At 64.8% G+C, this 47,442-nt stretch carries 36 protein-coding genes, 1 tRNA gene, 1 pseudogene and 1 riboswitch; of the genes and pseudogenes, 16 read left to right on the forward strand and 22 right to left on the reverse strand.

Annotated elements, in window-relative coordinates:
• Positions 1-415 precede the first annotated feature (415 nt).
• The 3 genes from VP06_RS05410 (at position 416) to VP06_RS05420 (ending at position 4,041) form a co-directional block, all read left to right on the forward strand.
• Entirely contained in the window at positions 416-2,179 is a 1,764-nt protein-coding gene (locus VP06_RS05410) for a methanol/ethanol family PQQ-dependent dehydrogenase (RefSeq protein ID WP_082167185.1), read from the forward strand.
• 61 nt (positions 2,180-2,240) lie between these two features.
• On the forward strand, positions 2,241-3,449 hold the full coding sequence (locus VP06_RS05415) for a lytic murein transglycosylase (RefSeq protein WP_048462808.1): 1,209 nt from the start codon (positions 2,241-2,243) through the stop codon (positions 3,447-3,449).
• A 16-nt stretch (positions 3,450-3,465) separates the two neighbouring features.
• On the forward strand, positions 3,466-4,041 hold the full coding sequence (locus VP06_RS05420; protein ID WP_245291065.1) for a MarR family winged helix-turn-helix transcriptional regulator: 576 nt from the start codon (positions 3,466-3,468) through the stop codon (positions 4,039-4,041).
• 43 nt (positions 4,042-4,084) lie between these two features.
• Here the strand turns inward: VP06_RS05420 and VP06_RS35970 are convergent, their stop codons facing one another.
• A complete protein-coding gene (locus VP06_RS35970) occupies positions 4,085-4,228 on the reverse strand; it encodes a hypothetical protein (protein ID WP_156295461.1) in 144 nt (47 codons plus the stop codon).
• A gap of 667 nt (positions 4,229-4,895) precedes the next feature.
• Between VP06_RS35970 and VP06_RS05425 the strand changes: the two genes are divergently transcribed.
• Positions 4,896-6,152 (forward strand): tyrosine-type recombinase/integrase, encoded by a 1,257-nt coding sequence (locus VP06_RS05425; RefSeq protein WP_048462827.1) that lies wholly within the window; start codon positions 4,896-4,898, stop codon positions 6,150-6,152.
• A gap of 290 nt (positions 6,153-6,442) precedes the next feature.
• Here VP06_RS05425 and VP06_RS35975 read toward each other — a convergent pair whose 3' ends face one another.
• Positions 6,443-10,552 (reverse strand): ATP-binding protein, encoded by a 4,110-nt coding sequence (locus VP06_RS35975; RefSeq protein ID WP_156295462.1) that lies wholly within the window; start codon positions 10,550-10,552, stop codon positions 6,443-6,445.
• A gap of 68 nt (positions 10,553-10,620) precedes the next feature.
• The gene (locus VP06_RS35980) at positions 10,621-11,091 is read right to left on the reverse strand and encodes a hypothetical protein (protein ID WP_156295463.1); all 471 of its coding nucleotides are present in this window, start codon (positions 11,089-11,091) and stop codon (positions 10,621-10,623) included.
• A gap of 572 nt (positions 11,092-11,663) precedes the next feature.
• On the opposite strand from VP06_RS35980, the gene VP06_RS05430 reads away from it, so the two are divergent.
• Complete coding sequence (locus VP06_RS05430) at positions 11,664-12,209, forward strand: recombinase family protein (RefSeq protein WP_048462810.1); 546 nt, start codon at positions 11,664-11,666, stop codon at positions 12,207-12,209.
• Between the two features lie 283 nt (positions 12,210-12,492).
• Here the strand turns inward: VP06_RS05430 and VP06_RS35985 are convergent, their stop codons facing one another.
• From VP06_RS35985 to VP06_RS35990, 3 genes are all read right to left on the reverse strand, one after another.
• On the reverse strand, positions 12,493-16,245 hold the full coding sequence (locus VP06_RS35985) for a hypothetical protein (RefSeq protein WP_156295464.1): 3,753 nt from the start codon (positions 16,243-16,245) through the stop codon (positions 12,493-12,495).
• Positions 16,246-17,070: 825 nt separating this feature from the next.
• Positions 17,071-17,739, reverse strand: coding sequence for a tudor domain-containing protein (locus VP06_RS05435; RefSeq protein WP_048462811.1), 669 nt, complete (start codon positions 17,737-17,739; stop codon positions 17,071-17,073).
• Positions 17,740-17,997: 258 nt separating this feature from the next.
• Positions 17,998-19,200, reverse strand: coding sequence for a hypothetical protein (locus VP06_RS35990; protein ID WP_156295465.1), 1,203 nt, complete (start codon positions 19,198-19,200; stop codon positions 17,998-18,000).
• A 239-nt stretch (positions 19,201-19,439) separates the two neighbouring features.
• Here VP06_RS35990 and VP06_RS34480 point away from each other — a divergent pair, with 239 nt between their 5' ends.
• Positions 19,440-19,706 (forward strand): helix-turn-helix domain-containing protein, encoded by a 267-nt coding sequence (locus VP06_RS34480; RefSeq protein WP_082167186.1) that lies wholly within the window; start codon positions 19,440-19,442, stop codon positions 19,704-19,706.
• Here VP06_RS34480 and VP06_RS05450 read toward each other — a convergent pair.
• Entirely contained in the window at positions 19,671-20,672 is a 1,002-nt protein-coding gene (locus VP06_RS05450) for a hypothetical protein (RefSeq protein WP_245291066.1), read from the reverse strand. The two genes, VP06_RS34480 and VP06_RS05450, sit on opposite strands and share 36 nt — an antisense overlap.
• A 216-nt stretch (positions 20,673-20,888) precedes the next feature.
• Between VP06_RS05450 and VP06_RS35995 the strand changes: the two genes are divergently transcribed.
• Entirely contained in the window at positions 20,889-21,890 is a 1,002-nt protein-coding gene (locus tag VP06_RS35995) for a phospholipase D family protein (protein ID WP_197093144.1), read from the forward strand.
• Between the two features lie 162 nt (positions 21,891-22,052).
• Here VP06_RS35995 and VP06_RS36000 read toward each other — a convergent pair whose 3' ends face one another.
• Both VP06_RS36000 and VP06_RS36005 read right to left on the reverse strand, forming a co-directional pair.
• Entirely contained in the window at positions 22,053-22,841 is a 789-nt protein-coding gene (locus VP06_RS36000) for a hypothetical protein (protein ID WP_156295467.1), read from the reverse strand.
• Positions 22,842-23,140: 299 nt separating this feature from the next.
• Complete coding sequence (locus VP06_RS36005) at positions 23,141-24,292, reverse strand: hypothetical protein (RefSeq protein WP_156295468.1); 1,152 nt, start codon at positions 24,290-24,292, stop codon at positions 23,141-23,143.
• A 356-nt stretch (positions 24,293-24,648) separates the two neighbouring features.
• Between VP06_RS36005 and VP06_RS37040 the strand changes: the two genes are divergently transcribed.
• Positions 24,649-24,954, forward strand: a complete 306-nt coding sequence (locus VP06_RS37040; protein ID WP_197093145.1) for a helix-turn-helix transcriptional regulator — start codon at positions 24,649-24,651, stop codon at positions 24,952-24,954.
• A 258-nt stretch (positions 24,955-25,212) separates the two neighbouring features.
• On the opposite strand, the gene VP06_RS05465 is transcribed toward VP06_RS37040, so the two are convergent.
• Positions 25,213-25,288, reverse strand: a tRNA-Thr gene (locus VP06_RS05465).
• A gap of 239 nt (positions 25,289-25,527) precedes the next feature.
• Between VP06_RS05465 and VP06_RS05470 the strand changes: the two genes are divergently transcribed.
• The 4 genes from VP06_RS05470 to VP06_RS05485 are packed head-to-tail and all read left to right on the forward strand — an operon-like array spanning position 25,528 to position 27,851.
• Entirely contained in the window at positions 25,528-26,010 is a 483-nt protein-coding gene (locus VP06_RS05470; RefSeq protein WP_048462816.1) for a tellurite resistance TerB family protein, read from the forward strand.
• A 7-nt stretch (positions 26,011-26,017) separates the two neighbouring features.
• On the forward strand, positions 26,018-26,770 hold the full coding sequence (locus VP06_RS05475; RefSeq protein WP_048462817.1) for a glutamine amidotransferase: 753 nt from the start codon (positions 26,018-26,020) through the stop codon (positions 26,768-26,770).
• Complete coding sequence (locus tag VP06_RS05480; protein WP_048462818.1) at positions 26,767-27,138, forward strand: CidA/LrgA family protein; 372 nt, start codon at positions 26,767-26,769, stop codon at positions 27,136-27,138. The genes VP06_RS05475 and VP06_RS05480 overlap by 4 nt, the downstream gene beginning before the upstream one ends.
• Entirely contained in the window at positions 27,135-27,851 is a 717-nt protein-coding gene (locus VP06_RS05485; protein ID WP_048462819.1) for an LrgB family protein, read from the forward strand. The genes VP06_RS05480 and VP06_RS05485 overlap by 4 nt, the downstream gene beginning before the upstream one ends.
• Positions 27,852-28,102: 251 nt before the next feature.
• Here VP06_RS05485 and VP06_RS05490 read toward each other — a convergent pair whose 3' ends face one another.
• Positions 28,103-29,428, reverse strand: a complete 1,326-nt coding sequence (locus tag VP06_RS05490; RefSeq protein ID WP_245291067.1) for a bifunctional folylpolyglutamate synthase/dihydrofolate synthase — start codon at positions 29,426-29,428, stop codon at positions 28,103-28,105.
• 23 nt (positions 29,429-29,451) lie between these two features.
• Positions 29,452-29,536, reverse strand: a riboswitch (ZMP/ZTP riboswitch).
• Between the two features lie 787 nt (positions 29,537-30,323).
• Here VP06_RS05490 and VP06_RS33630 point away from each other — a divergent pair.
• The gene (locus tag VP06_RS33630; RefSeq protein ID WP_053081542.1) at positions 30,324-30,875 is read left to right on the forward strand and encodes a hypothetical protein; all 552 of its coding nucleotides are present in this window, start codon (positions 30,324-30,326) and stop codon (positions 30,873-30,875) included.
• Positions 30,876-30,890: 15 nt separating this feature from the next.
• Here the strand turns inward: VP06_RS33630 and VP06_RS05500 are convergent, their stop codons facing one another.
• The gene (locus VP06_RS05500; protein ID WP_048462820.1) at positions 30,891-31,838 is read right to left on the reverse strand and encodes a 2-hydroxyacid dehydrogenase; all 948 of its coding nucleotides are present in this window, start codon (positions 31,836-31,838) and stop codon (positions 30,891-30,893) included.
• A 13-nt stretch (positions 31,839-31,851) separates the two neighbouring features.
• On the reverse strand, positions 31,852-33,060 hold the full coding sequence (locus VP06_RS05505; protein WP_048462821.1) for a pyridoxal phosphate-dependent aminotransferase: 1,209 nt from the start codon (positions 33,058-33,060) through the stop codon (positions 31,852-31,854).
• A gap of 239 nt (positions 33,061-33,299) precedes the next feature.
• Between VP06_RS05505 and VP06_RS05510 the strand changes: the two genes are divergently transcribed.
• A complete protein-coding gene (locus tag VP06_RS05510; protein WP_245291068.1) occupies positions 33,300-34,100 on the forward strand; it encodes an alpha/beta hydrolase in 801 nt (266 codons plus the stop codon).
• A gap of 128 nt (positions 34,101-34,228) precedes the next feature.
• Here VP06_RS05510 and VP06_RS05515 read toward each other — a convergent pair whose 3' ends face one another.
• The 7 genes from VP06_RS05515 to carB all read right to left on the reverse strand — a co-directional run bounded on the left by VP06_RS05515 (position 34,229) and on the right by carB (position 43,619).
• Positions 34,229-35,542: a dicarboxylate/amino acid:cation symporter gene (locus tag VP06_RS05515; protein ID WP_048462822.1), complete on the reverse strand. Its 1,314-nt coding sequence runs from the start codon at positions 35,540-35,542 to the stop codon at positions 34,229-34,231.
• Positions 35,543-35,660: 118 nt separating this feature from the next.
• Positions 35,661-37,076 carry an aspartate ammonia-lyase gene (gene aspA, locus VP06_RS05520; RefSeq protein ID WP_048462823.1) on the reverse strand — a complete coding sequence of 472 codons (1,416 nt, stop codon included), beginning with the start codon at positions 37,074-37,076 and terminating at the stop codon, positions 35,661-35,663.
• A 203-nt stretch (positions 37,077-37,279) separates the two neighbouring features.
• Positions 37,280-38,179, reverse strand: coding sequence for a LysR family transcriptional regulator (locus VP06_RS05525; RefSeq protein WP_048462824.1), 900 nt, complete (start codon positions 38,177-38,179; stop codon positions 37,280-37,282).
• Between the two features lie 171 nt (positions 38,180-38,350).
• Complete coding sequence (locus tag VP06_RS05530) at positions 38,351-38,830, reverse strand: P-loop nucleotide/nucleoside kinase family protein (protein ID WP_053081543.1); 480 nt, start codon at positions 38,828-38,830, stop codon at positions 38,351-38,353.
• Positions 38,831-38,854: 24 nt separating this feature from the next.
• Positions 38,855-39,502 (reverse strand): hypothetical protein, encoded by a 648-nt coding sequence (locus tag VP06_RS05535; protein WP_245291069.1) that lies wholly within the window; start codon positions 39,500-39,502, stop codon positions 38,855-38,857.
• A gap of 42 nt (positions 39,503-39,544) precedes the next feature.
• Complete coding sequence (gene greA / locus VP06_RS05540; protein WP_048428844.1) at positions 39,545-40,021, reverse strand: transcription elongation factor GreA; 477 nt, start codon at positions 40,019-40,021, stop codon at positions 39,545-39,547.
• Between the two features lie 124 nt (positions 40,022-40,145).
• Complete coding sequence (gene carB, locus VP06_RS05545; RefSeq protein ID WP_048462825.1) at positions 40,146-43,619, reverse strand: carbamoyl-phosphate synthase large subunit; 3,474 nt, start codon at positions 43,617-43,619, stop codon at positions 40,146-40,148.
• A gap of 165 nt (positions 43,620-43,784) precedes the next feature.
• Between carB and VP06_RS05550 the strand changes: the two genes are divergently transcribed.
• Complete coding sequence (locus VP06_RS05550) at positions 43,785-44,558, forward strand: SDR family NAD(P)-dependent oxidoreductase (RefSeq protein ID WP_048462834.1); 774 nt, start codon at positions 43,785-43,787, stop codon at positions 44,556-44,558.
• A gap of 149 nt (positions 44,559-44,707) precedes the next feature.
• Entirely contained in the window at positions 44,708-45,130 is a 423-nt protein-coding gene (locus VP06_RS05555) for a GtrA family protein (RefSeq protein ID WP_063928348.1), read from the forward strand.
• A 435-nt stretch (positions 45,131-45,565) separates the two neighbouring features.
• On the opposite strand, the pseudogene VP06_RS05560 reads toward VP06_RS05555, so the two are convergent.
• A pseudogene (locus tag VP06_RS05560) lies at positions 45,566-46,525 on the reverse strand (transposase); the annotation flags it as partial.
• 95 nt (positions 46,526-46,620) lie between these two features.
• Positions 46,621-47,244 carry a PilZ domain-containing protein gene (locus tag VP06_RS05565; RefSeq protein WP_048462836.1) on the reverse strand — a complete coding sequence of 208 codons (624 nt, stop codon included), beginning with the start codon at positions 47,242-47,244 and terminating at the stop codon, positions 46,621-46,623.
• Positions 47,245-47,442 lie beyond the last annotated feature (198 nt).

Consider the following 47,442-nt stretch of genomic DNA (forward strand, 5'->3'; position numbering starts at 1 on the left):
CTCATGACCAGACCCGAAGGCCCGATCCGCAGGGACGACGCCGTCCACGCTTCTCTTTCTCGTATGCACTTGTCAAAGAGCCGATCGGGCTGAGAGCCAGATCTCATCCCCTGGAGAAACGGAAGCAGGTCCAGGTCGCCCTGGCCCTTGCTGTCTTCTCTCTCGGGATGTCCCGGAGGGCTGAGCCGTTCGCTCGGCGCCCCGTCGGTGAGCGGCTGTCTAAGGGTAGCCGGCTCGCCTGTCAACACGGGTGGGATCCGGCAATCGCGGTACGGCGTGCATTCGAGACGGAACGCTCGCGGCCCAGCGTGCGGACGGCGCCACTTCGGTCGTCCGCCCGGTCTGGCGTGGGCGCGTGGCCCGGCGCGCCGCATGCGCCTATGACGAGCGGCGCGCGACCGGGGAGGGGACACCGATGAGGAGAATGGTGCTGGCGGCTCTGCTGCTCGGCCTGGGCCCGGCTTCCGCCGGGGAGACCGTGGCGCTGCCGACTGTCGATAACGCCAACACGCGCTATTCCGCGCTCGACCAGATCACGTCCGACAATGTCGGCCGGCTCACGGTGGCCTGGACCTACTCGACCGGGGTACTGCGCGGGCACGAGGGCGCGCCACTCGTGGTCGGCCACATCATGTATGTGCACACGCCGTTCCCGAACACCGTCACGGCCCTCGACCTCGACCAGAACGGCAAGATCCTGTGGCGCTATGCGCCGCGGCAGGAGGCCGGCGTGGTGGCGGTAATGTGCTGCGACACGGTTCATCGCGGACTCGCCTATCAGGACGGGCGGGTCTTCCTGCAACTGGCCGATACGACCGTCGTCGCCCTCGATGCCGAGACCGGGCGGGTGCTGTGGTCGGTGCGGAACGGCGATCCGGCGAAGGGAGAGACCAACACTGCGGCCGTGCTCCCGGTGCGGGACAGGGTGATCGTCGGCTTGTCGGGCGGGGAGTACGGGGCGCGCTGCCACGTCACCGCCTACGACCAGGCGACGGGGCGGCGCCTGTGGCGTGCCTACGCCACCGGCCCGGATGCCGAGATGCTGGTCGATCCCGACAAGACGACGGAACTCGGCCGCCCGATCGGCCGGGATTCTTCGCTGAAGAGCTGGGACGGCGAGCAGTGGAAGACCGGCGGCGGCTGCGCCTGGGGCTGGTTCTCCTACGATCCAGACCTGAACCTCGTCTATTACGGCACCGGCAATCCCTCGACCTGGAACCCGGCGCAGCGCCCGGGCGACAACCGCTGGGCGATGGCGATCGTCGCCCGGGATGCCGACACGGGCGTGGCGAAATGGGTCTACCAGATGACGCCCCACGACCAGTGGGACTATGACGGCGTCAACGAGATGATCCTGACCGAGCAGGCCGTCGACGGACGCAAGCGCCGCCTCCTGACCCATTTCGACCGCAATGGCTTCGGCTACACCCTCGACCGGGAGACCGGCGAGCTGCTGGTCGCCGAAAAGTTCGATCCGAGCGTGAACTGGGCCAAGCGCATCGAGCTGGACCGCGCCTCTCCGGCCTATGGCCGGCCGGTGGTGGACGAGCGCTACGCGCCGGGCGTCACCGGCGAGGACGAGACCGTGACGGGCATCTGCCCCGGGGCGCTCGGCGCCAAGAACCAGCAGCCCGCCGCCTACTCGCCGCGCACCGGCCTGTTCTACGTCCCGACCAACCACATGTGCATGGATTACGAGCCGTTCCACGTCACCTACACGCGGGGCCAGCCTTACGTCGGCGCGACGCTGACGCTGCATCCGCCGCCGGGCACGGACCGCACCGGCGCCTTCATCGCCTGGGACAACCTGGCGGGGCGGATCCGATGGTCGATCCCGGAGCCGTTCTCGGTCTGGTCGGGGGCGCTCGCCACCGCGGGCGGCGTGGTGTTCTACGGGACCCTCGAAGGATACCTCAAGGCGGTCGATGCCGAGACCGGCCGGGAACTCTATCGCTTCAAGACGCCGTCGGGGATCGTCGGTAACGTCACCACCTATCGGCATCGCGGACGGCAATACGTGGCGGTCCTGTCGGGCATCGGCGGCTGGGCCGGAATCGGGCTCGCGGCGGGCCTCACCGATTCGGCCGAGGGCTCGGGCGCCGTCGGCGGCTATGCCGCGCTGTCGCACTATACCGCGGCCGGCGGGCAGCTCACTGTGTTCGGCTTGCCGGAGCCCTAAAAGGTCCCGGGACGGAGACGGTCCGGCCGCCTGCCGGTCCCACCATCACGGAGGCCCTTCGATGCGGGTGCCGATCGCGCTCTTGTGGCTCCTCGTGGCGACCGCCGCCCGGGCGCAGACCCCGCCGGCGGCGGAGCCCTCGATGGCCGCTTGCCTCCCCGGCCTCGTCGCCCGGGCGCGGGAGCAGGGGGTGACTCCGGCCCTGGCGGAGGCGCAGCTCGCCGGGCTTGACCCCGATCCGGAGGTGCTCGCGGCGACGCGCAGGCAGGCGGAGTTCGAGAAACCGATCTGGGCCTATCTCGACGCCGCGGTGAGCGACGAGGCGGTGGCGGATGGCCGGGCGACGCTCGCGGCAGAAGCCAGCCTGCCGGCGATCGAGGCGGCCACGGGGGTCGACCGGCACGTGCTGGTGGCGATCTGGGGCATCGAATCGGGCTATGGCCGGGTCCTGAACGATCCCCGCAAGGTGCGGCCAGTGCTGCGCTCGCTCGCGACCCTGGCCTGTTCCGGCGACAGGCGGGTTGCCACCTGGACCGAGGAGCTGGTTGCGGCCCTGCGCATCCTCGATCGTGGCGGCACGACCCCTGAGCACCTGACCGGCTCCTGGGCGGGCGCGACGGGCCACACCCAGTTCATGCCGACGACGTATCTGCGCCACGCCGTCGACGGCGACGGCGATGGGCGGGCCGACATCTGGTCCTCGGCTCCGGATGCGCTGGCCTCGACGGCGCAGTATTTGCGGAGCCTGGGGTGGCGCCCGGGCGAGGGCTGGGGCGGCGAAGTGCGGCTGCCGGCGGGCTTCGACGTCCGCCTCGCGGACGAGACGACGGTCCGGACGCTGAGCGAGTGGCGCGCGCTCGGGGTCACGCCCGCGGGCCGGGTCATCGGGGCGGACACCGAGACGGCCCGCCTCGTCCTGCCGGCCGGCGCGAAGGGGCCGGCCTTCCTGCTGCGGCCGAACTTCCAGACCCTGCTCGGCTACAACGCGGCCTTCTCCTACGCGCTGGCGGTGGCGCATCTGTCCGACCGGCTGCGTGGGGAGCCGGGCTTCGTACAATCCTGGCCCCGGGGTGACCGGCCACTCGCGGCCGACGAGCGGCGGGAGATCCAGGCGGCCCTCGAGGCGAAGGGGCATCCAGTCGGCGGGATCGACGGGCGCATCGGTCCGCGCAGCCGCGCGGCGATCCGGGCCTATCAGGCGGCTTCTGGGCTGGTGCCGGACGGCTACGCCGACACGACGCTGCTCGAACGCTTGCGGGCCGGCGAGTGACACCGACGGTCGTCGGATGCACAGGATCGGGCGGCGCAGCCCGACGGGCGCCCGCTTGCCGATGGCAGGCGACTTGTTGCGCTTGCAACTTTCTGTCACAGCGTGGGATGACGATCGCCCACGTGCCGACCTGTACCCGATGGACCGCCTGGACCTGCTCAGCTTTTCGCCGTTCCGGCTCAACCGTCTCGCCACCGAGTTCAGCCACGCGCTCGCCGCCGACTACGCCCGCTTCGGCATCGACATCCCGGAATGGCGTGTGCTGGCGACGCTCGGACAGCATGACGAACCGCGCAGCGCGGCCTATGTCGTGCGCTGCACCCGCACGCATAAATCGCGCATCAGCCGGGCGGTGAGCCATCTGATCGAACTCGGCTTCGTCGAGCGCTTGGAGGCCGGCGATGACCGGCGCGAGATCATGCTCCGGCTCACGGCGCAGGGGCGGGCGACCTACGCCGAACTCGTGCCGATCCTGCTTACACGGGAAGCCAAGCTCCTGTCGGGCTTCAGCGAGGGACAGCGGCAGGATTTCGAGCGGCTGCTGGGGGTGCTGGAAGAGTCGCTCGGGATGGTGCGGTGTCAGGAGGAGTGAGACACCTGCCGCAGACGCGGCACGCTTCTCCCCGCGCCGGTCCTCAATTCAGGACGGCAGAGATCGCCTGCACGTCGGCCCGCGCCACATAAGCCGTCAGGATCAGGAAAACCATGACCGTGAGCGCGTTCCAGGCCAGGTAGCGGCTGCGGTTGACCAAGGTGCGGGCCTTGACGGCGGCGGGCATGGTCATGGCTCCTCGGTGAGGCGCGAGCGGCGCCCGCGTCGGTCATGGGGAGGCGATGTGAATCGCCGAGAGGGTCCGGCTGCGCGGCGTTGCAGCTCGGGCACATTCAAGCCCGGCCGTGCTCGTGCGTCAATGAATGCGTATCCCAAAGAATTGCAGCGCTGGAGAAAAAATGAACATGTCCCATGGCGTGGTGTCGCTGTGGCACACGATCTTCCGGCTCAGGTTTCAAAGTTCGCGCAAGGGCCTCGCGGCGGAACGCCTCACGCCACGCCCGAATCGGGCTAAAGGGCAAGGTGCCGATCACCGACCTTCTATTGGATGGATGAACCAGGAAGGCAAAGGGGAGGGGCCGAATTCGCCCGCTGAACCTCCCCTACCGCATGGTCACTCTGTGGTCGCCGGCTAAAACAAGCGAGCCGTCTTCGATGCCGAAGGCCACCCGATCATTGACGTCAGTGGAGAATAATGGTGCCGCAAGAGGGATTCGAACCCCCGACCCCCTCATTACGAATAACAATAATGGCATTTCCCAGGGCTACTCCCGATTACTCTCTAGTTCTCTAAGCATTTGTTTTAGATCGGCATTCTCGATGCTATGATCGCGTCCTGGTTACCGTGGTTTCCTTCCACGGTGGTCACCCGGTGGTCACTGGCAGCGATCGCGATGTCCGACAATCCCACGAAGCTCACAAAGCGCATCATTGACCTCGCTGGACCGCGCGGGCGGCGATACGAGATTTGGGACGCCGAGTTGAAGGGCTTTGGCCTGCGCGTCGAACCCTCCGGCCTGAAATCCTTCATCCTCCGCTACAGGCCAGGTGGACGGCGGGCGGCCAAGAGGTTCGTCAACCTCGGACGGTACGGGGCGGTTACGCCCGATGAAGCGCGACGACAAGCCCGCGAGCATCTCGGGGCGGTCGCCCGCGGCGTTGACCCGGCCCAGGAGCGTGCTCGAAAGCGAGCGGCGGCCACCATCGGCGAGGTAGCGCAACGCTTCATCGACGAGCACGTCGTTCCGAAGCGGAAGGCCTCGACGATCGCGAGCTACCGCCACGCTTTCGACGCACACATCCTGCCGGACTTCCGCTCGCGTCAGGCGGAAGCCATCACCCGAGCCGATGTCGCCCGCCTTCACCATCGCCTGGAAGATCGCCCGGCGACCGCGAACTACGTGATGGCGGTGCTGAGTTCGTTGTACTCCTGGTGCGACCGGCAGGGGCTGGTGCCAGATGGCTACAATCCCGTCACCCGGCTCGAACGCTATCGCGAGCAGGGGCGCGAGCGCTATCTGACGTCGGCCGAATTGACCCGCCTCGGCGATGCCCTGCGTGAGGCTGAAACGACTGGTGTCCCATGGCAGGTTGATGAGACCGGACCGGGTGCGAAGCACCTTGCGAAGCCAGAGAACAGGCGAACGGTGCTTGACCCCGGTGCCGTCGCGGCGATCCGCCTGCTGATCCTCACCGGTGCCCGCCTGCGCGAGATCCTGCATCTCCGCTGGAACGAGGTTGATGTCGAGCGAGGGCTCGCCTTCTTGCCGGACAGCAAGACGGGCCGGAAGACCCTCGTGCTGAGCCGCGCCGCCATTCGCGTTCTGCAGGCATTGCCTCGCACGAACCCTACCTTTGTGATTGCCGGAAACAAAGATGAGAAGCCCCGCGCCGACCTTAATAAGCCTTGGAGGGCGGTACGTCAGCGAGCCAACTTGCCTGGGGTTCGCCTTCACGACCTCCGCCATACCTTTGCCTCGATCGGCGCAGGTGCGAGCCTGGGGCTGCCTATCGTCGGCAAGCTTCTCGGTCATTCCCAGCCTGAAACTACGGCTCGCTACGCCCATCTCGATGCGAGCCCACTGCGTCAGGCTGCCGACTTGATCGGCGATAAAATTGACGATTCTCTTGACCGTAATGCTGCCCGGTAAATTTCGCATTGTGCTCAAATTATCATTGGCTTTGCATTGGGGAGCACGCTTTCATCAGGAGCTAAAGAAATCGAGGCGCTCCTGCTTCAGGTTTTACGCGTCATCAGGCAGATCATAGCCAAACGTATCGTCGCAGCATTCAACTAGAGCATGTTCGAGATCATCAAGGCCAACTCCGATCGTGTTAGAGAGGTTGCTGATATCAGTATGACGCACCGACCGCTTCGTGACCGGTTAAGCCAAACAAAAATGCTTGCGAGGATCATACCTGTCTCGTGAATTTATGTGTTTCAATGCGTATCGATTTTTGTTTTTAATAAAAATTCTTCGGCAGAAGTCTGGTTAATATCAAGAATATCTTCAAATAAATTGAGTGCTCGTTCTCTATAAATACGATCTCGATGAATAGTAATCACGATAGGTAGCAAGCCTTGTGCAAGCAGTGGGCCCGAAGTTCGTATGTCGTTCAGATCTTTTTTGTTGGCCTGAATAAGTCCGTCAATCATATCGAGAATAACATCGTGAAAAGAATCATCATCAACAACTTCGCCGAGTCTGTCATCAATAGCAGTATCCGATATTTGCTTAAGTAAAGATAAATTACTGCTGACTATGCGTAGAAGGTGTCGGGTATCATCTTCGTTTGGCAATGGAGCAATTTTTTGGAAAAAAGAGGCGCAAACTTGAGCAACGCGCGCTTCAGTGCGGGCCGCTAAGAGTGCCAAGTTTTCCCTGGCCCAATGCCGCAGCTTTGGATCGTCATTGTTCCAAAATTCAACGGCGACATTAGCAATTCCAGTAATGATATCCAAATTAAACTGGAGCTCACTCGAAGACTGTAGGTACTCGCCTATGGAGAATATCGTCCCTAAGCACGCGGCGCGTAGCGCCAATATCTCACCGATCGCAACCGATGCGAGTGGCCATTCTGATCCACGCCATCCAGCGAGGACCGCATCAATGGTCTCCTTCGGCAGCACTTGAAGGAGATGGGCGATCAAAACAGCACCTTCGTCGCTGTCACGCACCTCTGGCCATTGAGAAAAAATCTTTGCTATAAGATTAGCAACCCTCCCGGGTTCCACATTTCTAAGATAAACGAGTTCGCGACACATGTCCTTCCATACGGCAGCATCTTCCCGCTGTTCTACACGCCATTCCAAGAAGTCGATCCACTCCAGATAGGCAGGATCGTTGCGACATATAAGTGCATGCGTCACCGCCCGCATGACCATGTAGTTGTTGCCACCAGCTATGAAGCGCATGCTTCCTTGTCCAAAAAGGACCGACGTGGGTAATGGCTGTTTTTCGTTGTTTTCTGCTGTAAATTGTTCATTATTTGCCTTTTTCGGTGAATTTTTTGGTGGTTGAATCCAAGTAAAAAGCAAGCGCACCCAATAATCGTTGAGGCCAGATAGCCTTAATGCAGCCGAATCAAGTACAAAGGTTGCATCTCGCAAAAATTCGCCATTGCCAAATCCACGGTCGAGGGCAGTCTGCAATACAACGAGGATCCTAGCCGGGTCGATGCCCTCCACATCGACTAGGGTGCGCAATGCGTCCCCTACGGGGCGTTGATGTGTATCAGGCGAGAATTTATCAATTAGATTCAACACCCTGTCTGGCTGCTTCTTAGCAAGCTCGGCAAAGGCCGCAGACGCTTCCCTGCTGCCTCCTATCAGAGAAATTTTGTTGTTTTGATTTTTCCAGTCTGTGTTATCAGTGATCTCACTAAATAACTTCAGGATGTTCTGATCGCTGGCCCGTTCCATAGCGTCGGTTGCCATTGGCGAGCGTACATACCCGGCGGAGATGCCGCGCTTTGGCGCACGATGTGCATCTGGCACGGCACGCATCTCTTCGCCAATAAATCGCCTTGCTGCAGAAGGCAGTTTCGTGCGGTCGATTTTTGCAAGCAGACGAGCCCGCATGCGTCGATTTTCCCGTCGAATGCGCCTGCGTTGATGAACATCATCGTCCGCATCAATGACGCAATCGTTTAATTTATTTATTATTCCAACAAGTTTGTCATTTTCGTCAACACTTAAGCATGGCGAGAGTGCAGTAATTAGCTGTAGCGTATCAGCTTGATCGTCGCCATGCCGATCACCAAGTACCAACCGATCTGAGTATTTTTCTATAAATCTGAAGCCGGTATTTGCAAGAGTGGGCATATTGGACGAGAGCGCAAGGGCAAAAAGGCGATCTAGAAGCAAAATACTCCCTTCATTACTCTCTACGATTGAGATAAAGCCCAGCGGGTTGCTTCGCGCAAGCTCCTCAAGGGCTGTACGAATAGCCTCAATAAGCGGTACGTCAAAATGTGCTTGTGATGTATCTTGATTTCGGCCAAGACTCTGCAATTCCCAATAGTCAAATGCTGTAGATTTTCTAAGCTGCGAGTCGGCACCAAATACATCAGCAAGCGACGCAAGCTTCGGCACGAGTACATTCGCATAGGCTTTTGGATTTTTCTTCGCAAACTTGCAAAAATCATGCAATCCAGAAATTTCTCTAACATATCTTGCGAAATGACTGGCAAAAGAGCGTTGCTGGTTTTGCCGATAGATTAGTATTCTACCTATCAGATCAGTCTGTCCAGACTCACTTCTTCTTTCTTGATTTCTTGTCGCTTCATCCGCCGCGGCGCGCGCCTGTATCACGAGCCGGTCCCAGAGAATCCCTAACAGGTGAGCAGCGACATCATGGCGACTGTCTTCAGCATGCCGACGCACCACCGCGACGTGCGAGAATGCTACAGACGCAGCTTGCGTGACGGCGGCATCAAACATTCTAAAAGCTTGCTCGTCCCAATGCTCAAGCCGCTCAAGAACAAAAGGCGTGAACCTAAGTCGATCCGAGCTATCGAGCCAATGCCGCCGCAACAGGGTCAGAACTTCAGGGCCAGCAAATGATACGGCAGCAGACAGCCAATGTAGAACACTCCAGGCACGTTCGTCGTCCGTCGATGCCATCCGATCTGAGATCGCGCCGCGCAGCAAAGGAAACCATTGCGGCTTGCCTGCGGACAACCGTAGGGCCCGCTCGGCCAACGGTGCGTCAACCCCGGCGACGACGCGCATAACCAAGCGCCGTTCTTCTTGCGTGGGCGCTTCATATCCAGCAGCAAGGTCCAAGATGAGATGGCGTAGGTGGCGCTTCAGCGTCCCGTCAACCCAAAGACGCCCGATCGCGGCATCGTACTCCTCCTGTGCAGCATCCCGGATATAACGCAACATGGCGAGGGCTTGCGGCCGCGCCAGTAGATTGTGGCCCGCCGCCTTAATTCTTTCTGCGAGATCGCCCTGCGCTAGAGCCAGGCGCGCGTCAAGGCTCTCTGCCCAGGTCTGATGAGAGAAGCCCACCAGCCCGGTGTCTTCCCGTTGACGAATGATGCCCTCGGCGCGAAGGCGTTCGACAGCGCGCCGGGTCCCGAACGGCAAGCTAGCCTGCGCTGTCCAGAGAGCGCCTGTCTGACGTTGCGCTTGAATAAGATGCTCCGTAACGCGCTCCAAGTTCAACTGTGGATTTTGCTCCACGAGGCGGTCGAAACGCGCCGTCTGCGCGTATCGCCAACTCGTCATGGCGCTCCAAGCAAACCCAGCTCGACGCGCGGACACGATATCGCGCAACGCTTGAGGAATGCGCACTATCTCACGGAGATTGTCAGGGATCTCTCCTGGATCAACGCCGACACGTTGCATTATATCATACACAGCGCGCAGGCTAGGTAGGGCAAGTTCAACAATATCGACGCCGCTTGATGGAAATGCGGTCCTGAATGCTCCATCAGCGTTAAACTCGAATGGCCGCGCAGAAGCTACGATCCTTATGCCGGGAGCGAGACGTAATTGGCGTACGAGCTGCGAGAGCGCCCGTAGCCGACCGCCGCTTCCGTCGATCAGCGCTGCAACCGCGTCGAGTTGGTCAATGAGAACATACAGTGGCGCTACAGAACTCTGCGATCGAAGTTCCTGCGCGAGGTCGTTACCCAGTCCGAGTTCGCGTCCGATATGCGATAGGTTGCTCACGTTCGGTGGCAGCATATCAGCTTTTATACCCAGCACGATCGCACCCATATCGGTGAGTCGCTCGCCGAGAGTTGCGAGAAGAGCAGATTTTCCAGATCCGGGCTCGCCGAACAGAAGTACGGTACGACTTAGTGTGGCTGGTTCTGTGGGAGTCTTCAGGTAATTTTCGATGAGCGCCAGCTCCGGCCGCTCAATAAAGTGGCCCTCGATGTCCCGAGGCCACATGAACAGATCTGCTGATGCAGCCTCGAGAGCGTCAGCGGAATATTCCGGTGGCTTATCCACGCCACGCTTTTCACTCTCGCGCTGTTCCACGCCGATGTTGACAACGATCGTTGCGTCGCGGCCAGCAGATTGGTTCGCTGCCACATGTGGCAGCGGTATCGCTTCTAAGGTCTTGATAACCGCGCCTTGTCCGACCTCGCCAAGGGCGTCAGTTATTTTCCCCGTTTAGCCCTCTCCACCATGTTTAAGCGATCTATCCGTATATCCTGTCCAGCACTTCCTCTGATATCAATGCTTTCGGCGCTCTCAATCTCGCCAATAAGAATGTTGCCCTGGGCTTGGAGGTCGAATCGAACCTGCGCACGCTCATTGATGACGGGCTGCGCCGCCGGATCGACTTGCATCGCAATAATGAAAGCCCTAAATTGCTGTCCGATAGCCTCTGTGTCTGCTGTCGTAATCTCCGGTATCGCGGCGGCAAGCACCTTGAATGCCTCTGGAGATTTTGGATCAGCCTCGACTTGCGCTATTGCCGTGCCAGCACGAGATCCAAAACGATTAGCAACCCCTTCGCGCAACGCCGTGTACGCTTCCTTAGTAGCCACCTTGACCGCTTCGCTTCCGACGAGAGCTGCACCTGCCTCCAGCACGCTCCACATCACCGCCGCTGATATCATGACCACGTGCGCCCTTCGGTGGCTGAACGGTCCTCCAATTTGGTGAGCCACAATCAATAAGACAACCACTTACTGCGCTGCAAACGCCCTGCAATCGACGGGTTGGCTCAAGCCCAAGGGCGGGCGGATAATTAGATTTGAAACGGAACGATTCGCGGCTAAAAATGCGTGGAACATTCGAGTATACCCTGGCGTGACGTAACACAGTAAATGGGCTGAGCCGTAACATCTAAGTTCATAGCGGCAGTTTGTGACACGGTAGTCCCAGGCTTAAACCCTGAGGTTACCGGTCGGGCCTCACGGCGGCTACGCTCGTGCAACCCACCCGCGCCAGGTGAGTGCCGCATAGAACAAGGCAACCTCTCGAAAGCCGCCGATTGCCAGGATGTCAGCATCCTGTTCAGGCGAGATGACCAGTAGGTGCGCACTGACAGTCGCACGGGCCTGCCAGGCCTGCTTACGGCCAGCGCTCGATGCTGCCAGCGAAGCACCGATCGGTGACGACATGGAAGCCGATTGACCCCGGCTATTGCGGGTGTGGTTCGTAGGGTGCGTCAACCACCCTGAGGTAACCTGTTTTGCCCCGCATCGGCTACGCCCGCGTCAGCACCCTCGATCAGGATCTCGACACACAGGTGGCCCGGCTGAAGGCCGAGGGCTGCGTCATTATCCGGGCTGAGAAGGTGTCGGGCGCGAGTCGCGAGGGCCGGGCCGAACTCGCCACCGTCCTCGAATTCCTACGGCCGGGCGACGAGTTGGTCGTGACCCGCCTTGACCGGCTCGGCCGCGACACGAGGGACGTCCTCAACGTCGTGCATGAAGCCGAGCAGCGCGGGGCCAGTATCACCGTCCTCGATCCGCACGTCTCCACTCGTGGCGAGATGGGCCACGTGGTGCTGACCGTGCTCGGCATGGTCGCGCAGATGGAACGTCGGTTTATCAAAGAGCGACAGCGCGAGGGCATCGCGCGAGCGAAGGCGGCCGGGGCGTACACCGGCGGCAAGCGCCGCCTCGATCGCGATCAGGTGCGGGCGCTGCACACCGCTGGCCATGGCCCGTCCGCCATCGCCGCAACACTCGGTTGCTCGCGTATGCAGGTCTACCGCATCCTTCAAGGGGCGTGAGCGCCACGCTGGCTCCAAGATTGCTTAATCGAGCATAGCGGATCGCTATGGCTATATTCCTTCACTGCGAAATTAAATACCTCCAGATTTGCATAACTCATGTCTACGAAAGTCGCATAATTATATCATCTTTGCTTGAGCATCGACGGTCGAGAGAGTAGGGTTTATATCCCAAAAAATTGACACTTGAGCAGCTTGGAATTACAAACATTCCAATAAGGAGGTGCTGTTGAGCGGGCATCGATATTTCAATATTGGCGATATAATTGGATTAAATCTAAATTTAGCGCTGGGCTGCTCCATCTTCGTCAATTAGGCGTTCGCTCCTCACTGACTCGACAGAGCGAACAAGCCAGAACCAGCGATCCTCGCGGTTGTGAGGGGCCGCAGCGAGGAACTGGAGAACCTCCTCGCGCGAGTACGCCTTCATCATACTCGCAACGTAACGTATGTGATGCAAATTAGGTGAGCCGTCGAGAACGCGCGCGATCAGCTCTTCATGCACTGCGCGGTGCATAGGGTTTGATGTAGCAGCCAAGCGAAACAGCAACGTCTCTTGGCTGATGTCAGCCGCGGAGAGGCAGCGTTGAAGCGCTTCAGCAGGGAACAGGTCGAATGCTTCAGCGAACACATCTGGAACGAGAGTAGCGAGAGCAGGCGTCGCGAGCATACGGTCCAGTAGCCGAGCGTTATAAGCAACCTTTCCCCTGATAGCTCTCAACACCGCCGCTGCGCGCTCGTCGTCAGAGAGATGACGTACGACGTAATCGGCTGCTAGGTCTGGCGAAAGGGCCAACATCTCCGGAGTGAAGTGTTCCTCCCAACGGCTCGTCGCGCTCCGAAGTGCAACCCATTCGTGAAAGGCGTGCTCGACGCCATCGGCTGTCGTCACACTGAGACTGGCACCAAATTTCTTTCGCCACTCCTCGTAGAGCATAAGTGCTTGGCGGAGGTGGTATGCGGGAAGGGCGTCTGGCTGATCCGCGATAAATCTCACGATGGAGGGAACGCCTGTGGGATAGGCCTGCGCGACGGCGTTAAGCACATCTTGCATCGCTTTCGGCTGCATAGGGCTGTCTAGCCGACGCCAGACTTCGTCGATGAGCGAGTCGGGCGCACTCGGAAGCCAGCGCATATAGGCTAGTACCGGGATGTGGTGGAGATTTGCGAAAGAGGGCGGCAGTTGCGCGACCATCTCTGGCACGAGCGCCTCCCCGTGCCGCGCGATGAGCACCCGCCAGCCTGCCTCTTCGTGACCCGTGACTATCCATGCTCGCGCCGTTTCGTCCTCAATCTCAAGCGACACCTGCTCGGCAAGCCTATGGTGGTGATGCGCGCCAGTCGTTAGAGCAACGCGCTGAAAGCGGGCGATCCAAGGTGAGCCGCGTTCGACCACGGCAAAACCGAGCAGTTCCTGCGCGCGAGTTCCCATAGACGGGAAGAGGGTGAGTAGTAGATCGAATACGTTGTCATCGCCACAGCCGACAAGCACACGATTGAGATCGATCCACGCGCTGGAATTTGCGGCACCGACCGCTTCAATCAAACGATCGTATTCTGTTGCAATGACCCAGGCCAGGGCGCGATTGCCACGCCTGTCTGCGGCAGGCCGGAGCTTCCAGGGGCGCGAAGCTACGATAGCATCAAGGTGCGGTCGGACCCATTGCGGCACATCACGGCAACAGCCGAGCGCGGCCGCCGCGGCATCCAACTGACTGGCTCGCCCAGACACTGCGATCTGCTCCAGCCAGGGCCCCCACTCTGGCCCACCTAACTCGGCGATTGCATCAAGCACGAGGCTCGTGTTCGGCGATCCGATCCATTCGCCGAGCGTGGCTCGCTGCGCGTATAAGTTCACCGGGCGGAGCGCCTGCTTCCATTCTGTCGGGTACAAGCCAGCCCCGGCTAAATCGGTGAGCACGTCCAGCGCTGGGCGGAGGAACTCCGGACGCCCTCCCTCTAGCGCAGCCAAGGCGGCGCGATTGCGCACCGCCAAGCGAGAGTCGGCCAGGGCGCGCAACAAAGTGTCCGCGAGGGAGGGCGTCGGGCACTCCGCGCCGCGACTAGTATCAAGTGCCGCGGCTAACACGATGTCGCCCCTCACCGCGGCGTTCACGTCGCTGTCCGTGGCGCGTCCACCCGCCTGAATGGCCAAGGCATAGCTCTCGCGCGTCCAGAGCGGTCTCACGGCGCGCTCGGCTCGCGCTTCTCCCAACAGGCCGCGTCCCGCAAGCCAGCTCCAGTATAGGTCGTGGATGGGAACTGCTTGACCACTGCGTTCGAGGACTGTGCCGAGACTCCTCAGCAGCCTGACCGGGTCGCTTAGGCTCGCCGAAGCTGATCGAGCTTGGAGTTCGTGCGCGAGACGACCGAAGGATCGTGTTCCCTCAAGGGACAGGTCCGCGACGGCTCCGGCGAGAGCTTCTGTGAAGCGCTCGGGCAACCCACGTGCAAGGTGCTCGTGGAACTGCCGTAGCAAGTCGCCGGTCGCAGCGGCTCGTGCGCCCGAGAGGACGTGAATGGCCAGCAGTAGAGGCAGCCGCAGGAGGTCCAGCACGGATCTCAGCGGAAGCGGGTCGCCTGGCGCAGCGGCCGCGACAGCACACGCCACTCGGTCGGGCGGGAGCAGGTCGAGGTTCCACCGTTTGACGGGAGCGTCGTCAACATCGGCGAACTTGGCCGTAGCAACTAGGCGTGCGCTCCGCAGAGCACGCAGCACCCGTCGCTTCTCTCCAGTCCCTCCAACCGCGAATTCGGACCAACCGTCGAGAAAGACGCAGACCCGCGGGTCACGGAACAGGGCTGGCAAGTCGACTCCCGGCGCTACCTCCGTGACCATTTGTTCTAAGTCACGCCATCCCGTCGCCTGTCCAGCCGGTAGGAACAGGGGGACGACTGTGCCGGCTTCGAGCAGTCGCTTCGCTGCTTGCCAGAGAGCGTGCGTCTTTCCGGAACCAGGCTGGCCGACGACAAGGTGATGTTTCTCCGGAAGCCCAATAAGGCTCGACAGCGTCGCGATTTCGGGCGCTCCGCGAGGTTCGGCCTCAGTGAGCCGCCGCTCTACCGAGAAGGCGTCCTCTAGAGCGTCCCGGGCCGCCAACGTAGCGTCCGGGAAGAGCAGGCCGATCGACGGCGGTGCACCGGCATCAATCAATGAGGCCGCGAGGTCGCGCAGATCGTCAAGGGCAAGGGGACCGCTTGGGTGCGTGGCGCGCTCGGCCAGCAGGCGTCCGGCAACGCTCGACGGAATAGCGAAGGATGTTGCGCGCTGCAGGCAAGCCCGAAGTTGCGCTCCGTCTAGGCGACGAGGGCTCGGCCCGAGCGCACACGCAATGACGTCGCGGAACACGGCGTCGTAGGAGCGGTGCGCCATGTCTGCAGTCGCCTGGACCTCGTCCCGAAGCGCGACGAGGGCTCGACGATTACTCTCCTCGAGAGAGCGCCAGTCAGGCGCGCCACATGCAAATGCTAAGGGGCTGAGAAGCTCCACCCTAAGCTGCTCAGGAGAGCTGATGGCGATGAAGGCCCTCAAGGTATCCGACAGCGTGCGCTGAAGCAGGGCGGCGCGAAGCTCCTCGACATCCCCACCAGAGGCGGCCGCTTCCCAGGCGGTCAAACCAGCCACGCCAGACGGCAGAGCATTTCTTCGCTCCTGTCCAATGCTCGACGTCGTAAGGAATACGAGGCGTACATTCCGGCCAGGGTTGGTGATACGAAGTCTGTGCAGGGCCTCGACGGCATCAAGTACGTCTGCAGAGTTCAGCGTCACCGAGCCGGACTCGCGCGTGTCTTTGACCTGGGTGGCCCTCAGGACCTCATCGAGCGTGCCCGGCTCACGAAGGATTTCTGTATAGTCCTCGGCGACTTCCAGGTAAAGTTCGTCGTCTATCCCTAATCCCACCCACGCAGTCGCCGATGCGTGAAGCTGGTAGACATAGCCTCGAAGTGAAGCCGTGGCCTGTCGGCTCACATCTTCCAGTGGGACCGTCCAGACCCGAGAAGGGTCGCCGAAGACGTCAACGCGTGTGGCTGGCATGGGTGGACTCGAGAACAACGACAGCGGCATAGCCCGATGCTGCGCAATTGTGAACTATGCAGATCGTAGGCCGAGTTGCCGCAGACGATTGAACGTCCGTTCCGTGACAATCAGGTTCGTTCCACAATTGGAGCGATCCGGCCATTCGGCATCTACCCAAACAACCGCCGCCCGCCACCCTTAACAGCCCATCGCATGGTCAAGTGGATTGAGCTTAGCGCCCAAGCATCACAATTCCGCAGCGGAATATTTCTATAATTTAGTAGATAGATTTGATGTTCAGGTCTCTGAGTGTGATACGGTTGCCTGAGCAGATCACAGGCACCGATGATCACCGCCTGCGTCATGGGTCGAAACCACGGTAAGGCAGGTCGGGAGTAGTTAGTAACTGGAAAAATACCTTCGGCGAAATCTTGAGCTTGCGCCACCCGCTGCGCACCGGCGTGGAACTGAATGGCAATGGCAGCCAAGGCGGGGCCATCGCCCGATGCGACTGGGTAACGGATCAGGTATTGCGCCAGCCGGCTGGCCAATAGCTGTCTCGGCTCGACGCTGCGCACAACTCGTTTTGGTGAGGCACCTGCCTCAGCCGTACCTCGAACGAGCCAAAGGCTGAGCGGCGGCCTGTCGACGGTGCTCAATCTGCGACCCGCCAAGTCAGCCCAGCAGCGGCACCCGCCCGCCCGTTCGATGCTCACGACTATAAGCCTCATGCACCCGGCGCTGCGGGCTTAGGTTGATAGCGATGAAAGTCGAGCCGATCGCGACCGGCTCGGCCGGGCCGCAGCATGCTCGGCGCTGCGGCGAAGGGCACGCGGTGACGGGTCAGCAAGCCGCTCGCGAGAAAAGCTCGGGTTCTGTTGGTGGCTCGACGACATGAGCGGGATGCATTAGGCCGATTTCGGTCCGTCGCCGGGTGAAGGCCGGCTGATTCGGCCAGTCGCAGAACCGCAGGGTGAAGCGGTCCTCGCCCTCCACTGCCAGCACGACGCACTCGTACCACTCGCAGTGCTCGGCCGAGAACGCCGCCAGCACGATCGTTCCGACCGCAAGGTCGCCCCAACCCGTCGGCTGCTTTACGAGCGGCACGGTCGCAGCCGGCTTCGCGGGGGCAGGGGTTGCAATCGACGGCTTTGTCGGCACGACGCCCGCCTCGTTCCCGCCGGCTCCGCCGATGATCTTCAGCGGCGGCAGGCCGCTGTTGAGCGCCGCGGTCTGCAACTCCGTCAGGAGCGCCGCTTTAATGAAGGGCACGAACGCCTTGCCGCTGGCGAACACCCGCCCGCGCGGCAGCTTCGCGGCTAGGGCCTGCTCGACCTCGGTGCGAATGGCAAGGGTGCGCATGCCCATCAATTCCGCCGCCTTGGTGGCAAGCTCGGTCTCGCTCGCGACAAAGGCCGAACCGTGAGCCTTGCCAGCCTCGTCACGGCCGAACACGGCGAAGGCGAGTGTGTCAGCAGGAACCGGCGGGGTCGGTTGTGCTGGTATGGTCATTGGCAGCCTCCCGAAATGAAAGAGGAGGCCCGTGGCCCCCTCGCAGGTAGTGCAGCGATGTTGGTGTGAAGGCGGGGCCGCAATCGACCGCGCGGGATTGAGAAAACCATCAACGTCTCTTCCATCGAGGCTCGACTGCTAACGGCAGCGCCTACACACCCTGAGGTTATATGAATTTAGTCCTATAAGCAAGCCCGTAGTGACGCATGCAAGTTGAAGCCCTCGATGGTCTTCCGATGGCGTTGGCAGGATGATCGATTAGCAGCCCTGCTCGGCGATGATCTTGCGCAGGTCTTTGAGAAAGTCGGCATACGGGATCGCCTCTACCGGCTCGCAACGAGCCGATGCCGAGCGCATGCGTTCCGAGGCGGTGAAAAGCTTACGAGCCGCCGCGCAGGCCTCGGCTTGCATGCCTGCCTGCAATTTCAGTTCGAGGTCGGCAATCGGCGATCCTCCGTCTTCCTTCAAAGCTGCCGTCTCTTGCCGCACGACACGATCAGCCTCACGACACTCCGGCCGGTTGAGGCGGGCCGTCGTCAGCTCGGAGACTCGCTTTTCGGTATCCAGGCGATCAATCTCCTGAGTCAGCCGGTGCGACTGCTCCTCGACGATTGCGCGGGTACGAGCCTCCTCCTGTGCCCTGACGAGCGCTGCCTGCTGCTGCCGCACCTGCTCGGCCAGCCGTTCGCGGTCGATGGCCGCCTCTCGTTCGGCCGTTTCTTGCCGCCGAGCCTGCTCCGCATGTACAGCGTCAGCTCGGGCACGTGCGGCGACACGGTTAGCCTGCTCCTCGCGCTCCTGCTCGTCGCGGGCGCGCTGCTGGCGGGCAAGCTCGCGGGCCTTCTCCTCACGTTCAAGCCTCGAGAGTTCAGCCGCGCGTCGGCGCGCCGCTTCATCCTGTTCCGCGACCTGGGCATTGTTGGCTTCGGCATGCGCTTGTAGTGCCAGAGCGCGTGCATGCTCAGCCTCCCTGTTCGCACGGCGGCGTTCGGCCTGCGCGGCACGCCGGCTCTCGAACAACTGCTCAGTGTTGCTTGATCCTGGCGGGATGACGGGCAGCGCAGCGGGCTCGCGTGCCTGCGCAAGAACGGCACCCAGTTCTGGCCAGCACGCGACCGCTGTCGGAGCGTCAAGACGGGCGATGGCATCTCGGCTGATCGTGTAGTCTGCGCTCGACAGTTCGAGGCGTGCCAGCGAATCGAGTTCGCGGCCGGCAAGTGCGAGGGCCGTCCGAGCGTCAAAGCTTCTGATCTGTCCGGCAAGCTTGCGCGTGATCCCATTAGCAATTTGCGCCAGCGCCGGGTGCGTGAGCGAGGATGGGCAGTGTATTTCAGCCGGTAAAGGTACGAGCTTTGATGGATGGCCCGATGTCTGCGCCTCAGCTTGAGGGCCGAGCAACATCGGACCGGCAGTAATTCCGACCATGAAAGCACGGTGCGACATTTTCATGAAAATTGCCATGTATCTAACTCCCTCCCTGCAACGATCGGATAATCTGATCGAAGTTATAATGTAGAGGAAAATTGAAGTAGCTCGCTGGCTTGGCGGAGAATGCAACTGGCAACCTGCCACTCGCATCGTCGAGTGCGAGAACACGAGAGCCAAGCTCATGGGCCTGCGACTGCGGCCTCACGATCAGGCCGCTTTGGTGTCATTTTATTGCCTGGATAAAAGGACCGCAAGCGGTGCGCTTACACGGCATGAGAGCGCGTGCGTTGGTTGGCTGGAACCTGCGCCGCCTGCGTGTGGGCAAAGGTCTGTCGCAGGAGGCGCTCGGCCTCATTGCCGAATGTGAGCCGTCCTACATCGGGCGGATCGAACGTGGCCGCGAGAACACCACCATCGAGACTCTTGAAGCGTTGGCAGACGTGCTCGGCACGCACCTGTCGGAGTTCTTCGTCGTACCCGAACCAGGAGCCGCGAAGCCGGCTTCACTCAGGCCAGGCCGGAAGGCGAAGGATTCCTGATCCGGTGCCTGAGGGACAAAGCACGACCCGGTCGCAACGAGGAAAGATGGGGCAAGCGGCGTTCGCGCAGCGCTGCCGGTCGTCGATGCGGTTGCCGTTGCAGAGGTCGAGTTCCGAGGCCGAGCACAGCCGCCACATGGCGAACTGGACGAAGCGTGGGAAGCAGGCCGGGAAGGTCGGGTTGAAGGCACGTGCATCAACCCGATTGGCAAGGCCACGGATGAGGTCGGCGCAGCCGCCGGGGGCGTAGCAGCGCGGACCGTATGGGTGCTCGGCCCTGAAACGGCGCAGGGTGCCGGTCCGATGCAGATGGTTGTGCAGCAGGCTATCGACCACGATCATCGCTGCTCCGCTTGTGACCCATCGCTCGCGGTCAGGGTCGGCCGCGAGCAGCAGGTCGGCGAGCGCCATCGACCATACCTTCTTTCCGATGCCGCTGATTTCGCTCAGGGGGGCCACCAGCGCCCGCGACATGGCGACGGCGCGGTCGGGTGCATCGGGGCCGCCATCGGCCTCGGCGAGCCGCCTGTCGAACCAGGCGACGAGGTCGTTGTCGCAGATGTCACGGACGAACAGTGCCAGGGCGTAGGCGGCGACGATCAGCGCGCCCTTGCGCGTTGGGTGGGTCGTTAGCGGGCATGCGCCGAGGTGCTGGGGCTCAGCGCAGGTGCAGGCCGCCTTGCGATAGCGGCACCCGTCGAATGACCAGTAGGAGCGCAGCCGCGGGCAGGTCGGCCCAGCCTTGAGGGCGGTCATGACATCGTCCCAGCCGACGACGCCGTGCTTGGCGGCGAAGGCAGCGGCGTTCGCGTCGGAGATGCCCTGAAACTGGCTGACGCCGATCAGCCAACCGAACAGCCACGGCGTATCGTGCTCGGCGACCGCGCTGGGGATTTCGTCGGCGCTCAATTGGGATCGGATGTCATCGAGATAAGTTGTCGGGGCCAGGCTCAGCGCCGGCTGCACGATCGTCTCGAATCGCTTCCAATTTCTTATGTTTTGCATCGATGCGCCCTTACTAATCAAGCGAAGATGATTTCATAATTGCAATAGGTGGCGTCAAGCAGAATCAAACTGCAAATGACAACCTAAAAACTTGATTCCACATACGCTGGCATATCCATGGGTTGCCCTGGTACAAGGTGGCAGAGTCGCAAACGTGCAGGGTCTATGGAGACGGGGATGCCAACGCACTTTCTGAGCGGAGAGACAATTCTTGAAGCCGTCCGAGCCGCGAACGCCCAGCACTCCTCACGACGACTCGGCGTGGCCTATTGGGGAGGCAAGGCCGCCGAACGGCTCGGCCTCGCCCACGACCTTGCGCAGACCCGCATCGTCTGCGACCTCTGGAGCGACGGCTGTGATCCTGACACCATAGCTGACCTGCTCAAGCGCGGCGCGACGGTGCGTACCGTCGAGGCGTTTCACGCCAAGACGTACCTGTACCCCGATCGCGTGGTGATCGGCTCGGCCAATGCTTCCCGTAGTGGACTCGGTGACACCGACGAACCGCCACGGCGGATGGAAACCGCTGTGCTATGCGACGACGGGGACGTGTTGCGAAAGGCCGAAGCATGGTTCGAGAGTGCGTGGAAGAAAGGCGTTCCGGTTGACAGCGTGACCCTTGAGGTGGCCCGGCCTGCACTTGAGGCGATCCGTGCAGCTCGTCGACCGACCTTGTTGCAAGTACTTGCTTGCGAGCCAAGCTTGTTCGCCAAACTCGACCTTTGGCTCGTTCTCCGCACCGAATCAGATGTAAGCGATGAGGCTGACCTGACATGGGACACAGTGAAAGAAGAGTACGGCGCGGATGACATGCAAGCTTACGGCGAAGAATATCCATTCTATGAGGTCGAGCCTCAGGAGGTCGCGGAATGCCCAGCCGGGCGGGTCTTCCTTGACTTCGAACGGCCGAGGAAAAAGCGTGCGGCTGAGTATCAAGGAATCTGGAAGGTGCGCGCGGATGGTCTGCGACCTGTTTCTGGGACGACGCGCTCGCTTGTGCTCTTAGACCGACTGCCGAGCTTGTGTGGTTGCCGGATCTCAAAATGGGAGATGAGCATTCTGGGCCAGAATTTATCCGAGTTATCCGATAAAGATAGATTTATTGATGATAAGAAAATTCGTCACGCCATAGAAAATGCATGGCATGAAATTAGTACGGGAAAATTCCTGCGCGAATAGCCTCTGAGGAGCAAAAAGCGGCTGATGATGAAGTCATCGCCGTAATTCGAGCGATTTTGATCAATGTATTATCTGATATTATGTTTGTTGAATGCCGACGATTTGACAAAATCGATATAACGAAACAAATATCGCGCATAATTGAAACAATCAAATCTAATATTATCGGGGCGACTTGCTTTGTGCGCGCCAATTTTGCGGAGCTATCGGATAGCGTAGCGCTTGATGTGCTTTCCGTCTATGTTCATGTGCGTAAAAATCCGACAAAGCCTCTTGACGAATGTCCTTTAATACGGTTTTTCCCGCGCCTCCGGCGAAGGCAAGCTTATCAAGCGTCATCCCTGCAAAAATGTTGCACATTCTCACCATGTCGCAAGGCCGCAGCGGACGTTTGCCTTGTCGAAAGCGGCCGGTGCCCTCTATTGTGATCTCACCAGTCTCGTTATCGATTATTGTATCTTTGCGGGGCCATGCCCGATATTCTGAAAGCTGTCCCTTGCACATATATCGGGATTTTCCAGCGACCTCGGTGTGTCCAATTCGACGGTAGTGGGCTGCCTTAATCCCTTCGACGATAGACCGGTACCGAGTGTTCACGGCATCAATCCTCCTCGAAAGTTCCGCTTCTGTCACACCCCATACGACGGCATGAACGTGCCAGGAAACACCGCGCTTGAAGCTCGCGCCGGCAGCGTTGAGGTTCGTGAACAATGAACATTCAACCATCCCGACATAGGCGCATCCACGGAGCACCTCATGCACCCAGGAATGCAGCCTCTTGATTTTGAAGCCCGCGGCGTGATCCTCACGGATCGTATGATCGTGCCTGATGAGGGTGACAAAGAACACGGGCTGATCAGCGCCGAGCCCTTTAGCGCGCTCCGCGAGGTGCCCGGAAGTGATCCGCGCGAAATTCAACCGGGCGTCCAGATTGTTGGCATACAGGTACATCGCTTGGGACCGGTCGAGTTCGGTCAGCGCATCTCTATTTAGATGAACTGACCCCTTTCGACCGCGCTCATGGTAGTGCCTTAGTTGGTCATCGGCTTGGCGATGCTGGCGGTTGAAAACTGCTTCGGTGGTAACCGGTAAGCGCCTTGTGCTGTGGGGGGTAGAAAACCGTGATCGAGGCAAATGCGGCGCGGGCAGGCTGTTTGATGGGGTAGACATGGCCAATGACGCCTTATTTTGACTGCTGAAGGGGGCGTATGTATTACAAGGGCTTTTACGATGGATTTCCCAAGGCATGGTCAGTGTTTGGAATTGGTCGCTTCCCGCGATGCGTTCGGGCGAAGAGCCTGAAGTCGTCGCTGCCGCTCTTCGAGCTGGCTCTCGCTCGTCGACTGCTCAGAAACTAATTTGCCTAGATCCGTAATGAAGCGCGAGGCCACCGCACTCAACGCAGCAAGCTGCTCCGCTGGCACAATCCCACGTCCACGATTGTCATCCGACAGGCCAACGGCACTCATAAAATCTGCTGTAGAATCGATTGCTGCATCGATGACGCGCCCGCGCTGCGCCTCGACCGTCGCGATCTGAGTCGCCGCTATCTGTAGAAGAGAAAATGCCTTTTCAATCAAGCCCTTCATCTGTGGATTTGCCGGTAGCGAGAGCACTTGAATCTGCTCCTCGCCTGACGTCCATTCAATCACGTCGGGCGGCCGAGCGGATGATCCGGTCTTCCGATCATTTCTGCTACTATCAAAGCGTCGTACAGGCACGTATACATCGCCAACACTTCGATTCTGGTCGCCAGGGGCATTAGGAGCTTCGTGCTTCTGTTTCGACGATGGACCGGGTTTTTCCGCTTCGGAATGCGCCCGAGAATGACCGCCGCGTGCCCATTGGTTCAGCCCTTGCCCGCTTTTTTCGGCTAGAGCCTCAACCTCGCTCGGTAATATGTTAATACTATCAAGATAAAGGATAGCTCGAACGTCACGATTATAGAGTTTGCGGGCTTCGCGCTTGCCATGCGCACTATCATCGCCATAAGAAATAACGCATTCAACCGCAAGATGAATTGTTTTTGTTCGAGACGATGGCTTTTCACGCCTGATGCTCAATGTTCTAACGAGGGCAGCATGCAGTCTAGGATCATTTTGCGATTTCTTCCAGATTGCATAAGCGAGCGCTATTCGGCTTACATGTTTTTTTACTGTGAGTTTTTTAATTGCACTTCCCACAAATTTTAGCCATTCATCAGGATCTTGCTCAAGTCGGCTATCAATGCGAAAGCCTACGTCAATGCGTGAGATCACTACATCGGCGCTGGCGATCACCTTCGGATCGACGCTCGTGGTGCAGACTTCGTTCTTCCGGTGCCATGCCGCCCGCGCTTTCGCGCCAGCAGCGAATCGACCCTCGGCCGTTCCACGCCGCAATTTCATACTCACCCCTTCCATGTCTGTTCGACAGACATAACGCCGACGATGCCGATACGGCTCCATTCGAAACGCAGCTGACCAAGCCGGATAGCCACGACTATGCCGTCCCGCGCTGGCGGCCTAGATGCCCAGGTGAATGGCTGAGGACTTTTACGGGCGTCGCGCGGACGTCTCTGTTCTCGGGCTCAGAGTTCAGCGCGTCGCCGTTTTGCAAGGCGTGTTGCGGACAGCGAGAAGGAGGCGGCCAGCTCGAAATTCGGCACTCTCGGCCCGCTCAAACACGCGGCGCACGACATCGATCAAGCTACGACCGGGCGCTTCCCAGCGGCCGAAAACCGTCGCGTAAAGGGGCCATCGCCATCACGAAAGGGAGCATGGCGATGACCTACGTGGCGCATGTTAACGCCTATAAAAATTATAGGAAAAATCGCGTTCGGGCTGACGCACGTCGCGTCGATGCCGCTCACGCGACGGCCGACGACGTGCTCTTGACCGAGCACGAGGTCGCGGGGCGTCAGGGGCGGTCGGTGCGGACGCTGCAAAACCAACGCGTCAATGGCGGCGGGATACCTTACCTGAAGCTCGGACGCGCCGTGCGCTACCGACTCAGCGATGTGATCACGTGGGAAGAGGCGCGGCGCTTCAGCAGCACGAGCGAGAAGGAGCAACGCAAGGCGTGACCCTTTCATCAGGCTTCAAAGTTTGCGCAATGGCCTCGCGGCCGAACGCCTCACGCCAAACCCGAATCGAGCTAACGGGCACGGTGCCGATCACCGTACCTCTACCGGATGGATGAATCAGGCAGGCAAAGGGGAGGGGGCCGAATTCACCCGCTGGGCCTCCCCTACCGCGTGGTCACTCGGTGGTCACCGGGCCAAAGCAAGCATGCCGCCTTCGATGTCGAAGGCGGCTAAACCATTGATGTTGATGAAGGAAAATGGTGCCGCAAGAGGGATTCGAACCCCCGACCCCCTCATTACGAATGAGGTGCTCTACCAGCTGAGCTATTGCGGCGCCGACCGGGCTGTGTGAACCGCCGACCGATGGGCGTGGTCATACCCGCCGTGCATCGGCTTGGCAAGGCGTCCTGCACGGGCTTGCTCCAAAAGGATTTGGGCGTGCCGGGCCTGTGGGCAGACCGCGGATGCAGGGCTTGGGAGGACCGCCCGGCGCCCTGGGTGCTTGACGCTGGGCTGCCAATTCCGGAGCATGGCGCCGCCGCATCTGCAAAAAATCCCCGCGACATCCCCCGAATGCCCCTGATCGCCCGCCTTCGTGCCTATGCCGCCGAGATGTTCGGCGCGCCCGCGTCGCCGCCCGACCCGGAGGCGGAGCAGCACCTCGCCGCCGTGGCCCTGCTCGTCCACGTCGCGCGGGTCGACGGGACCCTCGCCGCGGTGGAGCGCGACCGGCTCGCGCGTCTGCTGACCCCTCGCTTCGCCCCCACCGAGGCAGATGCGAGAGCGCTGATCGAGCGGGCCATCAGCTTCGACAACGAGACCCGCGACGTGGCCGCGTTCGTCGAGATGATCGGCCGCGACGTGACGGAGGAGGAGCGGCGCGGGCTCCTCGGTCTGGCCTGGGCGGTCGCCGCCGCGGACGGGCAGGTGCACGAGTTCGAGGACGATCTCGTCTGGCGCGTCGGCCAGCTCCTCGGCTTCGACGAGGCCGCGATCACCGCGACCCGGGCGGTCGCGCTGGCAGAGCTGCCGACGCAGCCGGCGCCGGCGCGGTGACGGAGCCATGGTGAGTCCGCTCGTCAGTCCGGGGTCCGGATGCAGGCCCGTGCTGCTGGTCCTGCATCAGGAGCAATCCACACCCGGTCGCCTCGGCCGGCTGTTTCAGGAGCGCGGCTATCCCCTCGACATCCGCCGCCCGCGCTTCGGCGACCCGCTCCCCGAGACGATGCGGGACCATGCCGGTGCGGTGATCTTCGGCGGGCCGATGAGCGCCAATGACGGCGACGCCTTCGTGCGCCAGGAGATCGACTGGATCGAGGTGCCGCTGCGCGAGGAGCGGCCCTTCCTCGGCCTGTGCCTCGGTGCGCAGATGCTGGCGAAGTGCCTCGGCGCAACGGTCTGCGCCCATCCGGAGGGGCGAGCCGAGATCGGCTATTATCCGCTCCTGCCGACCGAGGCGGGGCACGCCTTCGCGGGCGAGATCGGCCAGCCCTGGCCGTCCCACGTCTATCATTGGCACCGGGAGGGCTTCACCTGCCCGGCAGGGGCCGACACCCTGGCCACCGGGGACGATTTCCCCACCCAGGCGATCCGGGTCGGGCCGGCGGCGTTCGGCTTGCAGTTCCACCCCGAGGTCACCCACGCGATGATCTGCCGCTGGACCGTGCGGGCCGCCGAGCGCCTGCGCCTGCCCGGGGCACAGGACCGGGCGCGGCAGATCGAGGGCCGGCTGATGCATGACGGCCGCGTGGTGGCGTGGCTCGACGCCTTCCTCGACCATTGGCTCGCCGGGCCGGGCCACCCCACAGCATCATGATCCTCAGCCTGACCCTGCTGCTGCTGTGTCAGCTCGCCGGCGAGATCCTCGCCCGCACCTTCGCGCTGCCGGTCCCCGGCCCGGTCGTCGGCATGGCCCTGCTCCTCGGAGTGTTGATCCTGCGCGACCGGCGGCCCAGCGGGCTGCCGACGCCGATGACCGACGGCACGCTGGAGCGCACCGGCAAGGGGCTCCTCGCCCATCTCTCGCTGCTGTTCGTGCCGGCAGGCGCCGGGGTGATCGGGCGGCTCGACGTGCTGGCCGCCCACGGCCTCGCCCTCGCCCTCTCGCTCGTGGTCTCGACGGTCTTCGCCCTGGTCGCCACGGTGCTCACCTTCTCCTCCGTCGCGAAGCGAACCGGACGATGACCGGGGACTTCGCCCTCTGGGTGTTCCTGTCGCGCACGCCGCTCCTGTGGCTCACCGTGACGCTCACCGCCTACGTCGTCGCCGACCGGGTCTCCGCCGCCACCCGCCGCCACCCGCTCGCCAATCCCGTGCTGCACGCGATCTGGATGGTCGGCCTGGTGCTGATGGTCACCCGCACGCCCTACGCGGTGTATTTCGAGGGCGCGCAATTCGTGCACTTCCTGCTCGGCCCCGCCACCGTCGCGCTGGCGATCCCGCTCTACGAGCACCGCAAGACCGTGACGCGGGTGCTGGTGCCGATGCTGGCGGCTCTCCTCGTCGGCTCCACGGTCGCCCTCGTCACCTGCATCGCCACCGCGAAGCTCCTCGGCGTCCCGGACCCGATCCTGATCGCCCTGGCGCCGAAATCCGTGACGGCGAGCGTCGCCATGGGCATCACCTCGGCCCTTGGCGGCGACCCGACGCTGACCGCCGTGCTGGTGATCCTCACCGGCATCCTCGGCGCCATCCTGGTGACGCCGCTTCTCGACCGCCTCGGGGTCAAGGATTATCGCGCCCGCGGCTTCGCGGCAGGTCTCGCCGCCCACGGCATCGGCACCGCCCGCGCCTTCCAGGTCAGCGAGGTCGCCGGCACCTTCGCGGGCATCGCCATGGGGCTCAACGCCTTCCTCACCGCCGTGCTGGTGCCGCTGGCGCTGGCGTTTCTGCGCTAGTGTCCCGGTAGCGAAATTCGCCCATGAACCATCGCTCGCATCGGTGAGCGCACAGACGAGCGGGGCCGCAACTGCCCAGCAGGCGGGTTCATCGTCGGAGTTCAGCACCAGGACACTAGCAGACGATTTTTGGCCTAAATCCGACAGGCTGCTAGAGCGCTTCACGATCACGTTGCCATCGGGTGCTGCTCCAGGTTTTTGATCTTGCTGCATGTTCTGCGAACAACCTTTGTCCTTGGTCGGACAATGCTCTAAGCCTCCGGATCCTCCGTCCTCGCCCGTAATGCGCCGACGAGATGGAGCGAGCCCGTCACCAGCAGCCAGCGGCCCCGCGTCGCGGCGAGATCCACCGCGCGGGTCAGGCCGGCCTCCGGCTCCGCCGCTGCCTCGGCCTCCAGCCCCTCGGCGGCGGCGAGCGCCCGCAAGGCGGCGGCGGCATGGCCGCGCCGTTCCGGCATCTCGGTCGCGACCACGCTCGCCCGGTGCCGGGCGAGCACGGCGAGGAAGCCCGCCGCATCCTTGTCGCCCGCCATCGCCACGAGGGCGATGCAGGGGCCGGGCAGGTCGGGCATGCGGGCGAGGTCGCGCAGGACCGCCGCGAGGTTGAACGGCACATGGGCGCCGTCGAGCACCACCGGCACCGCGCCGTGTCTCGTCCGGATCCGCCGGCGCTCGAGCCGCCCCGGCAGGCATGCGCTCGCCCGGACCGGCGCGTCGAGGAGACCAGCCCGCAAGGGTGTGCCGTCGCGGCCCAAGGCGCCGCGCTGGCCCAGATGGTCGAGGACGAGGCCGGCGAGCGCGGCGTTCTCCTCGGCAATCGCCGCACCCGGCGGGATCGCCGGCCGCAGCACCGGGCAATCGAGGGCGGCGGCGCGGGCGGCCGCCACCGCCCCGGCCTCATCGTCGGTCGCCAGCGTGGTGACGAGCGCGGTCCCGGGCTTGAGGATGCCGACCTTCTCGGCGGCGATGGCGGCGCGGGTATGCCCGAGGATCTCGGTATGTTCGAGGCCGACATTGGTGACGACCGCGACCTCGCTCTCCACGGCATTGGTCGAATCGAGGCGCCCGCCGAGCCCGACCTCGATCACCGCCCAGTCGAGCCCGACCTCGCCGAAGATCGTGAGCGCGGCGGCCGTCAGCACGTCGAACCAGGTCGCGTCCTGGCCCGCGGTCCCGTCGCGACGCGCAGCCTCGTGGGCGTCGAGCGCGCGGGTCAGCGCCCATGCGAGGGTGGCGTCCGCCACCGGCCGGCCCTCGAGGCAGACCCGTTCGGTCACCGACTCGACGTGGGGCGAGGCGTAGCGCCCGACCCGCAGACCCGCCCGCATCAGCCCGGCCTCGATCAGCGCGCAGACCGAGCCCTTGCCCTTGGTGCCGCCGACATGAATCACCCGCAGGCGATTGTGCGGCTCGCCGAGCCGGGCGAGCAGGTCGCGCATCGGATCGAGCCCGACCCGCATGCCGCCCCGCGGCCGCTTCTCCCAATCCGTGAGGCAATCCAGGCGGTCCAGGACGGGAGGCAGCGGATCATCGGCGGGCGAAGGCAGGAGCGAGGACATCGGCGGCATCAGCGTCATGGGTCACCCGTCGATCGGTGCGGGGAGGGTGCCCAGGCGAGCGGCGGCGACGTCCCGCGCTCCCCGGTGGTCGGACCACCTTGAACCTCGCCCGTCACGCGGGACAGCCCCCATAAGAGGCGAGCCGGTGACGGGCAACCGGCGGTCGGAAGCCCCGAGTGATACCAACGGTCGTTGGAAACGACCTTTGGTTCCGTTCGCGAAATTTCGTCAAGCCTCTGGCTTGGCATCGAAAATTCGAGATGGTTCATCGGCCCGATGCGTCAGCATCTTGGGCCGATGGTATGATGCCCGACAGCCGCAACACGCCGTGCCGCCAGCCCTGGCCGGGCGTGAACCGGAAGCCGTCGCCGCGCCTTGAAGCCGAAGCGGAAGCCGGGGAACCGGTCGCGGTCGTTGAAACGCGGGAAGCCGGGTGTCTGCCCCGCCTTCACGCCCCGGAAGACGCTCTGGCAGGCCCGATCCAGCCGCTTGAGCGTGACCTGGAGGGATTGGGCATTCGGAGCCCTGGGGGGAGTCTCCCGCTGCGTGGAGTCTTGGCGGGAGTCTTGGCGGGAGTCTTGGCGATGGCGTCCTGACGAGAGATGCCGGGCTGCGGCGCTCCGGGCCGTTCTCCGATCGCGTCGGGAGCCGTCCTGACGTGTTGAACCCCGCCCAGGGCCGCCGTCTCGGACCGGGAATGGTGGTCCAGTCCAGTATCCAATCCGCCGCGGCGGGACGATGCTCCAGACGTGTATGCGTCATGACGCTCTGGTTGCAGGGGTCGATGCCCGCTCGTGGGGGCCGATCGCGGCATCGACGTCGTTGTTCTTGCTTAACGGCGAATTAACCATGACGTGCGAGGGTTGGGTTCGACGCTGATCAGCGGTCCGACCAGGTCGACGGGACATACGTCATGGGACTCGACGTCTTCGAGAGTATCCGCGCAACACGGCCCAGCAGCGAGAGCGATTGGCTGGAGCAGAGCTTCGTCGCGAATCTCGGCGACGTGATCCAGTCGGTCGGGGTCATGAACGAGCGCCAGGGATTGACGCCGGTCGACGGCGCCTCGTCGCCGCGGGACTGGGATGCGCTGATCGCGCATGTGCGGAAAGCAGCGCGCGGGCCGGTCGGGCCGGTCGGGGCCGACATCACCATGCAGGCCCGCCATCGCGAGGCTCAAGCCCAGGCGCTGCTCCGCAGCGCGCACAAGCGGCTCGACGAGGCCGCCGAGCGCGAGGCGCAGGCGGAGGCACGGGTCAGGGCGGCGGAGGAGCGGGCCCGCCTCGCCGAGGCGCGGGCGGCGGCCAGGATCGAGATGGCCGAGACCCGGGCGCGCCGGGCCGAGGAAGCCGCCCGCAGCGCCCTCGACTGGTTGCAGCGCATCCGGCAGGCCGGGATGACCGAGGCCGGGGCAGGACCCGCCATGGCGCCGCCCCTCGGCCTCCGGCTCAGGAACGTCGCCTGAGCGGGGACGCTCAGGTCAGTATCCGCGCGCGACATCCACGGCCTGCGGGATCCGCCCCGTGGCGCGATAGGCCCGCACGTTGCCGGCGACGATGCCGGCGCTGCTCGCCGGGGTGGTCGGCCCGGAGATGTGCGGCAGCACCGTCACCCCGGGATGGCGCCAGAGGGGCGAGCCCGGCGGCAGCGGCTCGACCTCGAACACGTCCAGCACCGCGTGCGAGAGGTGGCCCGCATCGAGCGCGGCGAGGAGCGCGTCGATCGCGACGAGGGGCCCGCGGCCGAAATTGATCAGGGCCGCCCCCGGCTTCATCGCGAAAAGCCGGCCGGCATCGAGGAGGCCGCGGGTCTCTCCGGTCAGCGGCAGGAGGCAGACGACCACGTCGCTCGTCGCCAGCAGGCCGGCGAGACCCTCCGGCCCGGAGACGCCCGCCACCCCCGGCGGGACTGGCTTCGGCGACCGGCTCCAGGCCGCGACCCGGAAGCCCGCCCCGACCAGGCGCTCGGCCGCCGCGCTCCCCAGGGCCCCGAGGCCGAGGAGCCCGACCATCGTCTCGCCCGGCGGGCGATAGGCCAGTTGGCGCCAGGTCCCGGTCTCCTGCTGGCGCCGATAGGCCGGCATGTCCCGTTGCAGGTAATAGGTCCAGGCCAGCACCGCCTCGGCCATGGTGCGGGCGAGTTCGGGATCGATCAGGCGGACGATCGGCACGCCGTTTCCCCCCAGATCGCGCACCAGCCGCTCCACCCCGGCCCACAGGCTGTGGATCCAGGCGAGGTTCGGCAGCAACGCCACCTCGGCCGGGTCCGGATTGGCCACGATGGCGATCCGGATCGCGGCGCGCTCCTCGGCGCTCAAGGTCCGGAACGGCCGGATGGTCTCCTCGGGGAGCGCCGCGGCGAGCGCCGCCAGGAAGTCGGCCTCCTCCTCCGCGTCGAGGGTGCCCAGGAAGGCGATCGTCTCCGACATCGGATTCCTCCTGTCAGCGGCTGAGCACGGGGGTGAGGCGCGCCACCGCCTCCCGGGCGAGGCCCGGGCTGATGGCGAAGCACAGGCGGATGAAGCCCTCGCCCTCGGGCCCGAAGGCGGTGCCGGGCGCGACGCCGACCTTCGCCTCCTCGAGGAGCCGGAAGGCAATGTCGAGGCTGGTCTCGTCGGGGCGCGGCGTGCCGGGGCCGGCGACCCGCGCCATCAGGTAGAACGCCCCCTCCGGCACCGACACGGTGACCCCGGGCAGCCGCGACAGGCCCGCGACCAGGATCTCGCGGCTCTCGGCGCAGCGGGCGACCATCTGGCGGATGAAGCCGTCGCCTTCCTCCAGGGCCGTCACGGCGGCGTGCTGGATGAAGGTCGGGATCGAGGTGGTGTTGTACTGGCCGAGCTTGGCGAAGGTGGGCGCCAGCCCCCGCGGGGCGATCAGCCAGCCGGCGCGCCAGCCGGTCATCGCCCAGTTCTTCGAGAAGGTGTTGGTGACGATCAGCCGGTCGTCCTCGGTGCAGATCTGCAAGAACGATGGCGCGATGGCGTTGCCGTAGGTGAAATGGGCATAGACCTCGTCGGAGAGGATCCACAGGCCCCGCGCCCGGGCGAGGTCGCGAAGCGCCGTCATCTCGTCGAGCGGCATGGTCCAGCCGGTCGGGTTCGAGGGCGAGTTCACCACGATCACGCGGGTGCGCGGAGTGATCGCCGCCGCGATGTCGGCGAGCGGCAGGGCGAAGCGCCCGTCGCCCTGCACCCGGTAGGGCACCGTCACCGGCACGCCGCCGGTGATCCGCACCGCCTCGGCCAGGTTCGGCCAGGCGGGGGAGGGGATGACGATCTCGTCGCCGGGTTCCAGCAGGGCTTGAGCGGCCTGCATGATGGCGTTCATGCCGCCGGCGGTGACGGCGAAGCGCTCGGGCGGGATCTCCACGCCCCAGTGCCGGGCGTGATAGGCGCTCAATGCCTCGCGCAGGCGGGCTAAGCCGAGCGACGTGGCGTAGCGGGTATGGCCCGCCAGCATCGCCCGGTGCGCCGCCTCGACGATGAAGGGCGGCGTCGGCAGATCGCCCTCGCCGATCCACAGCTTGACCACCTCGGGATCGTCCCGGCCGCGATCGGCGACGAGGCCGATCTGGCTCGTGCCGATGCCGCGCATCCGCGGCGAGAGGTCGGCGGCGAGGTCCGGGGTGGTCGTCTCCGCATGGGTCATCGGTGGCTCGTGCCCTCGTGTGGTGGCAGGCGTGTCGGCGGAGTCCTGCATAGCACCGGCCGAGCCGCGCGCGAGCCGCATCCCGCGCATCCATGCCGGTGGATCTTGGCAATGGATCTTGGCGATGGATCTTGGCAATGGATCTTGCCATCGACCTCCGCCCATCGACCTTGGCGATGGATCTCGGCCGGATCGCCGCTACAACGCTCTCAAGAACGAACAACCGGAGGAGACAGAGCGTGACGGTCAATCGCAGAACCGCCCTGGCGGGCGTCTCCGCCCTCGGTGCCGCCGCACTCGCGTCGGGCGCCGCGCAGGCGCAAGCGGCATCGAAGACCTACGTGCTGGTGCACGGCGCCTATGGCGGCGGCTGGATCTGGCACGATGTCGCCGCCGCCTTGCGCGGCCAGGGGCACCGGGTCTTCACGCCGACCCAGACCGGGCTCGGCGAGCGCAGCCACCTGCTGTCGCGTCAGATCACCGTCGACACCCATATCGACGACGTGGCGAGCCTGATCGCGTTCGAGGATCTGCGCGACATCGTGCTGGTCGGGCATTCCTACGGCGGCATGGCGGTCACCGGGGTCGCGGACCGCCTGACCGACCGGATCCGCCACATCGTCTATCTCGACGCGCTGATCCCCGAGAACGGCGACACCGCCTTCACGATCCTGCCCGCCGGCATGGCCGATGCCCGGCGCAAGGCGGTCCTGGAGCAGGGCGCGGGCGTCGCCCTGCCGGTGCCGGGCCCGGAGGCTTTCCCGATTCCGGCGGGACCGGCCAAGGACTGGTTCCACCAGCGCCTGCGGCCGCACCCGATCGGCACCTACGAGAGCCCGGTGCGGCTCGGAAAGCCCGCCGGCGCCGGCCTGCCGGTGACCTATGTCGCTTACACCAACCCGGCTCTGGCCGCGATCGAGCCGAGCCGGCAGAGAGCGAAGGCCAAGGCCGGGTGGCAGTACCGGGAAATGGCGGTGCCGCACGACGTGCAGGTGCCGCATCCGGAGAAGGTCGCCGAGCTGCTGGCGGGCGTCGGCTAGAGCATTTTCCGACGAAGTGGATACCGGTTCGTCGTAGAAAATGCGGAAAAATCAAAGATCTAGAGAAGCTTCGCGATTGCAACGCGATCGTGAAGCGCTCTAGCGCCGCGCCCACCAGCATCTTATCGTTACGCCGCCTGACCGGTCGGCACAGACACGGCGGCCGGCTCGTCGACCAACTCCTCCGTCCCCTCCTGCATCTCGCCCTGCCAGCGGGCGACCGCGGCGGTGGCGAGGCCGTTGCCGAGCACGTTGGTGACGGTGCGGCCCATGTCGAGGATCTGGTCGACGCCCATGATCAGCAGGATGCCGGCGGCGGGCAGGCCGAACATCGGCACGGTGGCGGCCACCACCACCAGCGAGGCACGCGGCACGCCGGCGATGCCCTTGCTGGTCACCATCATGACGAGAAGCATGGTGAGCTGCTCGGTGATGCCGAGATGGATGCCGAACGCTTGGGCGATGAACAGCGAGGCGAGCGCCTGGTACATCATCGAGCCGTCGAGGTTGAACGAGTAGCCGAGCGGCAGCACGAAGCCGGTGACGCGGGGGCGCACGCCGAACTTCTCCAGCACCTCGACGGTGCGCGGGAAGGCGGCCTCGCTGCTCGCCGTCGAGAAGGCGACGATCATCGGGGTGCGCAGCAGGCGCAGGAGCCGCACGACGCTGGTGCCGAGCACCAGCCAGCCGGCGCCGATCAGCAACGCCCACAGCACCGCGAGGCCGAGATAGAACACGGCGATGAACTTGCCGTAATCGACCAGCACGCCGAGGCCCTGGATGGTGACCACCGAGGCCATGGCGGCGAAGACCGCGAGCGGGGCCACCTGCATCACCGCGTCGGTGACCTTGAACATCACCTGGGCCAGGCCGTTCAGCATGTGCACCATCGGGTCGGCATAAGCACGGTCGATCGCGCTGAGGCCGAAGCCGAAGAACACCGAGAAGACCAGGATCTGGAGCACCTCGTTCGTCGCCATCGCCGACACGATGCTGGTCGGGAAGACGTGGGTGATGAACTCGCGCAGGTTGATCGAGGCGGCCTTCAGGCCCGTCTGCGCGGTCGCCTCCGGCAGCGGCAGGCCGAGGCTGGCGCCGGGCTGGAAGATGTTGGCGACGAGGAAGCCGAGCGACAGCGAGACGATCGAGGCGGTGACGAACCAGCCCATGGCGAAGCCCGCGACGCGGCCGACCGCCTTGGTGTCGCCGAAACTCGCGATGCCCGACACGATGGTGGCGAAGACCAAAGGCGCGATGATCATCTTGATCAGCCGCAGGAAGATGTCGGTGCCGACGGTGAAGTAGCCGGCGATCTCCTTCGCCTCGGCCGGGCTCGCCGCCATGCCGTGCAGCACCGCGCCGACGGCGACGCCCAAGGCGAGGCCGATCCCGGTATAGAGCGTGAGCCGGCCCGAGCGTCCGGTCGATTCAACCAGTGCCATGTTGTGTCTTCCTCCCAGGGGTGAACGGATGTGCGGACGGGCCCGTGGGCGCGAGATGAGCGCGCCCACGGTCTTCCACGGATGTCTGGCGTTTCCGTCCGTTGACTGATGGCGTGCGTCAGGCCACGGTGAGGGCCTGCGGATGCGTCAGCCGGTCGGGTTGCAGGACCCGGTCGAGCTGGTCTTTGGCCATCAGTCGCCTTTCGAGCACGAGATCGTAGACGCCCCGGCCGGTGGCGTGGGCCTCCATCGCGACGGCGGTGGCGTTGCGATAGCCGATATACGGGTTGAGCGCCGTGACGATGCCGATGGAGGTCTCGACGCTGGCGCGCAGCCGCTCGCGATTTGCCGTGATGCCCTGGACGCAATGGACGTCGAGGGTGCGGCAGGCCGCCTCCAGATGGGCGAGGCTGCGGAACAGGCTGTAGGCGATCACCGGCTCGAAGGCGTTGAGCTGGAGCTGGCCTCCTTCCGCCGCGAAGGAGATCGTGACGTCGTTGCCGATCACCTCGAAGGCGACCTGGTTGACAACCTCCGGGATCACCGGGTTGACCTTGCCGGGCATGATCGAGGAGCCGGCCTGGCGCGCCGGCAGGTTGATCTCATTGAAGCCGGCGCGGGGGCCGCTCGAGAGCAGGCGCAGGTCGTTGCAGGTCTTCGACAGCTTGACGGCGACGCGCTTGAGCACGCCCGACACCTGCACGAAGGCGCCGCAATCCTGGGTCGCCTCGACGAGGTCTTCCGCCGTGACGAGCGGGATCCCGGTGATGGCCGAGAGCCGCTCGCGCACCAGGCCGGCATAGAGCGGGTGGGCGGTGATGCCGGTGCCGATCGCGGTGGCGCCGAGGTTGATCTCGCGGATCAGGAGTTCCGCTTCGCAGAGCCGCGCCTCGTCCTCGCCCAGCATCCGCGCATAGGTGCCGAATTCCTGGCCGAGCGTCATCGGCACCGCGTCCTGGAGCTGGGTGCGGCCCATCTTGAGGATGTCGCGGAACTCTTCCGATTTGGCCGCGAAGCTGGTCCGCAGGGCCGCCATGGCGTCGACGAGGCGGCGGATCGCCCCGATCCCGGCGATCTTCAGCGCCGTCGGATACACGTCGTTGGTGCTCTGCCCCATATTGACGTGCTCGTTGGGGTGGAGCCGGCCGTAATCGCCGCGCGCGGCGCCGAGGAGTTCGAGCGCCCGGTTGGCGATCACCTCGTTGGCATTCATGTTGGTCGAGGTGCCGGCCCCGCCCTGGATCTGGTCGACGACGAACTGGTCGTGCAGCGCGCCGTTGCGGATCTCGATGCAGGCCGCCACGATGGCGTCGCAGCGTTCCGTATCGAGCAGGCCGAGTTCGCGATTGGCCAAAGCCGCCGCCTGCTTGATCGCGGCGAGCGCCCGGATCAGGTCCGGGCAGGTGGCGAGCGTCATGCCGGTGATCGGGAAGTTCTCGACGGCGCGCAGCGTGTGGATGCCGTAATAGGCGCTGGTCGGCACCTCCCGGTCGCCAAGAAGATCGTGCTCGATGCGGGTCGCGATGGCGGTCAAGGGATGGCTCCTGACGCAGGGATGGTGGGCGCGCGACCGCGCGCCGGCGCGCCAGAGGGCGCGCAGGGGACAAGGCCGCGTCGGGGGACGGGTTGGACCGGGATCCGCCTCGGCGGGTTCGTCGAGACCCCGCGGTGCCGTCACCGGATCGCGGCGGAATAATCCCGCAGGGCCGGCGCGGCCAATGCTATGGTTGGGATGAACTATTCCGCATCCGAATAGTTTGGCGGATCCTCCGCGGCGACGGCCCAGACCTCGTCCAGGAAGGAGCGGTGGCGCTCGGCGCTGCGGTAGAGGCGGATGTCCATCGGCATCTCGCGGCCGAGCACCGTCAGCGCCCCGGCCCGGATCTCGGACTCGACCAGGCTGCGCGGCAGCCAGGCGATGCCGTGGCCGCCAAGGGCCATCGAGCGCAGCGCCTCGGCCATCGAGTTCTCGTTGGTGTGGACCGGATAGGTCGCCGGCGCGTCGTCCCCGCCCTGCGCGATTCCGGCGAGGCGACCGAGGAAGGAGCCGCGCGAATATTGCAGCAGAGGCAGGCGGCCCCTGGTGTCCGGTACCAGCCCGCGCGGAGAGGCCACCGCCGCCAGGCTGTCGCGGCCGACGATCCGGCAGGGATAGCGCTCGGGATCGAGCGGGATCGGGATGCCCGGGTGGTGATAGGTCAGGAGCAGGTCGTAGCCGCCCTCGACGAGCGCCTGGACGCAGATGTTGAAGTTGTCCGGCAGCACCCGGCTCGCCACCGGCCCCAGCGCGTCACGGATTCGGCCGAGCCAGCGCGGCAGGAACGACAGGCAGAGCGAGTGAAGCGCCGTGATCGTCACCACCGGCAGCCCGGCGCCGTCGCTGCGGGCGCGGAAATCGGCCCGGCTCAGGGTGAGCAGCCGCACCACCTCCTCGGCGGTCTCCAGGAACTGGCGGCCATCCGCCGTGAGCGTGATCGGGTAGGTGCTGCGATCGAGGAGCGCGGTGCCGAGCCAGACTTCGAGGGACCGGATGCGCCGGCTGAAGGCCGACTGGGTGACGGCCCGTATCTCCGCCGAGCGCGAGAAGCTGCGGGTCTCGGCGAGGCTCAGGAAGTCCTCGATCCACTTGAGTTCCATCGTGGGCGTCCGGGTGGGCGGGGGCTGGCGTCACCCCTGCGCCGCTTCTGTCGCCTCACTTTACGAGAGGCGGTGGGGCAAGACACCACCCCGCCCATGACACCCGCTGCGCGGCCCCGGGATGACCTTGTGGGGTGGGGCCGGTGAGGGGTTGTCCCGAATCCTGTTGGATCAGCATTGCCGCGATGTCGCCGCGACGAATGCCTCGTCTGCGTGCAGGGGCTCGAACCGCCCCTTCAGCGCGTCGAACGTCTCCGAGGCGATGTACAGGCTGCGTTCTGCCCGCCCGTTCCGAGTCGCCACCCGCCGCCACGCCTCCTCTTCCCGGCACTCGACCTTGTAGAGGATCGCGCGGGCACCACAGGCTTCCGCCAGGTGGCGGGCATGGTCGCGCTCGGCGCGGCGCCAGAACCCGTAATCCAGCACCACGTCGAGGCCGAGATGCAGGCACCGGGTCCAGATCGGCTCCATCAGGTCGAGGATCGCTGCTGCATGCTGCGGGAACGTGTCGGCGGGCGGGTCCTCGCCGAACAGGCGGGCCATCCACTCGTCAGGCGTGAACCGCACCGCTCGGTGCCGTTGCTCCAGGTCCCGCGCCAGGGTCGTCTTGCCCGCACCGAGGAAGCCGAACAGGAGGTGGGCCGTCGGCATATCGTCCAGCTTACGTCCCGGGGCTCACTCCAGCCCCAACCCCCGCTTCAACCAAGCCGCGTAATGCCCGGCGATATAGGCCACCCGCCGTCCCTCCGATGCCGGATCGTACCACGCCCCGCCCGAACTGGCGTTGGTGGCCGACAATTGGGGATGGCGCAGCAGCACGGTGCCGGCGCGGTCGACCACCAGGGCCTCGCCTTCGAGATAGTCGGTGTTGGTGGCATTGCCGCCGCTGCCCCGTCCGCCTCCGCCGCCGCGGGTCTCGCTGCCGGCATAGGGGTTGATCGACAGGCCGGTCACCCGCACCACCAGGACCGGGCCGGGGCCGCCGACCCGGTCGGAAAAGGTCTTGGCCAAAGCCGCCTGCAACTCGGCTCGCACGCCCTCGGCGTAGCTGTTGAGGCCGGTGGCCAGCAGCGGACGGACATCGACCCGGATGGCGGAGAAGCGCGTCGTCGGCGGCAGGGCCGCGTCCTGCGCGCTCGCCGGCACGGCGGCCGTCACCAGGGCAGCCGCGATCAGGGTCTTGCCGATCAGGGTCTTGCCGACCAAGAACTTGCCGAGCAAGAACTCGCCGACCAAGGACTTGCACCAGCGCAGCATCCGGATCGTCTCCATGGCGCCCGACGGGGCGACCTCGTCAGGCCGGAAATAGACCCGGACGGCCATTCCGGCAACGCTTCGCGGGAGTGCCGAACGTCCTTCGGCGCGTTATGCGCCGAACTGGATGCCGACGATCTCGTAGGACTTGCCGCCGCCCGGGGTGACGACCTCGACGGTGTCGCCGACGCCCTTGCCGATCAGCGCGCGGGCGATCGGCGAGGTGATCGAGACCCGGCCGGCATGCACGTCGGCCTCGGGCTCGCCGACGATCTGGTAGGTTTTCTCCTCCTCGGTGTCCTCGTCGATTAGCTTGACGGTGGCGCCGAACTTGATCTTCGAGCCGGAGAGCTTCGACACGTCGATGACCTCGGCGCGGGAGATCAGGCTCTCCAGCTCCAGCACCCGGCCTTCGTTGTGCGACTGCGCCTCCTTGGCGGCGTGGTATTCGGCATTCTCCGACAGGTCGCCGAGCGCGCGGGCCTCCGCGATCGCCTGGATGATCCGCGGACGCTCCTCCTGCTGACGGCGCTTCAGCTCTGCCTCGAGAGCCGCGAATCCCCGTACCGTAATCGGAACCTTGTCCATCGTCGTCGTCTCGCGTCACAAATAATCGGCCCGGCGAGAGGGTAAGCCTCCCGACCGGGCCTGTTTCCGATTGTCTCGCGCGGGCGCGAGGGGATGATGTCGGTCTCGTTCGCGGTTTTTCGACTTAAGCCGCGAAATATTCCTGTAAGGCCCGCACCTCGAGATCACCCTCGAGATACGCCTTGATCCCCTCGGCAGCAGCCATCGCCCCCGCAAGAGTGGTGTAGTACGGCACTTTATGCAAGAGGGCGGCCCGGCGCAGCGACCGGGAGTCGGACAGCGCGCCCGCGCCCTCCGTGGTGTTGAACACCAGGTGGATGTCGCCGTTCTTGATCGCGTCGACCACGTGCGGGCGGCCCTCCAGCACCTTGTTGATGCGGGTGGCGGGCACGCCGTTCTCGACGAGGTAGCGCTGGGTGCCCGCGGTGGCGAGCACCGTGAAGCCGAGCTCGGCCAACAGCGTCATGGCCGGCAGGATGCGCGCCTTGTCGTCGTCGCGCACCGAGACGAAGACCGTGCCGGCCCTCGGCACCTTCGTGCCCGAGCCGAGCTGGCTCTTGGCGAAGGCGACGCCGAAGCCGCGATCGAGGCCGATCACCTCGCCGGTCGAGCGCATTTCCGGCCCGAGCAGCACGTCCACGCCGGGGAAGCGGGCGAAGGGGAAGACCGCTTCCTTGACGGCGATGTGGGCCAAGGTCTTGGGCTTGAGGCCGAAGGAGGCGAGGGGCTCGCCGGCCATCACCCGGGCGGCGATCTTGGCGATCGGCTCGCCGATCACCTTGGCGACGAACGGCACGGTGCGGGAGGCCCGCGGGTTGACCTCCAGGACGTAGATCACCCCGTCCTTGATCGCGTATTGCACGTTCATCAGGCCGCCGACCTCCAGCGCCAGCGCCAGCCCGCGGGTCTGGCGCTCCAGTTCGGCGATGGTCTCCGGCGACAGCGAGCGCGGCGGCAGCGAGCAGGCGGAATCGCCCGAATGGATGCCCGCCTCCTCGATATGCTCCATGATGCCGGCGATGAACACGTCCTTGCCGTCCGACACCGCATCGACGTCGACCTCGATCGCGTCCGACAGGTAGCGGTCGAACAGGAGCGGGTTCTTGCCCAGAACCGTGTTGATCTGGCCGGTCTTGTCGTTGGGGTAGCGCGCCTTGACGTCCGACGGGATCAGGCTCGGCAGGGTGTCGAGCAGGTAGTCGGCGAACTGGGTCTCGTCGCGGATGATCGCCATGGCGCGCCCGCCCAGCACGTAGGACGGCCGCACCACGAAGGGCAGGCCGAGATCGGCGGCGATCAGCCGGCTCTGCTCCACCGAATAGGCGATGCCGTTCTTCGGCTGCTTGAGATGCAGCTTGTCGAGCAGGCGCTTGAAGCGGTCGCGGTCCTCGGCCAGATCGATCGCGTCCGGCGAGGTGCCGAGGATCGGCACGCCCGCTTCCTCAAGGGCGCGGGCGAGCTTCAGCGGCGTCTGGCCGCCGAACTGCACGATCACGCCGTGCAGCGTGCCGGCCTGCCGCTCGGTCTCGATGATTTCCAGCACGTCCTCGGCGGTCAGCGGCTCGAAATACAGCCGGTCCGAGGTGTCGTAGTCGGTCGACACCGTCTCCGGGTTGCAGTTGACCATGATGGTCTCGTAGCCCGCATCGGTGAGCGCGAAGCAGGCGTGGCAGCAGCAATAATCGAACTCGATGCCCTGGCCGATCCGGTTCGGGCCGCCGCCCAGGATGATGACCTTCTTGGCGTCCGTGGGCTGCGCCTCGTCGGCCACCGCGCCGGCGAAGGGCGCGACGTAGGTCGAGTACATGTAGGCGGTCGGCGACTTGAACTCGGCCGCGCAGGTGTCGATCCGCTTGAAGACCGGCCGCACGTCGAGCGCCCGGCGGGCGGCCCGCACCGCCCCTTCCTCGATCCTGGCCAGCACCGAGAGGCGCGCATCCGAGAAACCTGCCGCCTTGAGCTGGCGGAAGGCGCCCGCGGTCTTCGGCAGGCCGAAGCGCTTCACCTTGGTCTCGAGGTCGATGATGCCCTGGAGCTGCTCCAGGAACCACGGGTCGATCTTGCAGGAGGCGTGGACCTCCTCGTGGCTGACGCCGAGCCGCAGGGCCTGCGCCACCTTGAGCAGCCGGTCCGGGGTCGGCGTGCCGATCGCCGCCTTGATGGCGTTGCGGTCGTCGCCCTTGCCCAGCCCCTCGATCTCGATGTCGTCGAGGCCGGTCAGGCCGGTCTCCAGGGAGCGCAGCGCCTTCTGGAGCGATTCCGCGAAGGTGCGGCCGATCGCCATCGCCTCGCCGACCGACTTCATGGCGGTGGTCAGGGTCGGCTCGGCGCCCGGGAATTTCTCGAAGGCGAAGCGCGGGATCTTGGTGACGACGTAGTCGATCGTCGGCTCGAACGAGGCCGGGGTCGCGCCGCCGGTGATGTCGTTGGCGATCTCGTCGAGGGTGTAGCCGACCGCGAGCTTGGCCGCGACCTTGGCGATCGGGAAGCCGGTCGCCTTCGAGGCGAGCGCCGAGGAGCGCGAGACCCGCGGGTTCATCTCGATGACGATCATCCGGCCGGTGGCCGGGTCGACGGCGAATTGCACGTTCGAGCCGCCGGTCTCGACGCCGATCTCGCGCAGGACCGCCAGCGAGGCGTCGCGCATGCGCTGATATTCCTTGTCGGTCAGCGTCAGCGCCGGGGCGACGGTGATCGAATCGCCGGTATGGACCCCCATCGGGTCGACGTTCTCGATCGAGCAGACGATGATGCAGTTATCCGCACGATCGCGGACGACCTCCATCTCGTATTCCTTCCAGCCGAGGACCGATTCCTCGATCAGGACCTCGTTGGTCGGCGAGGCGTCGATGCCGCGCTCGACGATGTCGAGGAATTCTTCCCGGTTATAGGCGATGCCGCCGCCGGTGCCGCCCATGGTGAAGGAGGGCCGGATGATCGCCGGCAGGCCGACCTCGGCGAGCGCCACCAGCGCCTGGCCGAGCGCATGCTCGCCGTAGCGCTTGCGCCGGTCGTTCTCGCCCGACGCCCATTTCTTCTCGAAGGCCGCGAGCGCCGCCTTGCGGGAGGCCGGGTCGCTCTCGGCGGCCTCAATGCGGGCCACCTCGGCGAGGTATTTTTCGCGGTCGGCCTTCTTGGCGGCGGAGGCGTTGGCGAGCGCCGATTTCGGCGTCTCCAGGCCGATCTTGGTCATCGCATCGCGAAAAAGGCTGCGGTCCTCCGCCTTGTCGATCGCCTCGGCGGTGGCGCCGATCATCTGCACGCCGAACTTTTCCAGCACGCCCATGCGCTTGAGCGAGAGGGCGCAGTTCAGCGCGGTCTGCCCGCCCATGGTCGGCAGGAGGGCGTCGGGCCGCTCCTTCTCGATGATGCGGGCGACGATCTCCGGGGTGATCGGCTCGACATAGGTCGCGTCGGCGAGATCCGGATCGGTCATGATCGTCGCCGGATTCGAGTTGACGAGGATGATCCGGTAGCCTTCCTCGCGCAGGGCCTTGCAGGCTTGCGTGCCGGAATAGTCGAACTCGCATGCCTGCCCGATGACGATCGGGCCCGCGCCGATGATGAGGATGGAGGAGAGATCGGTGCGCTTGGGCATCGGACGCTTCAGACTCGTGCGGCGCGCTGCCTCGTTCCTCGGATCCGGCGTCTTGGCCCGGTCGGGGCGTGCGAGGCGGGAAGCGGACTGGGCGGAAGCGGCGGGGATTGCGTTGGGCGCCCTTAGCATAGGCGTACAGATCAGGGGAAGGGTGTGGCCGAGGTCATGGATCAGGGGGGAGAGGCGCGCTGGACGCTGGTCACCGGCGCGTCGAGCGGAATCGGAGTGGCGATCGCGAAGGGATTCGCGGCTCGGGGGCGACCGCTGATCCTGAGCGCGCGACGGGCGGAGCGCCTGGAGGCGCTGGCCGCGGAGCTGCCCGTGCCGGCCGTCGTGGTGCCGGCGGATCTGGCGGCGCCGGGCGCCGCGGAAGCGCTGATTGCGGCGATCGAGGCCCGGGGCCTCACCCTCGACACCCTCGTCAACAATGCCGGCTTCGGCCTGCGCGGCCGCTTCGCCGCCCTGCCGGCCCGGGACCAGGCCGAGATGGTGGCGGTGAACGTCACCGCCCCGACGGTCCTGAGCCGGCTGGTGCTGCCGGGGCTGATCGCCCGCCGGTCCGGCGGCATCCTCAACGTCGCCTCGGTGGTCGCCTACCTTCCCGGCCCGAACATGGCGGCCTATTACGCCAGCAAAGCCTATCTCCTGTCGCTGTCGGAAGCGCTCTACGAGGAGGCGCGGCCGCACGGCGTCACGGTCACGGCCGTCTGCCCCGGCGCCACCGCGACGGAGTTTTCGCAGCGGGCCGATGTCGGTGGCCCCAAGCGCTTCACCGGCTCCATCATGACCGCGGAGGCGGTGGCGAAGGCGGCAGTGGCCGGCTACCTCGCCGGGCGGGCGGTGGTGATCCCGGGGGCGGCCAACCGGGCGGCGGTGCTCGGCGCCCGGCTGATGCCGCGCTGGCTCGGCCGGAAGGTGGCGGCCCGCCTGCAACGATGACGCAGGTTTCGACGCATTCGGGTCATCTTCGGTTCAGTGCCGTGCGTTAGACAGACAACGGCGGCCTGGGCTGCCGCGATCGATCCCGTGCCTTGTCGAGTTGCGTCGTGGCGAGCGAACCGAGACCGCATCCGCGAAGAGGCGACGCCTTGGCGGCCCTCGCGCGGCAATTCCTCTCTTATGTCGGGGTGAGCCTCGCCGCGCTCGCCGTGCATTACGCCGTGCTCGTCATCCTGGTCGAGACCGGCCGCGCCGACCCGGTGCGGGCGGCTTTGGCCGGCTACCTCGCCGGCGCCGTGATCTCCTACGGGCTCAACCGCCGCCTGACCTATGCGAGCGCCCGGCCGCACGCCGAGGCGGCGTGGCGCTTCGGCCTCGTGGCGGCGATCGGTTTCGGGCTCACCTGGCTCATCATGGCGGTCCTCACCCGCGGTTTCGGCCTGCCCTATTTCGCCGCGCAGGGCCTGGCGACCGGGGTGGTGGTGTTCTGGAACTTCCTCGGCCACCGGCTGTGGACGTTCTCGGCGAGGCCGGTGCCGGTCCTGTCGGACGAGGTGCCGGCGGTGCGGTGAGGCATCGCCTCCTTCCGCTCGCTCGCTCCCCGATCGCGCGGGCAGATTTTGTCCCGTGAAGCCGCTCGCAGTCCCGGATCTCGGTTCGACGGATCCCCAGGATAGGACGGTGCGATTCCGCCGTCCCGCCAAGCCGTCCCACCCGCGACATCATCCTGGGGCTGTTTGCGCGGATTGCGTGCCCAAAAGGTGTGGCAGCTGGGATCATCCTCACCTCATGCCGACGCATTAGTCGATCGTCGATCGACTAACCTCGAAGGAGGGCTCCGGGAATCGCAAAGGCTTCGGGAGCCCTTCCTGACCATCTATCAGTTTTAAGTCTTCCAGAGGGGTGGTAGCGGGCACAGGGCCTGCATGAGCCTGGCGATGCGGCGGAGGCCACGCATGAAGCGTGACAGCTTGGAGCGCGCCACCTTGGCGGGTTGCCGTTTCAAATCTTTTTTCGGCGGGGGTGGGATAATGGACCTCATCCCACCGCCCGGTCGAGACGGCACTGTAGAGAGCCAGGGCCATCACGAGCAGCAGACGGGCGAGCCGGTCAGGGTAGCGAAGCTGTGTGTTGTCGATACCGAAGCCGCGCGACTTGAAATCGGAGAACATCGGCTCGATCGCCCAGCGTTCGGAATACTCCAGCGTCGTCCGGTAGCTTGGCTTGTCCGACATCGCGACGATCCAAGGCTGATCATGGCCGGGATCGTGGATGATGCCGATCTGGGTCTTGGCTCGCTGCGCCGTCAACTCCACGCCTTCGAGATAGAAGTCCCTGCTCTTCGCCCGTGCCGCCGCCGTGGTCCGGCCCGCTTTGTCCCTGACCGTCAGCGTGCCCTTGAGCCGCAGCCGGTCGTCCCAGCCCTGCTTCTGACACAGCGCGATCAGATCGGCCGTGCCGTAGAACCGATCGCCCATCAAGCACACTGCGGCGCTCGCCGGCAGCCACGGCGCCACCGTGTCGAGCAGGTCCTTCTGCGTCGCAAAGCCAATCGCGCCTGCCGTCGCGGCGACCCGCCAAGCCAGCGGCAGGGCGCGCTTGCCGTGGCGGACCGCCACCATCAGCACCTGATGGCGCTCCGACAGCTTCGACTGATCGAGGATCAACACGATCCCGCCGGGTTCCGCCGCAGCCTGCTCCAGCACCTCGGCGGCAAAGGGCGCCATCACACCATCGGGATCGATCAGAGGATTGCCCAGGACACGCGCGATCCACTGATAGCGCATGTCGGTCCGCTCCGCCTCGCGGGGCAGAGACGCCGCCAGATCCATCAGGTTGGCGCTGCGGACCTCCAGCATCGTCGCGACCAGCAAGGCGAGGTTGTCACGCTGCGTCTTGCGTTGCTGCGGCAGACGGTGCTTGAACTCATCAATCAGCCCAGCCGCGACGGCTCTGATCCCACTCACAAAGCCACAAGCTCCCTCATCGGGAAGCCTGGATCACACCACCCACCCAACCGTCAACGACACCCTTAAAAGTGATAGATGGCAAGGGTCGGGCCCTAAAGCACGATAGTCTCGTCAAACCGATCCGGCGACAGCGGCAGCCGGAACTCGACCGCGACGCCGCCCTTGAACGGGCGCACAACGCGCGCCGGCGTGCGGCCGACGATCACGCTGGAATCGAGGGGAAGCGCCGCCTCGCAGGCGATGGCCGCGCCGGAGAGCGAGACGTCGACGATGCGGGCGGCGATCTCGCGCCCGTCCTCGAGTTGCAGGGTGGTGAGGGTGTGGCGCGGCACCACGCGCTCGTGCCGGCGGTCCTCCGGCAGGCCGAGCGCCGCCCGGTTGGCGAGCCAGGTGAGCTGCGAGGCGATCTTGTCGCGCTTGCGCAGGGTGGCGCTGATCGTCACCGCGACGCCGTCCGGCAGGACCCGGGCGATGGTGCCCTCGATCCGCCCGACATGGTCGAGATAGATCACGATGCGCTCGCCGACCTCGCCGCCCACCGCGCAGGTCAGGCGCACGCCGCCCGGGGACATGTCGACGGTCTGGCACGGATATTCCTGCCGGTCGGCGAGCATGTAGCGCCCGAGCAGGGACACGGCGACGCGGCGGTGCCGGCGCTTGTCGGCCACCGCATGCAGGGGGAGGGGACGCACGCGCAACGAAGCGGACCGATCCATCACGCTCGCCATCACGCCCGACCCATCCCGCTCGACACCCCCGGCGCGGACCGGCCGGCTCCGGCGAGGATGCCGGCGGATTGGTTAACGGGCGGCTTCGTCACAGCCTGCCGCCGTGATGCACCACGAAACGCTTGCGGCGCTCGGGCCCCGGCTCGTCGTTGGCCGCGGGCGGGGGCCCGAGCGCCGCAAGCGTTT

It is taken from the genome of Methylobacterium aquaticum (assembly GCF_001043915.1).
In the GTDB taxonomy this organism is placed as follows: Bacteria; Pseudomonadota; Alphaproteobacteria; order Rhizobiales; family Beijerinckiaceae; genus Methylobacterium; species Methylobacterium aquaticum.

Bases quoted from the DNA above. Each gene is read 5' to 3' on its own strand.
- VP06_RS05410 (WP_082167185.1), top strand. From the start codon at position 416: ATGAGGAGAATGGTGCTGGCGGCTCTGCTGCTCGGCCTGGGCCCGGCT.
- VP06_RS05415 (WP_048462808.1), top strand. From the start codon at position 2,241: ATGCGGGTGCCGATCGCGCTCTTGTGGCTCCTCGTGGCGACCGCCGCC.
- VP06_RS05420 (WP_245291065.1), top strand. From the start codon at position 3,466: ATGCACAGGATCGGGCGGCGCAGCCCGACGGGCGCCCGCTTGCCGATG.
- VP06_RS35970 (WP_156295461.1), bottom strand. From the start codon at position 4,228: ATGCCCGCCGCCGTCAAGGCCCGCACCTTGGTCAACCGCAGCCGCTAC.
- VP06_RS05425 (WP_048462827.1), top strand. From the start codon at position 4,896: ATGTCCGACAATCCCACGAAGCTCACAAAGCGCATCATTGACCTCGCT.
- VP06_RS35985 (WP_156295464.1), bottom strand. From the start codon at position 16,245: ATGCCAGCCACACGCGTTGACGTCTTCGGCGACCCTTCTCGGGTCTGG.
- VP06_RS05435 (WP_048462811.1), bottom strand. From the start codon at position 17,739: ATGACCATACCAGCACAACCGACCCCGCCGGTTCCTGCTGACACACTC.
- VP06_RS35990 (WP_156295465.1), bottom strand. From the start codon at position 19,200: ATGGCAATTTTCATGAAAATGTCGCACCGTGCTTTCATGGTCGGAATT.
- VP06_RS34480 (WP_082167186.1), top strand. From the start codon at position 19,440: ATGAGAGCGCGTGCGTTGGTTGGCTGGAACCTGCGCCGCCTGCGTGTG.
- VP06_RS35995 (WP_197093144.1), top strand. From the start codon at position 20,889: ATGCCAACGCACTTTCTGAGCGGAGAGACAATTCTTGAAGCCGTCCGA.
- VP06_RS36000 (WP_156295467.1), bottom strand. From the start codon at position 22,841: ATGTACCTGTATGCCAACAATCTGGACGCCCGGTTGAATTTCGCGCGG.
- VP06_RS36005 (WP_156295468.1), bottom strand. From the start codon at position 24,292: ATGGAAGGGGTGAGTATGAAATTGCGGCGTGGAACGGCCGAGGGTCGA.
- VP06_RS37040 (WP_197093145.1), top strand. From the start codon at position 24,649: ATGGCGATGACCTACGTGGCGCATGTTAACGCCTATAAAAATTATAGG.
- VP06_RS05470 (WP_048462816.1), top strand. From the start codon at position 25,528: ATGCCCCTGATCGCCCGCCTTCGTGCCTATGCCGCCGAGATGTTCGGC.
- VP06_RS05475 (WP_048462817.1), top strand. From the start codon at position 26,018: ATGGTGAGTCCGCTCGTCAGTCCGGGGTCCGGATGCAGGCCCGTGCTG.
- VP06_RS05480 (WP_048462818.1), top strand. From the start codon at position 26,767: ATGATCCTCAGCCTGACCCTGCTGCTGCTGTGTCAGCTCGCCGGCGAG.
- VP06_RS05485 (WP_048462819.1), top strand. From the start codon at position 27,135: ATGACCGGGGACTTCGCCCTCTGGGTGTTCCTGTCGCGCACGCCGCTC.
- VP06_RS05490 (WP_245291067.1), bottom strand. From the start codon at position 29,428: ATGACGCTGATGCCGCCGATGTCCTCGCTCCTGCCTTCGCCCGCCGAT.
- VP06_RS33630 (WP_053081542.1), top strand. From the start codon at position 30,324: ATGGGACTCGACGTCTTCGAGAGTATCCGCGCAACACGGCCCAGCAGC.
- VP06_RS05500 (WP_048462820.1), bottom strand. From the start codon at position 31,838: ATGTCGGAGACGATCGCCTTCCTGGGCACCCTCGACGCGGAGGAGGAG.
- VP06_RS05505 (WP_048462821.1), bottom strand. From the start codon at position 33,060: ATGACCCATGCGGAGACGACCACCCCGGACCTCGCCGCCGACCTCTCG.
- VP06_RS05515 (WP_048462822.1), bottom strand. From the start codon at position 35,542: ATGGCACTGGTTGAATCGACCGGACGCTCGGGCCGGCTCACGCTCTAT.
- VP06_RS05525 (WP_048462824.1), bottom strand. From the start codon at position 38,179: ATGGAACTCAAGTGGATCGAGGACTTCCTGAGCCTCGCCGAGACCCGC.
- VP06_RS05530 (WP_053081543.1), bottom strand. From the start codon at position 38,830: ATGCCGACGGCCCACCTCCTGTTCGGCTTCCTCGGTGCGGGCAAGACG.
- VP06_RS05535 (WP_245291069.1), bottom strand. From the start codon at position 39,502: ATGGCCGTCCGGGTCTATTTCCGGCCTGACGAGGTCGCCCCGTCGGGC.
- greA (WP_048428844.1), bottom strand. From the start codon at position 40,021: ATGGACAAGGTTCCGATTACGGTACGGGGATTCGCGGCTCTCGAGGCA.
- carB (WP_048462825.1), bottom strand. From the start codon at position 43,619: ATGCCCAAGCGCACCGATCTCTCCTCCATCCTCATCATCGGCGCGGGC.
- VP06_RS05550 (WP_048462834.1), top strand. From the start codon at position 43,785: ATGGATCAGGGGGGAGAGGCGCGCTGGACGCTGGTCACCGGCGCGTCG.
- VP06_RS05565 (WP_048462836.1), bottom strand. From the start codon at position 47,244: ATGGATCGGTCCGCTTCGTTGCGCGTGCGTCCCCTCCCCCTGCATGCG.